This is a genomic window from Corynebacterium singulare (genome assembly GCF_000833575.1).
Lineage (GTDB): Bacteria > Actinomycetota > Actinomycetes > Mycobacteriales > Mycobacteriaceae > Corynebacterium > Corynebacterium singulare.
In genome coordinates this window covers 972417-1029849 of record NZ_CP010827.1, presented here as the reverse complement: position 1 = coordinate 1029849, position 57433 = coordinate 972417, and the positions used below count along the sequence as shown (strand labels likewise).

At 59.7% G+C, this 57433-nt stretch carries 53 protein-coding genes and 1 pseudogene (2 of these 54 only partly in view); 26 read left to right on the top strand and 28 right to left on the bottom strand.

What is annotated here, in order from left to right; genetic code table 11:
• Both eno and CSING_RS04795 read right to left on the bottom strand, forming a co-directional pair.
• Positions 1–1083, bottom strand: partial view of a phosphopyruvate hydratase gene (gene eno / locus CSING_RS04800; RefSeq protein WP_042530184.1) — the 5' portion only. 195 nt of this gene lie to the left of the window's left edge; 1083 of the gene's 1278 nt are visible here — the first part of the coding sequence; it begins with the start codon at positions 1081–1083; its stop codon lies beyond the left edge, outside the window.
• Between the two features lie 131 nt (positions 1084–1214).
• Complete coding sequence (locus CSING_RS04795) at positions 1215–2006, bottom strand: lytic transglycosylase domain-containing protein (protein WP_042530182.1); 792 nt, start codon at positions 2004–2006, stop codon at positions 1215–1217.
• Between the two features lie 169 nt (positions 2007–2175).
• Between CSING_RS04795 and CSING_RS04790 the strand changes: the two genes are divergently transcribed.
• Complete coding sequence (locus CSING_RS04790; protein WP_042530180.1) at positions 2176–2598, top strand: hypothetical protein; 423 nt, start codon at positions 2176–2178, stop codon at positions 2596–2598.
• Here the strand turns inward: CSING_RS04790 and CSING_RS04785 are convergent.
• The gene (locus CSING_RS04785; protein WP_052471383.1) at positions 2595–3209 is read right to left on the bottom strand and encodes a MazG nucleotide pyrophosphohydrolase domain-containing protein; all 615 of its coding nucleotides are present in this window, start codon (positions 3207–3209) and stop codon (positions 2595–2597) included. The genes CSING_RS04790 and CSING_RS04785 overlap by 4 nt on opposite strands.
• Positions 3210–3291: 82 nt before the next feature.
• Here CSING_RS04785 and CSING_RS04780 point away from each other — a divergent pair, with 82 nt between their 5' ends.
• The gene (locus CSING_RS04780) at positions 3292–4779 is read left to right on the top strand and encodes an amino acid permease (RefSeq protein WP_042530175.1); all 1488 of its coding nucleotides are present in this window, start codon (positions 3292–3294) and stop codon (positions 4777–4779) included.
• A 115-nt stretch (positions 4780–4894) separates the two neighbouring features.
• Here CSING_RS04780 and CSING_RS04775 read toward each other — a convergent pair whose 3' ends face one another.
• The 5 genes from CSING_RS04775 to CSING_RS04755 form a co-directional block, all read right to left on the bottom strand.
• Positions 4895–5377 (bottom strand): hypothetical protein, encoded by a 483-nt coding sequence (locus tag CSING_RS04775; RefSeq protein WP_042530174.1) that lies wholly within the window; start codon positions 5375–5377, stop codon positions 4895–4897.
• Positions 5377–9027, bottom strand: coding sequence for a transcription-repair coupling factor (gene mfd / locus CSING_RS04770; RefSeq protein ID WP_201773965.1), 3651 nt, complete (start codon positions 9025–9027; stop codon positions 5377–5379). The genes CSING_RS04775 and mfd overlap by 1 nt, the downstream gene beginning before the upstream one ends.
• Entirely contained in the window at positions 9028–9636 is a 609-nt protein-coding gene (locus tag CSING_RS04765; RefSeq protein ID WP_042530172.1) for a TetR/AcrR family transcriptional regulator, read from the bottom strand. It lies immediately after the preceding gene.
• A 200-nt stretch (positions 9637–9836) separates the two neighbouring features.
• Positions 9837–10577, bottom strand: a complete 741-nt coding sequence (locus tag CSING_RS04760) for a trimeric intracellular cation channel family protein (protein WP_201773985.1) — start codon at positions 10575–10577, stop codon at positions 9837–9839.
• Positions 10578–10825: 248 nt separating this feature from the next.
• Positions 10826–12454, bottom strand: coding sequence for a multicopper oxidase family protein (locus tag CSING_RS04755; protein WP_042530166.1), 1629 nt, complete (start codon positions 12452–12454; stop codon positions 10826–10828).
• A 70-nt stretch (positions 12455–12524) separates the two neighbouring features.
• Between CSING_RS04755 and CSING_RS04750 the strand changes: the two genes are divergently transcribed.
• From CSING_RS04750 to ppk2, 8 genes are all read left to right on the top strand, one after another.
• Positions 12525–13757, top strand: a complete 1233-nt coding sequence (locus CSING_RS04750) for an MFS transporter (RefSeq protein ID WP_042533156.1) — start codon at positions 12525–12527, stop codon at positions 13755–13757.
• Between the two features lie 65 nt (positions 13758–13822).
• Positions 13823–15286, top strand: a complete 1464-nt coding sequence (gene glmU / locus CSING_RS04745; RefSeq protein WP_042530163.1) for a bifunctional UDP-N-acetylglucosamine diphosphorylase/glucosamine-1-phosphate N-acetyltransferase GlmU — start codon at positions 13823–13825, stop codon at positions 15284–15286.
• Between the two features lie 24 nt (positions 15287–15310).
• The gene (locus CSING_RS04740; protein WP_042530161.1) at positions 15311–16285 is read left to right on the top strand and encodes a ribose-phosphate diphosphokinase; all 975 of its coding nucleotides are present in this window, start codon (positions 15311–15313) and stop codon (positions 16283–16285) included.
• A gap of 209 nt (positions 16286–16494) precedes the next feature.
• Positions 16495–17166, top strand: a complete 672-nt coding sequence (locus tag CSING_RS04735) for a 50S ribosomal protein L25/general stress protein Ctc (RefSeq protein WP_042530159.1) — start codon at positions 16495–16497, stop codon at positions 17164–17166.
• 102 nt (positions 17167–17268) lie between these two features.
• Positions 17269–17820 (top strand): aminoacyl-tRNA hydrolase, encoded by a 552-nt coding sequence (pth, locus tag CSING_RS04730; protein WP_407637946.1) that lies wholly within the window; start codon positions 17269–17271, stop codon positions 17818–17820.
• Positions 17821–17825: 5 nt separating this feature from the next.
• Entirely contained in the window at positions 17826–18701 is an 876-nt protein-coding gene (locus CSING_RS04725) for a fumarylacetoacetate hydrolase family protein (protein ID WP_042530155.1), read from the top strand.
• A 93-nt stretch (positions 18702–18794) separates the two neighbouring features.
• Positions 18795–19265: a PepSY domain-containing protein gene (locus tag CSING_RS04720; RefSeq protein ID WP_084226167.1), complete on the top strand. Its 471-nt coding sequence runs from the start codon at positions 18795–18797 to the stop codon at positions 19263–19265.
• An 82-nt stretch (positions 19266–19347) separates the two neighbouring features.
• Positions 19348–20241: a polyphosphate kinase 2 gene (gene ppk2, locus CSING_RS04715; protein WP_042530153.1), complete on the top strand. Its 894-nt coding sequence runs from the start codon at positions 19348–19350 to the stop codon at positions 20239–20241.
• A 181-nt stretch (positions 20242–20422) separates the two neighbouring features.
• Here the strand turns inward: ppk2 and CSING_RS04710 are convergent, their stop codons facing one another.
• Together CSING_RS04710 and CSING_RS04705 are read right to left on the bottom strand one after the other, a co-directional pair.
• A complete protein-coding gene (locus CSING_RS04710) occupies positions 20423–21814 on the bottom strand; it encodes a glyceraldehyde-3-phosphate dehydrogenase (protein ID WP_371440944.1) in 1392 nt (463 codons plus the stop codon).
• A gap of 126 nt (positions 21815–21940) precedes the next feature.
• Positions 21941–22924 (bottom strand): nitronate monooxygenase, encoded by a 984-nt coding sequence (locus CSING_RS04705; RefSeq protein ID WP_042530150.1) that lies wholly within the window; start codon positions 22922–22924, stop codon positions 21941–21943.
• A 37-nt stretch (positions 22925–22961) separates the two neighbouring features.
• Between CSING_RS04705 and pth (CSING_RS04700) the strand changes: the two genes are divergently transcribed.
• The 3 genes from pth (CSING_RS04700) to CSING_RS04690 are packed head-to-tail and all read left to right on the top strand — an operon-like array spanning position 22962 to position 26190.
• Positions 22962–23627 (top strand): aminoacyl-tRNA hydrolase, encoded by a 666-nt coding sequence (gene pth / locus CSING_RS04700; RefSeq protein WP_042530148.1) that lies wholly within the window; start codon positions 22962–22964, stop codon positions 23625–23627.
• A 49-nt stretch (positions 23628–23676) separates the two neighbouring features.
• Positions 23677–24522 carry an SDR family NAD(P)-dependent oxidoreductase gene (locus CSING_RS04695; RefSeq protein ID WP_042530146.1) on the top strand — a complete coding sequence of 282 codons (846 nt, stop codon included), beginning with the start codon at positions 23677–23679 and terminating at the stop codon, positions 24520–24522.
• Positions 24523–24546: 24 nt separating this feature from the next.
• Positions 24547–26190 (top strand): peptide chain release factor 3, encoded by a 1644-nt coding sequence (locus tag CSING_RS04690; RefSeq protein WP_042530144.1) that lies wholly within the window; start codon positions 24547–24549, stop codon positions 26188–26190.
• A 34-nt stretch (positions 26191–26224) separates the two neighbouring features.
• Here the strand turns inward: CSING_RS04690 and CSING_RS04685 are convergent, their stop codons facing one another.
• A complete protein-coding gene (locus CSING_RS04685; protein WP_236684037.1) occupies positions 26225–27787 on the bottom strand; it encodes an aspartate-alanine antiporter-like transporter in 1563 nt (520 codons plus the stop codon).
• Positions 27788–27967: 180 nt separating this feature from the next.
• Entirely contained in the window at positions 27968–28837 is an 870-nt protein-coding gene (locus tag CSING_RS04680) for a patatin-like phospholipase family protein (RefSeq protein ID WP_042530139.1), read from the bottom strand.
• 35 nt (positions 28838–28872) lie between these two features.
• Between CSING_RS04680 and CSING_RS04675 the strand changes: the two genes are divergently transcribed.
• Complete coding sequence (locus CSING_RS04675; RefSeq protein WP_042530136.1) at positions 28873–29274, top strand: hypothetical protein; 402 nt, start codon at positions 28873–28875, stop codon at positions 29272–29274.
• A gap of 15 nt (positions 29275–29289) precedes the next feature.
• Positions 29290–29835: a gamma carbonic anhydrase family protein gene (locus CSING_RS04670; RefSeq protein ID WP_042530135.1), complete on the top strand. Its 546-nt coding sequence runs from the start codon at positions 29290–29292 to the stop codon at positions 29833–29835.
• A 128-nt stretch (positions 29836–29963) separates the two neighbouring features.
• On the opposite strand, the gene CSING_RS04665 is transcribed toward CSING_RS04670, so the two are convergent.
• The gene (locus CSING_RS04665) at positions 29964–30620 is read right to left on the bottom strand and encodes a membrane protein (protein WP_042530133.1); all 657 of its coding nucleotides are present in this window, start codon (positions 30618–30620) and stop codon (positions 29964–29966) included.
• 668 nt (positions 30621–31288) lie between these two features.
• Between CSING_RS04665 and CSING_RS04660 the strand changes: the two genes are divergently transcribed.
• The 3 genes from CSING_RS04660 to CSING_RS04650 are packed head-to-tail and all read left to right on the top strand — an operon-like array spanning position 31289 to position 34870.
• The gene (locus tag CSING_RS04660) at positions 31289–32512 is read left to right on the top strand and encodes an NAD-dependent epimerase/dehydratase family protein (RefSeq protein WP_042530132.1); all 1224 of its coding nucleotides are present in this window, start codon (positions 31289–31291) and stop codon (positions 32510–32512) included.
• A gap of 7 nt (positions 32513–32519) precedes the next feature.
• On the top strand, positions 32520–33662 hold the full coding sequence (locus CSING_RS04655; RefSeq protein WP_042530129.1) for a glycosyltransferase family 4 protein: 1143 nt from the start codon (positions 32520–32522) through the stop codon (positions 33660–33662).
• A 23-nt stretch (positions 33663–33685) separates the two neighbouring features.
• Positions 33686–34870 carry a DUF6882 domain-containing protein gene (locus tag CSING_RS04650; RefSeq protein WP_042530127.1) on the top strand — a complete coding sequence of 395 codons (1185 nt, stop codon included), beginning with the start codon at positions 33686–33688 and terminating at the stop codon, positions 34868–34870.
• A gap of 7 nt (positions 34871–34877) precedes the next feature.
• Here CSING_RS04650 and CSING_RS04645 read toward each other — a convergent pair whose 3' ends face one another.
• On the bottom strand, positions 34878–35912 hold the full coding sequence (locus CSING_RS04645; protein ID WP_042530126.1) for a 3-hydroxyisobutyryl-CoA hydrolase: 1035 nt from the start codon (positions 35910–35912) through the stop codon (positions 34878–34880).
• A gap of 70 nt (positions 35913–35982) precedes the next feature.
• Between CSING_RS04645 and CSING_RS04640 the strand changes: the two genes are divergently transcribed.
• A complete protein-coding gene (locus CSING_RS04640) occupies positions 35983–36771 on the top strand; it encodes an HAD family hydrolase (RefSeq protein ID WP_042530124.1) in 789 nt (262 codons plus the stop codon).
• Positions 36772–36862: 91 nt separating this feature from the next.
• Here the strand turns inward: CSING_RS04640 and CSING_RS14035 are convergent, their stop codons facing one another.
• Positions 36863–37162 (bottom strand): hypothetical protein, encoded by a 300-nt coding sequence (locus CSING_RS14035; protein WP_236684036.1) that lies wholly within the window; start codon positions 37160–37162, stop codon positions 36863–36865.
• A 511-nt stretch (positions 37163–37673) separates the two neighbouring features.
• Here CSING_RS14035 and CSING_RS04630 point away from each other — a divergent pair.
• The 4 genes and pseudogenes from CSING_RS04630 to CSING_RS13570 all read left to right on the top strand — a co-directional run bounded on the left by CSING_RS04630 (position 37674) and on the right by CSING_RS13570 (position 42047).
• Positions 37674–39560 (top strand): acyltransferase family protein, encoded by a 1887-nt coding sequence (locus CSING_RS04630; RefSeq protein ID WP_042533152.1) that lies wholly within the window; start codon positions 37674–37676, stop codon positions 39558–39560.
• Between the two features lie 174 nt (positions 39561–39734).
• Complete coding sequence (locus tag CSING_RS04625) at positions 39735–41171, top strand: recombinase family protein (RefSeq protein ID WP_042530122.1); 1437 nt, start codon at positions 39735–39737, stop codon at positions 41169–41171.
• Between the two features lie 32 nt (positions 41172–41203).
• Positions 41204–41405: pseudogene (locus tag CSING_RS14030) on the top strand (IS3 family transposase); the annotation flags it as partial.
• A 405-nt stretch (positions 41406–41810) separates the two neighbouring features.
• Positions 41811–42047, top strand: a complete 237-nt coding sequence (locus CSING_RS13570; protein WP_144403114.1) for a hypothetical protein — start codon at positions 41811–41813, stop codon at positions 42045–42047.
• Between the two features lie 227 nt (positions 42048–42274).
• On the opposite strand, the gene CSING_RS04615 is transcribed toward CSING_RS13570, so the two are convergent.
• Positions 42275–42598: a putative quinol monooxygenase gene (locus tag CSING_RS04615; protein WP_042533151.1), complete on the bottom strand. Its 324-nt coding sequence runs from the start codon at positions 42596–42598 to the stop codon at positions 42275–42277.
• Between the two features lie 99 nt (positions 42599–42697).
• Positions 42698–43255 carry a hypothetical protein gene (locus CSING_RS04610; RefSeq protein ID WP_042530118.1) on the bottom strand — a complete coding sequence of 186 codons (558 nt, stop codon included), beginning with the start codon at positions 43253–43255 and terminating at the stop codon, positions 42698–42700.
• A gap of 112 nt (positions 43256–43367) precedes the next feature.
• Between CSING_RS04610 and CSING_RS04605 the strand changes: the two genes are divergently transcribed.
• Complete coding sequence (locus CSING_RS04605) at positions 43368–44282, top strand: AEC family transporter (RefSeq protein WP_042530116.1); 915 nt, start codon at positions 43368–43370, stop codon at positions 44280–44282.
• A gap of 8 nt (positions 44283–44290) precedes the next feature.
• On the opposite strand, the gene CSING_RS04600 is transcribed toward CSING_RS04605, so the two are convergent.
• From CSING_RS04600 to CSING_RS04580, 5 genes are all read right to left on the bottom strand, one after another.
• Complete coding sequence (locus tag CSING_RS04600; RefSeq protein ID WP_042530115.1) at positions 44291–46174, bottom strand: ABC-F family ATP-binding cassette domain-containing protein; 1884 nt, start codon at positions 46172–46174, stop codon at positions 44291–44293.
• A 32-nt stretch (positions 46175–46206) separates the two neighbouring features.
• Entirely contained in the window at positions 46207–47142 is a 936-nt protein-coding gene (locus CSING_RS04595) for a 4-(cytidine 5'-diphospho)-2-C-methyl-D-erythritol kinase (protein ID WP_407637945.1), read from the bottom strand.
• An 8-nt stretch (positions 47143–47150) separates the two neighbouring features.
• A complete protein-coding gene (gene rsmA, locus CSING_RS04590; protein ID WP_042530110.1) occupies positions 47151–47993 on the bottom strand; it encodes a 16S rRNA (adenine(1518)-N(6)/adenine(1519)-N(6))-dimethyltransferase RsmA in 843 nt (280 codons plus the stop codon).
• Positions 47994–48027: 34 nt separating this feature from the next.
• Positions 48028–49176, bottom strand: coding sequence for a resuscitation-promoting factor (locus CSING_RS04585; protein WP_042530107.1), 1149 nt, complete (start codon positions 49174–49176; stop codon positions 48028–48030).
• Positions 49177–49409: 233 nt separating this feature from the next.
• Positions 49410–50234, bottom strand: a complete 825-nt coding sequence (locus CSING_RS04580; protein WP_042530105.1) for a TatD family hydrolase — start codon at positions 50232–50234, stop codon at positions 49410–49412.
• 24 nt (positions 50235–50258) lie between these two features.
• On the opposite strand from CSING_RS04580, the gene CSING_RS14160 reads away from it, so the two are divergent.
• Both CSING_RS14160 and CSING_RS04570 read left to right on the top strand, forming a co-directional pair.
• Positions 50259–50450, top strand: coding sequence for a GNAT family N-acetyltransferase (locus CSING_RS14160; RefSeq protein ID WP_042530102.1), 192 nt, complete (start codon positions 50259–50261; stop codon positions 50448–50450).
• 9 nt (positions 50451–50459) lie between these two features.
• Positions 50460–50963 carry a GNAT family N-acetyltransferase gene (locus tag CSING_RS04570; protein WP_042530100.1) on the top strand — a complete coding sequence of 168 codons (504 nt, stop codon included), beginning with the start codon at positions 50460–50462 and terminating at the stop codon, positions 50961–50963.
• A 36-nt stretch (positions 50964–50999) separates the two neighbouring features.
• Here the strand turns inward: CSING_RS04570 and CSING_RS04565 are convergent, their stop codons facing one another.
• The 6 genes from CSING_RS04565 to rsmI all read right to left on the bottom strand — a co-directional run.
• Entirely contained in the window at positions 51000–51260 is a 261-nt protein-coding gene (locus tag CSING_RS04565) for a HigA family addiction module antitoxin (RefSeq protein ID WP_042530098.1), read from the bottom strand.
• Positions 51261–51294: 34 nt separating this feature from the next.
• A complete protein-coding gene (locus CSING_RS04560; RefSeq protein WP_042530097.1) occupies positions 51295–51576 on the bottom strand; it encodes a type II toxin-antitoxin system RelE/ParE family toxin in 282 nt (93 codons plus the stop codon).
• A gap of 100 nt (positions 51577–51676) precedes the next feature.
• The gene (locus CSING_RS04555; RefSeq protein WP_236684034.1) at positions 51677–52897 is read right to left on the bottom strand and encodes an MFS transporter; all 1221 of its coding nucleotides are present in this window, start codon (positions 52895–52897) and stop codon (positions 51677–51679) included.
• Positions 52876–54708, bottom strand: coding sequence for a methionine--tRNA ligase (gene metG, locus CSING_RS04550; RefSeq protein ID WP_042530093.1), 1833 nt, complete (start codon positions 54706–54708; stop codon positions 52876–52878). Before metG ends, CSING_RS04555 begins: the two co-directional genes overlap by 22 nt.
• 92 nt (positions 54709–54800) lie before the next feature.
• A complete protein-coding gene (locus tag CSING_RS04545) occupies positions 54801–56642 on the bottom strand; it encodes a BCCT family transporter (protein ID WP_042530091.1) in 1842 nt (613 codons plus the stop codon).
• A gap of 309 nt (positions 56643–56951) precedes the next feature.
• Positions 56952–57433, bottom strand: the 3' portion of a protein-coding gene (rsmI, locus tag CSING_RS04540; RefSeq protein WP_042530089.1) for a 16S rRNA (cytidine(1402)-2'-O)-methyltransferase. The gene runs 367 nt beyond the window's last position; the window shows 482 of its 849 coding nt (coding positions 368–849); the start codon falls outside the window, past its right edge — the gene reads right to left on this strand; it ends in the stop codon at positions 56952–56954.

Below are 57433 nucleotides of genomic sequence, written 5' to 3'. Positions count from 1 at the left end.
GGACATCATGGTGCGGTAGCCGTTGCGGTGAGCGAGCTCGACCGCGTCGAAGGTCTCGGTAAGGGTACCGATCTGGTTCACCTTCACGAGCAGAGCGTTAGCAGCCTTCTTGTCGATACCCTCCTTCAGACGGGCCGGGTTGGTGACGAAGAAGTCATCGCCGACGATCTGGACCTTGTCACCAATAGTTTCGGTGAGCTTGGTGTAGCCCTCCCAGTCATCCTCCTGCAGCGGATCCTCGATGGAGACGATCGGGTAGTTAGCAATGAGGTCCTCGTAGACCTTAGCCATCTCCTCAGCGGTGTGCTCGCCGCCCTCGAAGTGGTACTTGCCATCCTTGAAGAACTCAGAGGAGGCAACGTCGAGTGCCAGAGCCACATCCTTGCCCGGCTCAAAGCCAGCCTTCTTGATTGCCTCAATGATGAGATCCAGAGCAGCTTTGGTGGACTCAGCCTCCGGAGCGAAGCCACCCTCGTCACCGAGACCGGTGGACAGGCCCTTGGACTTAATTACGGACTTCAGTGCGTGGTAGACCTCTGCACCGATACGCAGGGCCTCGCTAAAGCTCTCTGCACCGATCGGAGCAATCATGAACTCCTGGACGTCAACGCCGGAGTCAGCGTGCGCGCCACCGTTCACGATGTTCATCATCGGAACCGGCAGGACGTGAGCGTTCGGCCCACCGATGTAGCGGTAAAGCGGCAGGCCTGCAGACTCTGCAGCAGCCTTGGCAGTGGCCATGGAGACACCCAGGATGGCGTTTGCACCGAGGCGGGACTTGTTATCCGTGCCGTCCAGTGCAATGAGGGCCTGATCGACGAGACGCTGGTCATCAGCCTCGAAGCCAGCGAGTTCGTCTGCGATCTCTTCGTTAACGTTCTCTACTGCCTTGAGCACGCCCTTACCCAGGTAGCGCTCGCCACCGTCACGCAGCTCGTGTGCCTCGTGAACACCGGTGGAGGCGCCGGACGGTACGCCAGCGACGCCGCGTGCACCGTCGTCCAAGAACACCTCCGCCTCGATGGTGGGGTTACCGCGGGAATCAAGGATTTCGCGTGCCATTACGTGGATGATGTCAGCCATGCTGCTTTCACTCCTATAGAGCCAAATTGATTTTGGGGTTGTGCTTCGGGAGGGCTCCCAAATCACCTGCTATCCATTGTTCCAGAAAACTTCGGAACACGTCGGGCAGAACCGGACAACGTGACTAAAATCTAGGAGGTTGCCGGCTGCTCAATCGCGTATGAATTGGCAGCACCCGCCACTTTACGCACATATTCCTCGGATTGGTTGTAGTTGAGAATCGCCTCACGCCACCCCTCTGGGGTAGACAGGTCTCGATTACCAAAGCACAGGAGAGCCGCCGCACCAAGGGCAGCATCATCTATCTGGTTGGGGTCAGCCACACCGTCTCCATTTGCGTCACGTCCAAGGTGTTCCCACGAGGTCGCGATGAACTGCATGGGCCCCACGGCGCGATCAAATTCGACATCGCCATCTATCGTGCCACCATCGCTGTCAGGGACAAGGGTGGTGTTGTTCGAGCCATCGAGGGGAATTCCCACGATGGGCGGATCGGGGTAGCCGTTCTCATCGAGTGATGAGCGTTTAAAAATGTTGCCGTTATAGGAGCCATGGCGGGTCTCTACCCAACCAATACCTGCGAGGGTATTCCACCGGAGGTTGCAGTCAGGCCAGGTCTTGCTCGCTATAAGTTCTGCATTGCCATAGGCACGCAAAGCTTGCTCAGGGATACTCGTGGCGTCCTTGAGCTGATCCGACCACCATGAAAGTTTGTCCGCGGTGCGCCCGGGTGCCTCGACGTCGATAGCGGGTACTTCCGCTCCACCAATGGGAGGAAGATCGTGAGGCACGGGGTCGAGCTGCCGGAAAGGTGAGGGCTTATCTAAGAAGGACAAGCTCCAGGCCACGAGCGAAATGATAAGAATGATCGCCAGGACAATGCCGAGGCCGCAGCCCCCGATCCTCCGTAGCCCCTTAGTCATAGGCAGGAATACTACAGCGCACCCAACCCCTACTTCGGACCGACACAGATCGGTAACAAAATTATGTCAAAGTGTTCCCATGCGTAACATACTGCGCTAGACTGCACCGATGAACGGCTCACCGAGCCGGGAAATAGTGCTGTTCTCTACGCATAACTCAAGGAGTTCCATGTCCATCCGTCGTATTGCCGCCACCGCCGCCGCCATCGTCACCCTCGGTGCCGCAGTTCCTGCCACCGCATCCGCTGCTTCCCTCGATGAGCTGGGCGGCTTTTTGTCCCAGCGCATCCAAACTGTTGACTGCGACGCCCTGCGCAACACCCTGACCCTCATCGATCGAGGCACCGAGGGCGAGCTGCTCACCGAAACCACCACCCGCAACCAGCTGTCCCAGAACCTTACCGCGCTGGGCACCACCGAGGACTTCGGCCCGCTGGCACTGGTCGCAGTGAAGTACGCTGGCCAGACTGCTGACCGCGCACTCGAGTGCAAGATCGTAAAGGAAGACACCATCGCCACCGGCGGCACCGGCCTGTCCTCCAAGATTGCGGATTACGCTCCGCTCCTGTCTTCCGTTCTCCAGAAGAACTAAAGGTTTTCGCGGGCCTTACCCTCCGCCCACAAGCGCTCCTGCTCCTCTACCCCAACGACGCTCTCTGTGCCGTCAAACAGGTAGGGCGCGCGGGAGCGCATTTTTGTGACAAAAGAGGCCGCCACGTCCTCCAATGTGAAAGCTCCACGACGCGCCGCAATCTCGGCATGGAAAAGGACTTGGAGGAAAACGTCCCCTAGTTCCTTCATCAGTTCAGCATCGGGTGCACGCTGCTCCACCGCTTGAGCAAACTCTGCGGACTCTTCAGCAAGGTATGGCAGCAAGGAATCATGCGTCTGCTCCCGTTCCCATTCCCCAATCGTGCGAGCCCGCGACATGACCTCTCGCGCCTGCCACAGCGGATCCTCGAGGGATGGGGCAAGGATGAGGTCATGGGAGGCGTCGAGAAGCGCACGCACCTTCGGGTCCGACGCATTCGTGCTCACCAGCACACCTTGCCCCAAAGGATCATCACCGCACAACAGCTCATCGAAGTTCCACCGGACTTTCACCGGCACTTCATCGGTGAAAACCGCAGGCCCACGCAGCTTTCCATAGACTTCCATGGGGAGCATGGTGGGCCAACGCGGATCGAGCAACAGGACAGTCATAGGCCCCGAGTATAGGGGCTCTCGCCCCATGAGTTTTGACTACAGTTGCGCAAAAGCCCGCCTTAAGGGGTATTTTTGACCAATGACCTCTACACCACTCACCGAATCGCCGCGCACGCACTCCGTGACGCTGTGGACGCTCGTTGCGCTCATCATCGGTTCCACGGTGGGCGCCGGCATCTTCTCTCTGCCGCAGAACATCGCCTCCGTGGCCGGACCCGGCGCCATGCTGCTGGGTTGGCTCATCGCCGGCATCGGCATGCTCTCTGTGGCATTCGTTTTCCAGATCCTTGCTCACCGCAAGCCACACCTCGATTCTGGCGTATACTCCTACGTCCGCGCCGGCCTTGGGGACTTTATCGGCTTTACCTCCGGCTGGGGCTATTGGCTGGGTTCCGTCATGGCACAGGTGGGCTACGCCACCCTATTCTTTAACACCATCGGCCACTACGTGCCCTTCTTTGATGCGGACCACCAGTGGGTTTCCGCTATCGCGGTATCGCTTCTGTCATGGGGCATCTTCGCGGTGCTCGCCCGCGGTATTAAGCAGGCAGCCATCATGAACATGGTGACGTCCGTTGCCAAGATCGTTCCTATCCTGGCTTTCATCGTGCTCATTGCTTTCCTCGGCTTTAGTTGGGACAAGTTCACCCTTGACTTCTGGGGTGAGAACTCTGATAAGTCGCTCTTTGAGCAGGTCCAGGGCATCATGCTCTTCACCGTGTGGGTATTCATTGGTGTCGAAGGCGCCTCTGTCTACTCCAAGCAGGCACGCTCCCGTTCCGATGTTGGTCGCGCCACCGTTATCGGCTTCATCAGCGTCCTCGTGTTGCTTGTCTCCGTGTCCACGTTGAGCTTCGGCGTACTCACCCAGGAGGAACTCGCGGCCCTACCTGATAACTCTATGGCCTCCGTACTCACTGCCGCCGTGGGTGAATGGGGCGGCGCGCTCATCTCGATCGGCCTATGTCTATCCGTGCTGGGCGCCTACGTGTCCTGGCAGATGCTCTGTGCCGAGCCAATTGCCATGATGGCCTTCGACGGCCTGCTGCCCCGCAAAATTGGCACCATCAACTTGGCTGGTGCGCCGTGGGTAGCACAGCTCATTTCTACGCTGGCAATTCAGCTCTTCGTCATCGTCTTCTTCCTCAACGAGACCTCCTATAACGCCATGGTGCAGCTGGCCACCATCATGTACCTGCTGCCCTATATCTTTTCCTCTCTCTACCTGGTTCTTCTTGCCATCCGCGGCAAGGGCCTGACCCACCCACATGCCGGCGTGAAGTTCGACATGTCTGGCCCTGAGGTTAGCTCCAAGGAGAACCGCCACCACCTCTTTATTGGGCTTGTGGCGTTCGTGTATTCGCTATGGCTCATCTACGCAGCTGACCTTGTGTATGTGCTGTTAGGTGCACTGGCCGTGGTGCCAAGCATAGTTCCGTACGTGGCTACCCGCCTGTATAAGAAGGAGCGTGTGTTCAACAACTTCGAATGGTGCGTGGTGCTCGTTGTCATCGCTGGTGCGATTGCTGCAGTGTGGGGCCTCAGCGCCGGCTGGCTGTCCCTTTAAGGTAGGGCCCGGCCCCCACGCGTGGTGGTGTTCCCCTAGTACGTCCCGGCCAGCGCTCAAGGAACGGCCACGCCGGCCGACAGCATCCATGTCACCATGAGAGCTCTGCGCTGATTCAAGCGTTTGCTGTGCCTCGTACCGTTCCCGGAGATTCCGCATCACCCTTGCGGGAGCGGACCGCGTAGACGATGCACGAGGCAATCCACAGAATGTGGCCAACGGCGCTGATTCCTAGGCCGGCGTAGGCCGTGGCTCCGGCAGCCTTCTCATTTCCATGCCACCATGTGGGGACGGTGGCGGGTCCCACGTCACCAAAATCAGGCATGTTCGCGTGGAATACGGCAAAGCCGATGAAGGTCATGGCTAACCCCGCCCAAGCCCAGGCAAGCTTGCTGGGATACTCACCGCGAATGAGCAGAGGGAGCAAGCCGAGAGCAATCCAGAAGCCTACGATCAGCACCCCATACATCAGCACAAGAAAGACGAGCCAGCCCCCGTTCTTACCCAACATCTTTATGACAAGTGACGCTGGAATGGTCAGCACAGCAGCGACCATCCATACTGCAAGTAAGACAATTCGGCGGTTGGCGGCTTTCATTACTTTTCCCCTACGCTGATGACGTTCTTTGTGGCCTTCCCACCGGTGACATCGACGTGGTCCAGCTCAAACATGGCCGTTAAGAAGTCCGCCATCCACTGTACTAGTTCGACATCGCGCAGCTTGGGGTCCGTCACATTGCGGCCGGCTTTCGGGAAGTTGAGCTGAATGGCCTTGGCAGCTGCACGGTAGTTGGAGCCAGGGAAGAGGCGTTTGAGGCGCACCTGCTTGGAATCCGCGAGCTCCACCGGATGGACCTTGATGCGGGTTCCTTGCACTGTGATATCGGCAACCCCCGCCCGGCGCGCTTGGTGGCGCAGGCGGGCGACGGCCAGCAGCCGCTGCACCGGCTCCGGCACGGGTCCATAGCGGTCCTCCATCTCCTCCACGGTGTGTTGCAGGTCCGCGTTGTCCTTGGAGGCCGCGAGCTTCCGGTAGACCTCCAAGCGAAGACGCTCAGAGTTGATGTAGCTTTCCGGAATGTGAGCATCAACAGGCAAGTCGATGCGGATTTCCTTCGGCCCCTCATCTGTGACAACTGGGGCTTCTCCCCTAGCAAGCGCTTTGAAGGTTTCTACGGCTTCGCCGACGAGGCGGACGTACAGATCAAAACCCACGCCGGCAATATGTCCGGATTGCTCCGCACCGAGGACGTTGCCGGCACCGCGCATTTCCAGGTCCTTCATGGCCACAGCCATGCCGGCGCCGAGGTCATTGTTCTGGGCAATGGTAGCAAGGCGGTCATAGGAAGTCTCAGTGAGCGTGGCGCCCTTCGGATAAAGGAAATAGGCATAACCACGCTCACGGGAGCGGCCCACACGCCCGCGCAGCTGGTGGAGCTGGGACAGGCCCATGTGGTGGGCATTTTCCACGATGAGGGTGTTGGCATTGGCGATATCCAGGCCGGTTTCCACAATGGTGGTACACACCAGAACGTCATACTCACGATCCCAGAAGCCCTGAACGGTCTGTTCCAGGACGTCCTCATTCATCTGGCCGTGGGCCACCACAATGCGCGCTTCAGGCACGAGATCTCGCAGCTCACGAGCCTTCTTTTCGATGTCCGCGACCTTGTTGTGGATAAAGAACACCTGTCCATCCCGCAACAGCTCGCGGCGGATGGCCGCCGCGATCTGCTTGTCCTCGTAGGCACCAACATAGGTCAGCACTGGGTGGCGGTCCTCCGGCGGTGTAAGGATTGTGGACATCTCACGGATGCCCGCCATGGACATCTCCAGGGTTCGGGGAATCGGGGTTGCGGACATGGTCAGCACATCCACCGAGGCCTTGAGCGCCTTGATGTGTTCCTTGTGCTCGACACCGAAGCGCTGCTCCTCATCGACGACGATAAGGCCTAGATTCTTCCACTGCACGCCGGTCTGCAACAGGCGGTGGGTACCGATGACAATGTCCACCGAGCCATCCGCCAAGCCAGCAAGAATCTCCTTGGATTCCTTGGTCGAGGTGAAACGCGACAGCACCTCAATATCAACCGGGAAGCCCTGCATGCGTTCGCGGAAGGTATCGGTGTGCTGTTGAGCCAGCAGCGTGGTAGGAACCAGAACCGCAACTTGCTTGCCATCCTGGACGGCCTTGAAGGCCGCGCGCACAGCCACCTCGGTCTTGCCATAGCCCACGTCACCCACAACGACGCGATCCATCGGCACTGTGGACTCCATGTCTTGTTTCACGGAGTCGATGGCCAACATCTGGTCCTCGGTCTCAACAAAGGGGAAATTGTCCTCCATCTCCGCCTGCCACGGCGTATCCGGACCGAATTGGTGACCCGGTGCGGCTTGCCGCTTGGCGTAGAGTTCCACGAGCTCGCCTGCGATTTCGCGCACAGCGGCGCGCGCCTTCTTCTTCGTGTTTTTCCAGTCGGAGCCGCCCATCTTCGACAAGGTGGGGGCCTCACCACCGGTGTACTTACTCAGCAGGTCGAGCGAGTCCATGGGGACCCACAGCTGGTCAGCGGGCTGGCCGCGCTTCGAAGCGGCGTACTCAAGCACGATGTACTCACGGCGCGAGGTCTCATCACCAGACTGAATGGTGCGCTCAGCCATCTTGAGGAACTTGCCAATACCATGGGTTTCGTGCACCACATAGTCGCCCTGTTTGAGAGCCAGTGGATCGACTCGGTTGCGACGCTTTGCTGGGCGACGTTTCGCTCCCGCAATATCGCCCACGCGATTACCCGTGAGATCAGTCTCCGTAACGACAACGAGCGGGAGCGCTTCTGCGTCCTTTAGCTTGCGCACCTTGGGGAAAACGAGACCGGCATGGCTCAGAGCTTGATACAGGGTGACCTCGCCGGGACTCGGCTCCCAGCCTGGCGTGGCCACCTTGGTGGGAATTCCCTTTTCGGCGAAACGCTCCACCATACGCTTGATAGCGCCCTGCGCAGGAGCAATGAACGCAGCACGCCCGCCCGCAGTGGTGTGAGCGAGAAGCTGCGCCATCATGGCGTCAATTTCCTGGATATCACCGCGTGGTGTGGGGCCAGGTTCAAAGTCGAGCGGCAGGGTCTCCGACTCCGCCGCCGCAAACATGCCGGGAGGTGCAAAGGTCCACAGCGGTGCTTCAATCTGCGCACACGTGGCCACCAAGGACTCGTAGGAACGGTAGCTAGAGGCTTCCGTGTCAAGACCTTCGGCTGCAAGCGGGCCATCCGCACCCATGGCTGCGGCTTCCCACCCTGCGGCGAGAAATTCAGCATCAGTGGATTCCAGATCTGCGACGCGGGTGCGGATCTTCTCCGGTGCCACGAGCAGCACGTGTGTGCCGCTGGGGAGGAGTTCGGGGAGGGTGACGAAGGGGACGTCGGCAAGCACGGCGAGCAACGCCTCCATACCTTCGGCCGGTATGTGCTCACCCACCTTGGTAAGAAGCTCAGCCAGTGCCGCGTTGCCACCAAACTTCTGGGCCAAGTCACGGGCACGCGCAGCCACCTCGTTGGTGATGGGCAGCTCACGGGCCGGGTAAATGGCGACCTCACCTACCTCAATCTCCGTGAAGGCACGCTGGTCCGCCACGGAGAACTGGCGAATATCCGTAATCTCGTCTCCCCAGAACTCCACGCGCACCGGGTAATCGGAGGTAGTGGGGAAAATATCAAGGATGCCGCCACGGGTAGCGTACTCACCGCGCTTAGCCACCATGTCCACGTGCTTGTACGCCCGGAACTCCAGCTCCGACACGATATGGGAAAACTCGTGCTCCTCCTCTTCTTTGAGGAAAATGGGCGCACGCCCCTCCACCTTGCTCAAGATGGGCTGGCAGTAACCACGAGCGGAGGTCACCACAACCTTGGCTTTACCAGCGCCAACAAGGTCGAGGACTTGGGCGCGCTTGCCGACGATATCGGCGGCAGGCGAAAGCCTTTCATGCGGGAGCGTCTCCCACGCCGGGAAATACGTCACCTTGTCCCCCAACAATGCAGTGAGCTCCGCTGTCAGATCCTCCGCCTCGCGGCCCGATGCTGCGACGACCAGGACGGGCGCATGGTGTGCCAAGGTGCCGATAGCCCACGGGCGGGCTTGGTCGATGCCCGTAATGTGCAGGGATGACGTTCCCACCTGGGCGGCGAGCCCCTTAAGCTTAGGATCAGACGCTGCTACCTTGAGCAGCCCGCCCAACATCGGAGTGGTCATCTACTTCTCTCCCTTCAGCTTCGGAGTCGCTTCCATACCGGACAGGCCATTCCAGCACAGGTTCACAATGTGCGCGGCCACGGTCTCACGCGAAGGTTCGCGCACATCCAGCCACCACTGCGCGGTGGTAGCCACCATTCCTACGAGCGCCTGTCCATAAAGCACGGCAAGCTCGGGGTCGAATCCTCGATGCTCGAAGGCCTCACCCAGAATGTGAGCAATCTGGTTCACCGCGGTATTCAGCAAGGTGGAAAAGCTGCGTTCCTCCCCCGGCTTCGAATCACGGACCAGAATGAGGAAACCATCAGTCTCCTCTTCGACGTAGGTCAACAGCGCCACAACTCCGCGCTCAATACGCTCACGCCAAGACCCCTCCTGTAGGGATTCGATGACCACTTTTTCCAAGGCTACGAGCTCGCGGTCGATGACCACCGCGTAAAGGCCTTCTTTACCGCCAAAATGCTCGTACACCACGGGCTTAGACACACCTGCGCGCGCGGCGATCTCCTCCACACTGGCGCCATCGAAGCCAAGCTCCGCGAAGGCCGCCCGGCCAATGGAAATCAACTGCTCACGGCGCTCACGGCCGGTCATCCTTTGTCGAACCATGCTCCTACTCTATCTCCCCCACCGGACATGACCCGCACTCGCAAAAAGCGGGGAGGCATTTAGGACTCTCGAACCCCGTCAGGTAACATGTCCCCCAGCGCTGACGCACGGCGCTGTTTCCCCATGGTGTAATCGGCAACACTACGGTTTTTGGTACCGTCATTCTAGGTTCGAGTCCTGGTGGGGAAGCTTTTTATTGCCTAGCTGTCGCCCTGCTTTTTCTCTGTCCGCTTCTTACTCCCGCGCCGAAACCCCTTAAGCTCCGCTTTCTTTGCAATAGCTGCAACCTGGGCTGCGGTGTAGTTCACCGGCGCCACGCCGGCGCGCGGAAGTACCCATCCGCGCCAGTAGGATGTAATGGCCATGCCGCAGCCCACGATGGGAGCAATGATCATGCCCAGGGCAAACTTGTCGTACTCGGCAAAGCCCACCATGACCACACCGGTCAACACTGCGGGAACTGCATAAAGCGGGGTCCCGCCAAAGACAGAAGGAATCATTCCGGAGGCCACGTCGCGCACCATTCCGCCGCCCACGGCGGTAAGCACACCGAGGAAGACACAGGCAATGAGCGGCATGTCATTGGCCAGCCCCTTCACGCACCCGGTGGTGGACCACACACCCAAAATGATGGCATCACCATGCTCACGGAAAAACTCCCACGCCTTGCCCTTGAGATCAGTGAGGAAAGCGATGAGTGCGCCAACGCAGGCCAACGTGAGGTACAGCGGATCAGAAATAGCTGCCGCCGGACCATTAGCTATGAGCATGTCACGGATCATGCCGCCGGCGAGGCCAGAGAAGAGCGCGAGGAAGACGAAGCCGATGATGTCGAATTCCCGCCGGCGTGCAATGGTGCCGCCGATGATTCCGTTCAGCACCACGCCAATGAGATCAAAAGCTTGGTACAGGGATTGGATAAGAGGGTCAACGTCTTGAATCACAGGTATCGACCCTAGCGCACGGTGAGAAGCTGGATGCTTACTTTCCTATTTGTCCAGAGGTACAAGGCGACTCATGCTGGTCGCAGATCCTGACCGTCATACATCAGATTCACACGACTAGGGTCGTTCGGTTTTCAGGGTTGCACTTTTGAAAACATCAAGAACACGCGGAGACCAACAACAGTCCTATCAAAGGCCCCTGGCACAGCCGGCGGCAGGCAGGCTGTGCCACGTAAACAAATGCGCTAGGACGTGGCCGCCGGTGAGGCATATGGGCTGCGTGAAGAGTCCACGACCTGGCTGGCATGCCCGGCGTGAGCAGAGGCATCCGCATCAAAGACAAGGGCACCAGGTTTAACGCGCACATCAGGTTTCTCGCCCTTATTCACGATGACGTATTGGCCCATCATGCCCTGGTCCTCATGCAACAGCATGTGGCAGTGATACATGTACGGGATGGTCTTGTCCGGGAAGTAACCAAACTCCACGAGCAGGCGGGCGGTGGCTTTCGGGGGAAGGTTAACAATATCCTTCCAACCGGAGTTGAAGACGTTCATCTTCTCATCGCCGTCCCACTCCAGAACCTTGAAGCGGGCGTTGTGGATGTGGAAATTGTGTGGCCAGTCGGAATTCTCATTGGTGACGGTCCAGAGCTCTAGGGCGTCCTCATCAATGACGATGTCCACGCGGGTCATGTCCATTTGCTCGCCGTTGATCATGAAGGTGTTGAGCACGAATTCGCGCTCGGTCAGGCCCTCAGTAGACGGGGTTTCTCTCGCAGCAGGATCCAGCTCTGTCGGCAGCGCCGGGGGCTCTGGCGCAGACTCCTCCGGCCCCACAATGGTGAGCAGGTCGAAGGAATCGCGGAAGCCGAAGTCAGCGGCGTCCTTGTCGGTCGGCACACCGAAGTTATCCTTACGCGGCACCGATCGCAGCTGCACTTCCTTACCCGGCTCGAGGTCCACGATGACCTCTGCGCGCTCACCGGGGCCGAGAAGGAGGGAGTCGACTTCCACGGGGGCGTCGAGAAGCCCTGCGTCCGTCGCCACCACGTGGAACGGTGAATCACCGATCTCCAGGGTGTAAAAACGCATCGAGGCACCGTTGAGCAGGCGCAGGCGCACCCGGCGCGTGGTGGCCTCGAAGCGGGCGTTGGTAATGCCATTCACCAGCGGGGTTGTGCCGAGCAGGCCCAGGGTGTTGTCGCTGTTCTCATCGAGCTGGTCGTCTTCGGTGAACTTAGCGTCCATGATGACCACGGGAATATCGTCCACGCCGTACTCGTGTGGCAGATCAATACCGTCGGAGACGTCATCGTCGATGATGAACATGCCGGCCAAGCCTCGGTAGGCATGCGTGGCGGTAGCTAGGTGCGGGTGCGGGTGGTACCACACCGTCGCTGCCGGCTGGATGATCTCCCACTCAGGCTTCCACGTTTCACCACTCTGAATCGGCGAATGCGGGCCGCCGTCGGAATAGGCGGGAAGCTGCATTCCATGCCAGTGCACCGTGGTCATTTCACTCAGGTCATTGGTGATTTCCGCGCGGATCTTCTCACCGCGGCGGGCACGCAGCGTCGGCCCCAGGAAGGGTCCGTTGAAACCCCACGTCCGTGCCCGGTCCTTGCCAGGGAGTACCTCTGAGTGCCCCTCTTGGGCGGTGAGCGTGAATACTCGGGTCTTCCCTTCCTTCGTGCCTTCCTCTACCGGCGGGATTGGTAGAGCACGAGGCTCTCCGTCATAGCCGAGCGGTTCGGGCTGGTCTGACGACGTGGAGCAAGCGCTGACACTTAGAAGGGAGGCACCGGCAACGGTGAGGACGGTTCCCTGGACAAAGACTCGGCGGGACACAGGGCGCGACACAGAGACAGACATGCCTCTCACACTAGGCGGTCAGGCAAACCTTAACCTTCGCATTGGCGTAGTCGGGCTTAAGATCACAGTCATGTCTCTTCCCGCGAAAGAATCCGCTAATGCTCGGAAGTTTGTCTGGTCCAACGGACTGCAGGGCGTGGGCGATCAGCTGCTATCTGGAAAGACCGTCCTGCCCTGGCTTTTTAGTGCGGCAGGTGTGCCCGGTTTCTTTACCGGTCTTCTTGTTCCGTTGCGTGAGTCTGGGTCGATGCTCCCGCAGGCGGCGCTGACCCCGTGGGTGACCTCGCATCCGGCCCGCAAACGCCTGTGGTTGCTGGGCTCGGTGGGACAGGGCGTGTGTGCGGCGATCATCGCGGCAGCCGCCGTGCTTCTCGACGGCCCCCTCCTCGGCCTCATCGTCTGCCTCGCCCTGGCTGTGCTCGCGCTTCTGCGCGCGCTGTGTTCGCTGACCGGCAAGGACGTCCAGGGACGCACCATTTCGAAGGGCAGCCGCGGTGTTGTCACCGGCCGTGCAACGCAGCTGGGTGGTGCCGTCACGCTGATCACCGGCGGTGTCCTCGCTTTCTTGGGCGAGCTGCCTCGCTGGGGGCTGGCGGTTCTTTTGGCTATTGGCGCAGCCACGTGGTTCCTCGCCGCAGTGGTCTTCCGCACTATCGATGAGCCCGTGCCGGAGAACACCGGCCAGAAGGGCATGAACACCAGCTGGTGGAAGGACACCTGGCAGCTCTACACCAAGGACAAGCGTTTCCGCAGCTTCGTCAACGTTCGTGCGCTGCTCTTAGTCTCTGCGCTATCGACGTCCTTTATTGTCGTACTCTCCCAAAGCGTTGGTTCGCAGGCGCTGAGTGGCCTCGGCGGCTTCGTCTTGGCTTCCGGTCTGGCCAGCCTCGTCGGTGGACGGGTATCCGGCGTGCTCTCGGATAAATCCTCCCGCCTGGTCATGTCCTGGGCGGCCGGCTTTGCTGCAGTGATCCTGCTGGCGATTGTGGCGTGTGCGGCGTGGGCGCCGACGTCGATAAGCGCGTGGGCCCTGCCCATCGGATTCTTCTTGGTCAATCTGGCACACGCTGGCATCCGCGTGGCCCGCAAGACGTATGTCGTGGACATGGCAGGTGAGGACAAGCGCACCCGCTACGTGGGCGCTGCCAACACCATGATGGGTGTCATCCTCCTCATCGTCGGTGGAATTTCCGCTGCCATCGCCTTGGCGGGACCATCTGCGGCTATCCTCTTTCTTGCTGTTGTGGGCCTGCTCGGAGCGTGGCGTGCGCGTGCGCTTCCGGAGGTTTCTCACGGAAACTAATGCAAGCGCGTTATGATGAATCCCAGTAAGTCCTGACACCCCCAACACAGGAGACGCACACACTCGTGGCTGAAACAACCGACTGCGCCGCCATTGTCCTCGCTGCCGGCGCGGGCACCCGCATGAAATCCTCAACCCAGAAGACTTTGCATGAGATTGGCGGGCGGTCACTGCTCGGCCATGCACTTCATGCGGCTGGGGGACTCAATCCGGAACACCTTGTGGTCGTCGTCGGCCACCAGCGTGACCAAGTTTCCCCGGCTGTTGACGCCATTGCTGAAGAGCTCGATTGTGAGGTCTCTCAGGCAGTTCAGGAAGAACAGAATGGCACCGGTCATGCTGTGCAATGCGGCCTGAGCGCGTTGCCGGACTTCGATGGCACCGTCATTGTCACCAATGGAGACGTTCCCCTGCTGCGCCCAGAGACCCTGCGCGAGCTGCACGAGAGCCATACAGGCCAAGGCAATGCGGTCACCGTGTTATCCATGACCTTGGAGGATCCGACCGGCTACGGCCGCGTCCTGCGCGCTGAGGATGACTCTGTGACCGCCATCGTGGAGCAGAAAGACGCCTCTGAAGAGCAGCGTGCAGTGCGTGAGGTCAACTCCGGCGTGTTCGCCTTCGATGGCGCCGTGCTGCGTGATGCTCTCACCAAGCTCAACTCCGACAACGCCCAGGGCGAGCTCTACATCACCGATGTGCTGGAGATTGCTCGCGAGGCTGGCCACCGCGTCGGCGCCCACGTTGCTGCGGACCCCGATGAGCTGTCGGGAGTCAACGACCGCGTACAGCTCGCTGCGGCAGGGCGTCTGCTCAAACGCCGCATGGTGGAGAAGGCCATGCGCGGCGGCGCCACCATCGTTGACCCTGAGACCACCTGGATTGGGGTAAACGTCACGATTGGCCAGGATGTCACCATCCACCCCAACACCCAGCTGTGGGGCGCGACCACTATCGCCGATGGTGCCGAGGTTGGCCCCGACACCACCCTGACCAACATGCAGGTCGGTGCAGGCGCCAGCGTCGTGCGCACGCACGGCTTCGATTCCGTCATCGGCACGGACGCCACGGTTGGGCCGTTCACCTACATTCGTCCCGGCGTCATCGTGGGCCAGGAGGGCAAGCTTGGCGGCTTCGTCGAGGCCAAAAAAGCCCAGATCGGCCGCGGCACCAAGGTCCCGCACCTCACCTACATCGGCGACGCCACCGTGGGGGACTACTCCAACATCGGTGCCTCCTCCGTCTTCGTCAACTATGACGGCGTCAACAAGCACCACACCACCATCGGCAGCCACGTGCGCACTGGCTCCGACACCATGTTCATCGCCCCCGTCACCGTGGGTGATGGTGCCTACTCTGGGGCAGGTACAGTGATTAAGGACGATGTGCCCCCAGGAGCACTCGCCGTCTCCGGCGGCAAGCAGCGCAACATCGAGGGCTGGGTTCAGAAGAAGCGCCCGGGCACGCCTGCGGCAGACGCTGCGGACAAGGCCCAGGGCTCCTCGGATGACGACCACACCACCAACTAACAACACGTAAAAGGATATTTACTGATGACTGGCAAGGTTACCGGCAGCAGCAAGAACATGAAGCTCTTCACCGGGCGTGCACACCCGGCGTTGGCGGAAGCTGTGGCCAAGGAGCTCAAGACCGACCTGGTTCCGACCACCGCCCGCGACTTCGCCAACGGCGAAATCTTCATCCGCTTCGAGGAATCCGTGCGTGGTGCCGACTGTTTTGTGATGCAGTCCCACACCCAGCCTCTCAACAAGTGGCTGGTGGAGCAGCTCATCATGATTGATGCTCTCAAGCGCGGCTCCGCCAAGCGCATCACCGCCATCCTGCCCTTCTACCCCTACGCACGCCAGGATAAGAAGCACCTGGGCCGCGAGCCCATTTCCGCCCGTCTGGTGGCGGACCTGCTCGCCGCCGCCGGCGCGGACCGCATCGTGTCCGTGGACCTGCACACCGACCAGATCCAGGGCTTCTTCGATGGCCCGGTCGATCACATGCACGCCATGCCGATCCTGGTGGACCACATCAAGAAGAACTACCCGCTGGACAACCTCGCGGTGGTCTCCCCCGATGCTGGCCGTGTCAAGGTTGCGGAGAAGTGGGCGCATGAGTTGGGTGATGCCCCGCTGTCCTTCGTCCACAAGACCCGTTCTAATACTGAAGCCAACAAGACGGTGTCCAACCGCGTTGTTGGTGACGTGGAGGGCAAGGACTGCGTGCTTCTCGACGACATGATTGACACCGGCGGCACCATCGCCGGCGCAGTCAATGTCCTCAAGGAGGCCGGCGCCAAGACCGTCATTATCGCCTGCACCCACGGTGTGTTCTCCGACCCGGCCCGCGAGCGCCTCTCGCAGTGCGGTGCCGAAGAGGTCATCACGACCGATACCCTGCCGCAGTCTACGGAAGGCTGGGAGAACCTCACGGTGCTGTCGATTGCCCCGCTGCTGGCGCGCACCATCCACGAAATTTTCGAGAATGGTTCGGTGACCACGCTCTTCGAAACCAACTAGGATTTGGTTCCACGACAACGCTGCTGCTAAAATCTTCTGAGTCTCGGCGAGGGAGAAATCCGTTATCGACGCGATAGCACAAGTTAAGCAGTGAATCTTGAATTAAGCCTGCGATGACTCGTCCAAGACGTCCATCGGCAGGCTTTTGTCGTATCTATATGGTTTCAGCAAAAGCTCTCGCCGCACCGAATACTTCAAGGAGATTACACATGGCTAACACCCGTCCAGTCATCAAGGGCGAAGTTCGTTCCGAGTTTGGTAAGGGCTTTGCTCGCCGTCTGCGCGCCGCTGGCAAGGTGCCGGGCGTTGTCTACGGCCACGCCGTTGACGTCCTGCACTTCGCTGTTGACCGCCTGGAGATCACCGCTCTGGTCCGCAACAACGGTGTCAACGCAGTTTTCGAGCTCGAGCTCGAGGGCGAGCAGCACCTCGTCATGGTCAAGAACATCGACCAGAACGTTCTGACCTTCAACATCGACCACATCGACCTGCTCTCCATTAAGCGTGGCGAGAAGGTTGAGGTTGAGGTTCCGGTTGTCCTCGAGGGCGAGCCGGCTCCGGGCCTCATGTTCATCCAGGATGCAGACGTCCTGCTCGTCGAGGCAGACGTTCTCAACATTCCGGAAGAGCTCACCGTATCCATCGAGGGTCTCGAGGATGGCGCCGTTGTTACCGCCGGCGACGTCACCCTGCCGGAGGGCACCACCCTGGTAGCCGAGGAAGACACCGTCATCGTCTCCATCTCCGAGCCGGAGGTTGACGAGGAGCTCGAGGCAGCTGCTGAGGCTGCTGAGGAAGGCGGCGCCGAGGCTGGCGCTGACTCCGAGGAAGAGGGCTCTGAGTCTGCCGAGGAGGAGAAGGACGGCGAGGACGAGGAGTAATCCTCTACCCCCCTCATACGCACCGCGCTGTCGCTCCCCACATGCTAGGGAGCGGGGGCGCGGTTCGCCGTTTTCTCGCCTTTCCTGCCTAAAATGGTGCGCGTGACTTCTTCTCCATATCTCGTCGTAGGACTGGGCAACCCGGGCCCGAAGTATGCCGGTACGCGCCACAACATCGGCTTCGACGTCGCCGATGAACTGGCCGACGAACTATATGCTTCGTTCTCCGTCCACAAGAAGACAAACACTGATGTTGCCGAGGCACGCCATGGGCAGGGCGGCGCTGCCACGAAGGTCATCATTGCCAAACCGCGATGCTTTATGAATCTGTCCGGCGGACCAATTAAAGCTTTGGCGCAGTACTTCAACGTCGTCCCCGACCACATCATCGTGATCCACGACGAGCTGGAGCTCGACTTTGCCGCCATCAAGCTCCGCCTCGGCGGCGGAGACCGCGGCCACAATGGCTTGCGCTCGACAACAAAATCCTTGGGCACTAAGGACTATCAGCGCTTGTCCGTGGGCATTGGCCGCCCACCAGGCCGTATGGACCCGGCTTCTTTCGTGCTAAAGCCCTGGACCAAGCAGGAGGCTCAGGACGTTCCCATCATGTGTGCGGATGCGGTGGAGGAGATTCTTCGCGCGCTAGACTAGCGGCCATGAAGCTCGCTACTCTCCGCACCAGTTTTGGCACCTGCGCCATCCGCATCGACGGTCCGAATGTGGCCACGGAGTTGGACTACGAGGACGTCGGCAAGCTGCTTACCAGCCCGGACTGGCGCAAAGCCGCGCAGCTGTCCGGCGAGCCCGTCGTCTTCGATAATGCCGACCTAGCACCCGTCATCCCCACGCCCGGCAAGATTATCTGCGTGGGCGTGAACTACGCCAAGCATGCTCGGGAAATGGGCCGCGAGCTGCCCACCCAGCCCACGCTCTTCGTCAAGTTTCCTGAGGCCCTCACTGGCCCCTTTGATGATGTCTACATCCCCGACTTCGCCACGAAGAAGCTGGACTATGAGGGCGAACTCGCGGTAGTCATCGGCACTCGTGCGCACCGCGTGCGCGTGGCTGATGCCGTGGACCATGTCGCGGGCTACGCCATTATGAATGACTACACTCTGCGCGATTACCAGCGCGCCACCTCCCAGTTCCACGCAGGAAAGTCCTTTTACCGCACGGCTGGTTTCGGGCCGTGGCTCACCACCGCAGACGAGTGGGCACCTGGCCGTGGCGCGCGGCTCACTACGACTGTCGACGGCCAGGTGCGCCAAGACGATAACACCGATGACCTCATCTTCTCCGTGGCGGAGCTCATCGCCTTTTGTTCCTCCCTGTATCCACTCAACCCTGGGGACGTGATCGCCACCGGTACTCCGGAAGGTGTTGGCTTTGCGCGCGGCGAGGACGCGATGCTGGGAGATGGGTCGGTAACGCGCATTAGCATCGACGGCTTGGGAGCAATTGAGAGTACCACGCACGTCGGTGAGCCGCCCTCTGCTGGCTGCGGGGAAGGCTGCGCGTGCCGGGACAGTTAATATTCAGCTGTGCGCAGGGGTTTCGGCAAGTATTCACTACTTTCGTTACGGTCGTTAACACCATGTCCCAGACATCATAAGGACGAGCCTTTTATGACTCATCGTTTCCGTTTCACCGCCGCCGGCATCGCCCTGTGCGCTACCGCTGCACTGACCGCATGTTCCTCTGACGATGATGCCGAAACGGCACCCGCCGCCACGACCCCGGCCCCAGTCGAAACAGTGACCGAGGCGCCGGTGACGACGGTCGTTGAACAGAACGACGATGACCACGACGATCAAGATGATCAGGATGATCAGCCGGCAGGAACCACGAATGCCGGCGATCCAGCGGCAGATAATGCCACCACGTCCGGCACTATCTCCAGCGAGGATGCTCTCGCCGCCGCTTATGCTCACGCCGGCGTTGACGCAAGCGCCGTGACAGAGAAGGAAGTCGAGCTCGATGACGGTGACGACGCCAGGGGCCCACACTGGGAGATTGAATTCACAGCACACGGCCAAGAGCATGAATTCGACGTCGATGCCACCAACGGCACGGTGACCAACCACGAGGTTGACTAAATACCCTTTTCACCCCCCGTTCGGGCTGCCTACCAGCGGCCTGTTTTAGGTATTTCCCCAGCTTAAGGGTAGGTTTGAGGGTATGAGTTCAACAAAGAAGTCTCCCTCCAAACCCCCTAAGCTCGACAAGCAGGCCTACGAGGAGGAGCTCAAGCGCCTCCAGGCTGAGCTCGTCGAGATGCAGCAGTGGGTAGTTGAGACCGGCGCCCGCGTGGTCATCATCATGGAAGGCCGCGACGCTGCTGGTAAGGGTTCCGCCATCAAGCGCATTACGCAGTATCTCAACCCGCGTACCTGCCGCATCGAGGCCCTCCCCAAGCCCACGGACCGTGAGGCTGGCCAGTGGTACTTCCAGCGCTACATCGAAAAGCTACCCACCGCGGGCGAAATCGTCATCTTCGACCGCTCCTGGTACAACCGCGCCGGTGTGGAACGCGTCATGGGCTTCTGCTCCCAGCAGGAGTATGTCCGTTTCCTCCACCAGGCACCGTTGCTGGAGCACATGCTCATTGAAGATGGCATCATCCTTCTCAAGTACTGGTTCTCTGTCTCCGACGAGGAACAGATTGCCCGCTTCAAGTCGCGCCGCAATGATCCGCTGCGCCGCTGGAAGCTCTCCCCCATGGATCTTCAGTCCATTACTCGCTGGGAGGACTACTCCCGCGCTAAGGATGAGATGTTCGTCCACACGGATACTCCCACCTCGCCGTGGTACACCGTGGAGTCTGAGGACAAGAAGCGCTCCCGCATCAACGTAATCAACCACATCCTTAAGACCATCCCCTACCAGCACGTCGAACAGGATATCCCGGAGATCCCATCGCGCCCAGAGGAAGAAGCCGAGTACGAGCGTCCGCCACGCAACGACTTTGCGTATGTTGAAGACGTTGCTGCTGAACTGGAGCGCGACAAGGTCAACCGCAAGAAGGCTGATAAGAAGTCCGAGAAGAAGCATAAGAAGGGCAAGAAAAAGTAAACACCTCGGGCCTTCTCGCTAACGCAGCGGCCCTCACCGGCAGAAACTCTCCCTAGCATTCCGTCTAGGTAGTGATTTTCCCCGGTGAGGGCCTTCTTCTCTTGTGCGGGTTAAGGAGGACTTAGGGCATCAGAAACCGCCCTCACCAAACGCGGGTGAGGGCGGTCAGTGTTGTGAACTCTTAGAGCTCAGAAACGTCAACGCGCTTCGGGTACACCGCTGGGCGGGCGCCCGCGAGGTCTTCGACAATGCGAATAACCTGGTTGGAGTAGCCGAACTCATTGTCGTACCAAACGTACAGCACGAGGTGCTTGCCAGTAGCGATGGTGGCTAGGCCGTCAACAATGCCGGCGTGGGTGGAGCCCACGAAGTCGGAGGAGACAACCTCCGGGGAGGCGATGTAGGAGATCTGCTGGCGCAAGTCAGAGTGCAGGGAGACGTTGCGCAGGAAGTCATTGACTTCATCGCGGTCTACTTCCTTCTCCAGCTCGAGGTTGAGCACCGCCATGGACACGTCCGGGGTAGGAACGCGGATGGCGTTACCGGTGAGCTTGCCCTCAAATTCCGGAACCGCCTTGGACACTGCCTTAGCAGCGCCGGTCTCAGTAAGAACCATGTTCAGGCCGGCGGCACGGCCGCGACGGTCACCCTTGTGGAAGTTATCAATGAGGTTCTGGTCATTGGTGAAGGAGTGCGCGGTCTCGACGTGACCGTGGACAACACCGTAACGGTCATTGATGACCTTCAGCACTGGGGTGATGCCATTGGTGGTGCAGGATGCGGCAGAGAGAATCTGGTCAGACTCTTCGATGTCACCGTGGTTGATGCCGTAGACGATGTTCTTAAGATCGCCCTTGCCCGGCGCGGTGAGCAGCACGCGAGACACGCCCTTGGACTGCAGGTGCTGGGACAGGCCATCACGGTCACGCCAAACACCGGTGTTGTCCACAACGATGGCGTTGTCAATGCCGTACTGGGTGTAGTCGATCTCAGCCGGGTTGTTGGCGTAAATCATCTGAATCTTGGTGCCATTAGCCCAGATGACCTCGTTCTCCTCATCCACAGCGATGGAGCCGTTGAAGGCACCGTGGACGGAGTCGCGGCGCAGGAGGGAGGCGCGCTTCAGAATGTCAGTATCACTCTTCTTGCGCACGACGATGGCGCGCAGACGGACACCGCCGTACGCAGCTTCACGGGCAATGAGGATGCGAGCCAGAAGGCGGCCGATACGGCCGAAGCCGTAGAGCACAACATCCTTGGATTCCTTGTCCACGGCAGCGCCCACGAGGTCCACAAGGGTTTCCTCAAGGTAGTTCGACAGGTTATCGGAGCCCGACTCTGCGAAACCAGTGGCAAGACGGCCCAAGTCAACGGAGGCGGTGCCCAGGTTCATCGCGCACAGTTCCTTGAGGATAGGAAGGGTCTCAGCAGTGGAGAGCTCACGCTCGGCAATGCGGCGGGCGTAGCGGTGAGCCTTGATGATGTCGATATCCGTCACACCGATAAGCATGCGGCCGTAAATGGAGGTCACGACATTGTTGTTGCGGTGCAGCTGGTGGATGAGCGGGATCATCTCCTGTGCTCGCTCCAGGCGTTCGTTCCAGTCCTCGTGCCCAATGTGCGGGGTTACAGTCACGTGCTTTAATCCTTTTCTCGTCAAAGAGGGTGTAAAACTCTGTTCAACCGTAAATATTAACTGCTATACATGCCCGTTTGGGAGCAGTTGGCCGAGGATCTGGGCCACACTACCCCCGTTAAGTTTCTCCACCTGGGTACCTACGAGGCAGTAGTCAACCTCCGCGTCGTGACGGGCGCGCCGCGGCTTGAGCACCGCATTAAGGTACGGGTAAACCAAAGGCAGGTCAGGGTGGGCGCGGGTGTACGCCGTTTCCAGCCCGCGGGCATAGCGGCCGGAAAACGCACGGGTGGACACAGTGTCACCACCACAGCGCAGGAGTTCCCGGTTACGCTCACTGGTTCCGGCTTCTTCGCTGAGAAGGAAGGCTGAGCCACAACTTACTGCGCGCACGCCCGGCCAGCTCAACGCTGTCGCAACATCCTCTGACGTGCGGAGTCCTCCTGCGGCAATGAGCGGGAGATCGGTGACGTCATGTACCGCAGCGACAAGCTCTGCCAGCGGGCGCTGGTCTGGCTCCGCAGCGGGGTCCCACACTCCGCGGTGCCCTCCGGCTTCGGGTCCCTGCACGCACAGGACATCGACACCCCGAGCAGTAGCCGCAGCCGCTTCTTCTGGGGTAGTCACCGTGGTCCAAGCTTCCGCGCCCGCAGCGTGGATGCGCTCCACCTCTTCTGTAGTAAATGCACCAAACATGGACCACAGAACCGCTGCCCCGCCATTGAGTGCGGCGCTAAGTTTTTCGTGCCAGCCGAAGGCCAGGGAGACGTCGGAAAGCACAGCGTTCTCCTCGGTTGCAAGGGATTCCGCAGCGGCGTGTTCGGCTGCAGTTAGTTCGCGCTGCGGATAGAAAAGATTAACGCCAAAGCGCATGCCAGCACAGTCTTCGATGGCGCGCTGCGCGGCCTCGACGGATGCACTTCCTAGTCCCAACGCTCCGAAGGAACCTGCCTGCTGTGCGGCTCGGACCAAGGCAGGTGTGGTGGGACCGCCAGCCATCGGAGCAGGTAGAACCGGGCAAGTGATAGTCTCAAGAAGCTTAGGCATGACCCCAGACTAGAGAAAATTCCTGAAGGAAGTAATTGTGTCCGTACTCCGTGACTTCTTTACCCGCCTCTTCGGCCGCGAGTCCGCGCGCTCATCTCAGAAGGCCGCTGGACTGGACCCAGCGAACCTGAGCGCCGAGTGGCTCATCGTGGGCCTGGGCAATCCCGGCGCGAAGTATGCTGCAACGCGCCACAACGTGGGTTACATGGCGGTTGATGATCTCCTTGCCCAGGCCGGAGACGTTCTTGAGCCGGTCAGGGGACACAAGCTCAGCGTCGCATCTTTCACCGTGGAGGACACCACGGCGCTGGTGGTGCGCTCCCACACCTATATGAACCTCTCCGGCGATCCGATTGCTCCACTCGCCGAGCAGCTGGGAGTACCCGCAGAGCGCATCATCGTCATCCATGATGAGCTCGACCTGCCTTCCGGTACAGTGCGTCTCAAGAAGGGCGGCAACGAGAATGGTCACAACGGTTTGAAGTCCCTCACTGAGCGCCTGGGGACCCGCGATTACCTGCGAGTCCGAGTGGGTATTGGCCGCCCAAGCAAGGGTGGGTCAATTCCGGAGTGGGTGCTCGCGCCTGTCGACGCCTCCCCAGAGTTCGAATCCTCCATCGCCACCGCAGCCGACGCGGCCCGCCTCATCGTCGCCGAGGGGCTATCCAAGGCCCAGAACGAGATCCACTCCCGCGTAAATTAAAAGAAACTAACCCCGCGCATCCGCGAGAATCGCCCTACACTATCCAGGTATGAGCCACACCTTGCCCTCGCACCACGAACCCCGGACCATCGTTATTACCGGAGCCTCCAACGGAGTGGGTGCCTCGGCCGCCCGTATTCTGCATCAGCGCCGCCCGCAGGACACGCTCGTCCTCGTGGGCCGCAACCCGGAGAAGACGAAGGCTGTGGCTGAGGAACTCGGGGCGAACTATCACGTGGCTGATTATGAATCTTTGGGTCAGGTGCGCCGTCTTGCGGAGGAGCTGAGTCAGTACGAGCAGATCCATGCCTTGGGCAATAACGCCGGCGGTATTTTTGACGGCCCTTTCGCCACCGCAGACGGCTTTGAGCGCACCTGGCAGGTCAATGTTGTGGCTCCTTTCCTGTTGACTTCCCTGCTGCGCGATACCCTCCGGGAAAGCGACGCTACCGTTGTCCAGACGTCCTCCGTAGCGAATATGGTCATGTCCTCCTTTGACCCAGGTGACCCGAATACCTTTGAGAAGTTCACCGCGGAGCGTGCCTACGGTAACGCGAAGTTGGGGGATATTTTGCTCACCCGCTACATCGACGCCCACGGGATTACCTCCGTGGCCTTCCACCCCGGCGTGCTCAAGACTGGGTTTGGCACAACGTCCACGAGCACAACGAGCAAGCTCTACGCCAGCGCGATGGGCAAGCGATTTGGCTCCGCGGACCAGGGTGGCGAGAACCTCGCTTTCTTCCTCACCGGTACCCCGGGCATCCATTTTGAGTCCGGTGAGTATTACAACCAGAAGCGTAAGCCGGGGCTCAAGCGCCCGATTGCGAAGAACCGCTCCGTGGCGCGGCGTGTCTTTGATGATCTGGCCCGCCAGCTCGATGTGGAGTGGTAGCACCCAGCGGCTAAACTAACCCGCATGAGTATTGCCTCCGAAGCTTCCCGCCGCCGCACATTCGCCGTCATCGCCCACCCGGATGCTGGTAAATCCACGCTGACGGAGGCGCTGGCACTGCATGCGCACGTCATCAATGAGGCCGGCGCGGTGCACGGCAAGGGCAACCGCAAGTCCACGGTCTCTGACTGGATGGAGATGGAGAAAGACCGCGGTATCTCCGTGGCTTCCTCTGCTCTGCAGTTCGAGTACGCACCGGAGGGCTATGAGGGCGAGCCCTACATGATCAACCTCGTTGATACGCCGGGCCACGCGGACTTTTCGGAGGATACCTACCGTGTGCTCACGGCGGTGGACGCCGCAGTGATGCTTATCGACGCCGCCAAGGGCCTCGAGCCCCAGACCCTCAAGCTCTTCCGTGTCTGTAAAGCCCGTGGCCTTCCGATTATTACGGTGATTAACAAGTGGGACCGCGTGGGCCGCGAGCCGCTGGAGCTTGTCGATGAGATCGTGAACGAAATTCAGCTGCAGCCCACCCCGCTGTACTGGCCAGTGGGCATTGCCGGCGATTTCCGCGGACTTGCCCACGTCACCGCCGATGGCGAGGTGGATGAGTACATTCACTTCCTGCGCACTGCGGGTGGTTCCACCATCGCTCCGGAGGAGCACTACGCGCCTGCCGACGCCGCCTCGAAAGAAGAGGACGCGTGGGAGACCGCCGTCGAGGAGGCGGAGCTTCTCGCTGCCGACGGTGCTTTGCACGACCAAGAGCTCTTTGAACAGTGCGTGACCTCCCCGCTCATCTTCGCCTCTGCCATGCTGAACTTCGGCGTGCACCAAATCCTCGATACGCTCTGCGCTATTGCCCCAGCTCCGGCTTCCCGCGATTCTGATCCTCAGGCCATTGAAGCCGCCGGCACGGGCGGCGCTGCCGCAATCGATGAGGTCCGCGAGGTCACCGATGACTTCGCGGGTGTCATTTTCAAAGTGCAGGCAGGTATGGACCGCAAGCACCGCGATAACCTCGCCTTCATGCGCGTGGTCTCCGGCGAATTTGAGCGCGGTATGCAGGTCAATCATGCCCAGTCCGGCCGCAGCTTCTCCACCAAGTACGCATTGACGGTGTTTGGCCGCACGCGTGACACCGTGGACACTGCTTACCCGGGTGATATCGTGGGTCTCGTCAACGCCGGTTCTCTGGCCCCAGGTGACACCATCTATACGGGCAAGAAGGTGCAGTTCAAGCCCATGCCGCAGTTCGCACCGGAGGCTTTCCAAATTTTGCGTGCAAAATCCCTGGGTGATTACAAGGCCTTCCGCAAGGGCTTGGATCAGCTCGCTGCCGAGGGCGTTGTCCAGATTCTGCGCAACGATACCCGCGGTGACGCAGCCCCTGTCATGGCCGCGGTCGGCCCCATGCAGTTCGAAGTCATGCAGGCCCGCATGGACGTCGAGTACAACGTGGAGACCATCACCGAGCCTATCCCCTACTCCGTGGCCCGCCGTACCGACGCCGAGTCAGCCCCCGAGCTGGGCCGCCAGCGTGGAGTAGAAATCTTCACCCGCACCGACGGCGAACTCATCGCGCTTTTCGGCGATAAGTGGAAGCTGGCCTTCATTGAGAAGGAGCACCCGGAGCTCACCATCGAGACGCTGGTGGCGGACTAAGCCGCGCCGAGGCGTCTCGCGGTGAAAAACCTTCCTACAGGGTCAGCATGATGGGGATAATCGCGATCTTGATGATCTGCGCCACCACAATGGTGGCAGCATAGCCGGTCATGATGCGGGAGTCAGAGCTCATCCCCGTGGCATAGTTGACCACTGCTGGCTGACCGAAGATACCCGAAATGCCCCCAGCAGTGCGGGTCTCCGACTGACCAAGGAACCGGCTGGCCACGCTGAAGATAGCGATGGCAACCACGGTGACAATGGCAGCAAGCGCCATGCACTTGAGGCCCAGCCAGGAAAAAGCCGTGGATTGGAAAGCTTCACTAGAGGCAAGACCCACTGAGGAGAGGAAGATAACCAGGCCCCACTGCTGGAAAGCGGTGTTAATGGAAGCCGGCACCTTCCAAGGCACATGGCGTGTGCGGTGCAGCGCGCCGAGAATTAGGCCCACAATGAGCGGCCCAAGTGCAAAACCTAGCTCGAAGGAGGCACCACCAGGCATCGGAATGACGATGAGTGCGACAAGGTAACCCAAGAATAGGCCACCGCCGACAGCAACCCAGTTCAACTGCGAATAGCTTTGGACCGAATCACCGAAGTAATCGCGGATATCACCCAAGCGGTCCTGTTCCACAATGATGTCCACACGGTCACCGGCGTCGAGGTGGGTATCAAAGCTTGCGAGGAACTCGTCATCGCCGCGGTGGATTCGGACAATGCGTCCGCCATAGCGCTGGAAAAGGTTGAGCTCCTGAACCGTTCGACCAGCAATGTCTGAGTTCGACACCACGATGTTCTCAATGACCAAGCGCTTGTCCACAAAAGGAACTTGGGGCTGGCGCTTACCCAGGGCGTCGGTAAGCTCATGCTTCTTGGCCTTCGTCACCAGAACGCGCAGTATATCGCCCTTCCGGATATCCGGATGATCGCCGGCGACCATCCTGGTGTTGCCGCGGCGGATCGTTGCAATAACAAAGTGATCTTCAAAACGCTCAAGCAGCTCATCGTAGGTGATGTTCTTTGTCACGCGAATGGTGCGGGAGCGGAAAATTTCCTCCGCGGAATTATCCTGGTCCTTCTTTCCAGGCCACGACTGCTTAAGCAGAAACGCCACGAGCAAAATGGCCACGGCCACACCCACCGGGTAGCCCAAGGAATACCCCACGGCCGGCAGGTCCTCACCAGTTTGTTGCTGTGCCACGGCAAGCGACGCCGTTGAGGTCGTCGCACCAGAGAACACACCGACCGAAAGCAACGGGGACAATCCCAGCCATCCGCCTGCCAGCAGGGCTACTCCAGCAGCAACAATCACCGCAATCGCAGCTGTAATCATGTGCTTAAGCTGCGCCGAAAAGCCGCTAAAGAAGCGCTCACCGGCGGACAAGCCTTGCATGTAAATAAAGAGGCCAAGGCCCATTTCCTGCAGGCTACTAAGGATTGTGTCGTCAAGCTCAATGAAGGCGCCGAAGGCCAAGCCAACGAACAACGTACCCGCTACGCCAAAGCGCAGCGGGCCAAAGGGAATCATCCCGAACAATGTGCCGAGCAACGCAATAAAAAAGATGCTCAGCCAAATATTTCCATCAAATAGTGACATCACGGTCAGTAATTTTAGGAAAGTGGGCGGGAAATTCCACGTGGCGGAATGTGTATCTCTATCGCTTACTGATCATCAGTGCAGCGCACAGGCTTTTCACAAGATGTTGCCATAAATACATGAGAGGAACGTCTCATATCTCGAGGCCGACGAGCACCGCCGTCCGGTAGTAACGAAGAGCTACGTGGTCAGGAACTCCCGCCAAGCAGGCCACTCAGCGTAGGTCTGTGTGCGACCAGCGTCGAAATTGGCGCGCAGTTTCGCCACATCATGCTCAGTGGAGGATACCTGCATGTCCTCAGGGAAGAAGAGGTGAGCACGACCTTCCTTCTCCAATTCGAGAAGCCGGTCCTTGGAAGCGTTGTACTTCGGAGGCCGGGTAATCATGGCTTCCGCCACCGCTGGGTACTTCCGGAATACTCGGCGCAGTGCCGTGGGGCGCGCCACCTTGGGCCGCACATAGCCGCGCGGTTTGGACCCTAAAAAGAGAAACTTTTTAAACCCCGCCTTCTCCGCCTGCTCGATGAGAATGCCACCGGACTCGCCCATGGCGCCATCGACATAGGGAGCGCCATCGATCACTCGCATTGGCATGATGAGCGGCAAGGTGGAGGACGCACGTACCCGCACCATCAGATCCTCTTGGGTGTCAATATCCTCGCGCCCCCAGTAGACGCTCTCCCCGGTATCGGCGCGGGCAGCAGCAATACACATCTGCGCAGGGTTGGCCTGGAAGGCCTCCCAATCGAAAGGCATGTCCTGGTCAGCAGCCTTCTCATAAATGAATTCCGCGTTAAAGTAGCCACTTCCGCGCAACAACGATCCCAGACCACCGAAGCTGGGGTTCTTGGCAAAGTCCACGAAGGATTCCTCTGAGCGCCACACGTCGCGGGAAAGGAAGTTCACGGTGTGTGAGGAGCCTGCGGACACGCCCCCGACCCAGCCAAATTCCACCTCCTCTTGCAAGAGTTTGACGATGCACGCGGCGGTATAGGAATTGCGCATGCCACCGCCTTCAATGACTAGTGCTGTATCTTTCGCGTCAATCACAGTGCCCGATGGTACCCCCACGCTAGGATCACGCCATGGGATTATTTACTGCGGTTCGAAGTGTCATCGATAAGCTCGACGGTTCCCCTGGCGTCCGCTTGGCCTCCCCGGATCCCCACGCCGTTGAGGTCTCTATTGATCAGCTGTCCGTCCACACGGCCGGCGGGCTTATCATCCTGGTTACCTCCCCAGCCGGCGCACACGTACTGAGTGAGGTAGCGCGCTCCGGCGAGCCCGCACAACTACGTGGTCCTCAAGCCACGCTGCACCTTACCCCCACAACGACTGCGCAGCGCCCCGTTCATGATCCTAAGCGGGGGTGGGCCATCGCTCTGTCCCCTTCCGATAGGAAGGCCCTGGCACATTTGAGTGCCGAGCCTGGCGACTACGAAATTTCGGACTCCCTCGCCGTGTCCGTCGAAACCACCAGCTCTTAAGAAAGTTCACCCGCCATGCTCATCCTCCCTTTCCAAGGACACATTCCCCGCATCCACCGCAGCGCCTGGATTGCCCCGAATGCCACCATCATCGGTGACGTCACCATCGGCCCGAATTCCTCGGTGTTCTACGGCAGCGTGCTGCGTGGGGACGTTGGCTCTATCCGTTTGGGCGCCCGCGTCAACGTCCAAGACAACTGCGTCATCCACGTCGAATCCAGTGAGCCTTGCTTATTGGAAGATGATGTCACGGTAGGCCACATGGCCATGCTGCACGGCACCCGTGTTGGCGCGGGCACACTCGTCGGGATGAAATCCTCACTATTGTCCGGCTCACTGATTGGTCCGGGCTCGCTCATCGCCGCGGGCGCGGTGGTCCTGGAGGGGCAAGAAATTCCCGCCGGCAGCTTGGCAGCCGGGGTGCCCGCCAAGGTGCGCCGCAAGTTAAGTCAGGAGGAATCCGCCGCGTTTATCCCACACGCCGCGCGCTACGTGGAGATTGCCCAGAATCAGGCGCTTGTCGACGCCTCCCTTCCCCTCGACGCCGTCCTCTACGACTAGCGCCGTAACTGCCCTAGTTGCCAAAATTCTTGAGCCCGCCCTGCAAGATCAGCCACAGTTTTGGCAACTAGGTCAGTTCCATTTCTGTGAAGCTAGGACAGCAGTCGCATCACTTAAAAGGTGAGCCCCTAAAACAAAGCGAAGATACCCATGATCATCAGGAAGGCAGCCACGCCGTAGCCGCTCCAGAGCGCAACTGTGCTGGAGTTTTCCCGCGCCCAGGCGAAGGCACGGCCGGCCCAGGAGTGGGGTCTCGCGCGCACGAGCGCAATGAACAGCCCACATACCGTGGGCAGGGACAACGCAAAGGTGGCGTAAAAGAAAAGACCGCCATATTTAACCGCGTCGCTAAAATCTCCAGCTGCTAGGTGCATGAGACCATAGAAGAAGGGCACGGAGGTCAAGGACTGGATAACGCCCATGGCATAGCCCACCGCAACAGTTCTGAGTGAAGGTGTGCGTAGTGGGCCGAGGAGTTTCTGCACCATCTCATTGGGCTCGCCCTTGGAACGCCAGGCCAAGAGGCCTAGTCCTAGTCCGATGATGACGAGCCCCCAGCCGAGCAGCGGGGATTCCAGTGCGGCGGCAACCTTGTCTTGGATGCCAACGAACACGAACATGACCACGGCCGCAGCAGTAAGCACGCCAAGCCAGTCACCGACGAGCACCAAAGGCGCAATCTTGCGGTAGCCACCCCGCGGAAGCATGATGCCGATGGCCACCAGTATGCCGATAAGTAGTGCGTTGACGGAATCGGCGAAGGCATTGAGCACGGCTTCAAGCATGCGCGTTAGTTTACCGTGCAGGGCTTAAGCGCCCACCACGGGCGCGCAGTCATCACAGTTGCAGCCTGTGGGCAAGCGAACTAAAAAATGCTCGCCCCTGACACATATGGCGAAGAAAGTCGCGGTCTCTCCCCCGCACCTTTCACAATTGTTTCAGCTCGTCGGCCCACACACTCCTGCATTTCACCGCTGGCATACTCAACAACTTGGCTTTCCAGCTTCCCTCACTTTTCCGCCTCGGCGAAGCCCTAGAGAATTTCAGTATGTCTCGCGAGGAGAAGAAGACATACAAAGCTGCTGTTTGTGAAGTAGTCAGTGCCTGCCACACACGCTTTCCCGAGCACTCCCCTTTCAGGATGGCGGTTCTCCTGCAGTCACAGGCAGCCGCAGCTAGGGTTGCACTCCACCAAGGCTCTGAGCCAACGTTGACCAAGGCTGGGTGTACTCCTGAGCAAACCGGTTCATTAGGCATTTTCACCGCTTCGTTCGGTAAACCTCTCATTCTGCAGCCTTAGGAAACATTCACTCACTGTTTACCCAGCTCCGGCACAAGTGAGGCCTGTAAACGGTAAAGTATTTCGAAGTGTGTTTGCCGCCGCGACGGAATTGCCTTCGTCGTTGGCGGCACCATAGGTAAGACCCCCGATGGAGATCTGGAGAGATAAATTATGAAGGTAGCGATTCTCGGCGGCGATGGTTTCTGCGGCTGGCCTGCTTCCCTTTATCTCTCCGACCAGGGCCACGAGGTCATCATCGTAGACAATCTGTCGCGCCGCGCCATTGATAAGGAACTTGGTGCGGAATCGCTGACTCCCATCGTATCCATCGAGGAGCGCTTGGCAGCATGGACTGAGGTATCCGGCAAGACCATTGGCTTCCGTAACCTTGACGTAGCTCAGGACTATGACGGCCTGCTGGAGTTCCTCACCACCGAGCGCCCAGATGCCATCGTCCACTTCGCTGAGCAGCGCGCTGCGCCGTATTCCATGAAAAATTCGCGCACCAAGCGCTACACGGTGGATAACAACATCAACGCCACCCACAACCTGCTCGCCGCCATCGTGGAATCGGAGCAGGACATTCACGTCGCGCATCTGGGCACGATGGGCGTCTACGGTTATGGCACCGCCGGTATGAAAATCCCGGAGGGGTACCTCGACGTACAGGTGGATACTTCAGAAGGTGGCGTCGTCAAGCAGCAGATCCTCTACCCCTCCAACCCGGGTTCTGTGTACCACATGACGAAGGTGCTGGACCAGCACCTCTTTGCCTACTACGCCAAGAACGATGAGCTGCGCATTACGGACCTGCACCAGGGCATCATCTGGGGAACCCACACGGAGCAGACCCAGAAGGATGAGCGCCTGATCAACCGCTTTGACTATGACGGTGACTACGGAACGGTGCTCAACCGCTTCCTCATCCAGGCCGGCATTGGCTATCCGCTTACCGTGCACGGCACCGGTGGTCAGACCCGCGCGTTCATCCACATCCGTGACATGGTGCGCTGCATCGAGCTCGCGCTGAATAACCCGCCGGCACGTGGAGAGCGCGTCAAAATCATTAATCAGATGACTGAGACCCACCGCGTGCGTGACCTGGCTGAGCTGCTCGCGAAGATTTCCGGCGCCGAGGTAGCCTACGTGCCCAACCCGCGCAAGGAGTCCGCGGAAAACGAGCTTCACGTTACCAATGACACCTTCTTGGAACTGGGTTTGCAGCCCACCACCTTGTCGGAAGGTTTGCTCCATGAGGTCGAGGATGTTGCTCGCAAATACGCAGAGCGCGTCGATCGCTCTAAGATTCCGGCCCAGTCCCTGTGGACCAAGCAGCAGCACGCAGGTGTTCCTGACACCGCGGTAGACGCGGCCGATAACGCAGCAAAGGCCTAATCTGCCCGTGCGCATCGCGATCGTTACCGAGGTTTTTCTGCCCAAAATTGACGGCGTGGTCACACGTCTGACCCGCACTCTAGATCAGCTGGCGGCAATGGGCCATGAGGTCCGCATCTTTGCCACAGGCAAGGCGCCTGACACCTATGCCGGCTTCGAAGTCACGCGTATCCCGAGCCTCTCACTCTGGGTCTATCCAGAGATCAAGTTTGGCTTGCCCTCCTGGAACTTCTTCAGAGAGATTCGGGATTTCGACCCCGATGTCATCCATGCCGTCAACCCCATTTGGACCGCCGCCCTCGGTGTTTTTGCCGCGCAGCGCGATGCCGTCCCTCTCGTGGCGAGCTTCCACACCAACGTCCCCGAGTATGTCGATGCCCTAGGCATCGGTTGGACACGCCCGCTCACTGAAGCCGCGCTCAAGTATCTCCACAATCAGGCTGCAGTGAACCTGTGTACCTCTGGCCCCATGGTGGACACGGCCCGCGAGGTAGGAATTCGAAATGTGAAGTTGTGGCCGAAGGCCGTGGATACTGAGACCTACCATCCCTCCCGGGCCACCGCTGAGATGCGCACCCGCCTTACCGATGGCAACCCTGAAGCGCCGCTTCTCACTTACATCGGCCGTGTCTCCAAGGAGAAGGATCTCAAGCGACTCAACAACGTGATGCGTCTCGTGCGTGCTGAGTGTGACGATGCCCGTCTAGCCATCGTCGGCGACGGCCCCTTCCTCAACGAGCTCAAGGAAACCTTTGATCCTTCCTTCACCGTCTTCACCGGCTATCTTTCCGGTGAGGAATTGGCCGCGGCGTTTGCGACTGGGGATGTCTTCCTCTTCCCGTCCGCTACTGAAACACTAGGGCTCGTCGCTCTCGAGTCTTTCGCGTCACGCGTGCCCGTCATCGGCACGCGAGCAGGTGGTATTCCCTTCGTCATTGAGGAAGGGGTCACCGGACACCTCATCGATCCTGATGCCGGGGACGCTGCCTGGGCAAACGCTGCGGTTGAGCTGCTTCAGGATTCCGCACGCCGAGAGAACATGGGAGCTGCTGCCCGCTGCGAGGCAGAAAAGTATTCCTGGGTAGAATCCACTCAGGCCCTCCTCGCCGCATATGAGGAGGCTATCGAGCATCCCTACCGCAGGGACTAAAGAGCAACAGTCAAGGAGCACTTATGGACTCAGCGAAGAACCTGTACTCCGCCGGCGCATTTATCCAGGCCGGCATTGACGCCGCCTTCGCTCGCCGCCTCGGCGCTGTCAGTGATGTCGAGGTCAACTTCGTTCCCGCCCAGCCGCATCAGGCAGAGAATGTCGAGCAAACAGAGCAGCCTGAGCAAGAGGATCGACCTGTTCTGGATCAGCGCGCAACCGTGCGTTTCACCACCACCAACGGCACCTACGATTGTGAAGGCCTGCGCCTAGCCACCATGAAGGATGGCCAATTCCACTGGGCCACGGAATTGGCTGAGCACTCTGATATCCCCGAGTTCCACGGCCCGCAGCCGGATACTGCTCTCCTGCGCGGCCTCGCGCGCCGCCTCGTTGGTGACCGTCCTGTCGTGCGCGTTCCCCAGGCTGCGGGCGAGTCTCTCATCGCCGTGGATTTCGTGGAACTCGCCCCGAATCCCACTGCCGTCATCCTCGCCGGGTTGGAGCGGAGCGGTGAGATCGAGGGAGGCGTCGATGAGCGTATTGCTACCGCCGAGCTCGCGTCCTACATGAACGTGCCCAGCAATAATCCCGACGCACTCGCCCAGTTTGAAGGCTCCCGCATTGTTGCTCTCCCGCATCCCTCTGGGCAGTCTTTCCTCACTGCGCAAGATATTCTTGCGGATGCGCATTACCTCGCCGCCGAGCACAATTTCTTCCTCGATGGGCGCTTCCCCAACCTCCACGCAGACCTCGACCCTGAAACGTCAAGGACCGTGGTCACCACCGCCTATGGCTCGTTGACGGTTCCCGCACACCTTATCGCTACGCTCGATGAACCAGCTGGAACCTTTACATGGGCTTGGGCGGATAAACTCGCCTCCACCCCGTCGGCACAGGCAGTAAGCAATGTGCGGCGCTTCGCCTACGACCAAGCCATCCCTGAGCTTGTCCGGGCTCGAGTCCCCATTGCCCATGCCCGTAAGGCCCGTCTGCCACAGCTGGCCATGCCTATCCTCGGCCTATGGACGCTTTTGCCAGTGCGCCTACCGGATGGGCGCCACGGCCTCGCGCTGTCCGACGCCCCCGCTTTCCGCCTGCCTGCACCCACGCCGGCCGCCATCGACGCCACGGTGCGCATCCCCGTACCCCAAGGTGTTGATGAGCAGCGCGCCCGCGCGGCCTACCGGCGCCAGCGCGGGTTCTAGCTTCTGACTAAGAGGTGAGGATTGCGCGGAATTCCTCTGGGTCAACATCCTCAACCGTGCTCGGGTTAAACTGCGCATCCTGGGTTTTGTCCACGAGAACCGCCCGTACTCCTTCCGAAAAATCCGGACGGCGGTACATGTGCATGCCTAACTTGAGCTCCAACAAAAGAGCTTCGCGGATGTCATCGACCTTCGCCTCGGCCTCAAAAAGCTCGTTGGCAGCAATGATCGCCGCTGGGCATGCCGCGGACATGAGCCGTTTCACTTCACCAGCAATCATCGGGCGCTTGTCCAGTTCTGTGGAAATCTCCTCCCACGTCGACAGCGCAAAGGTCTCCTCCAAGTCCTTCGCTACCTGCTCCAGCGGTGCTGGTTCCTGCGGTGCAGGAAGGGCTAGGTCGGCCAAGGCAGCGTCGATCCCGCGCTCGATGGCTGCCTCGATGAGTTGAGCAGCATCTTTCACCACGTGCGTAGCAACGCCAGTCCACAGCATATCGGCGGCATACATGCGGTAGCCAGTGATTCCCCAGAACTTAGCCAGACCAGGTGATGCCACCCCACGGGTGCCCACCATACGCTGAGCTGCATAGGCCACACCGACGTCGGTGACATAACCAATGTTCATCTCCGGCATAGAAGCAAACGCGCGCTGCGTCACCACTCGATGCGAACCGTGAAGTGAAATGCCCAGGCCACCGCCCATGACAACGCCGTCAATCACCGCAATGTAGGGCTTTGGAAATTCAGCTATGTCGCCGTTAGTGAGATACTCGGAGGCAAAGAAAGCATCGACGTCCTCGAGTCTGTCATCAGCAATCCCTTCACGCGCATGACGAACATCGCCACCAGCGCAGAATGCCTTCTCGCTCGCTGAGTGAATGAGGACCTGTTCAATGGAATCATCCTCTGCCCACTCCTCGAGGCTGCGGCGAATGATGTCAATCATCTCTGGGTTCAGCGAGTTGAGTGCCTTAGGTCGGTTGAGCTCAAGGACTCCGGTATGGTTGCGGACAGAAACGAGCACTGGATCAGTCGTAGTCATACGCACCAGTGTTCCACATCACAAATCTTTCGGCCACCGAATTTTACGATTACAGAAACGGTGTTCTTTCTTGCTTCCACAGCTCGTTGCCCTCGATATGGATGGCACGCTCCTCAATCCGCACGGCCAGCTGCCCGCCGATTTTCCTGAACTCCGCGCGTTGGCCGCCGCGCAACACTGCGAACTGGTTCCGGCGTCGGGCCGTCAGCTTGCCACGCTCACGGAGATGTTCCCTGACCTTGGTACCTTCATTGCGGAGAATGGTTCTGTGGTCGTGCGTGGCGGGGAGATTATCGCTACCTCGCCTATCGGGGAAGAAACTGTGCGCGCCGCTCGCGCCGCCGCGGATGCCATCACCGAGCCGCACGCCACTGTTCTGTGCACGCCGGAGACGGCCTTCGCCTCCGAGGATGTACCGGCAGCCGCCCGCGAGGAAATTTCCACGTACTACAAGGCGGTCACATGGGTGCCTGTGCTTGGCGACGTCCCCGATACCAACATCATCAAAATCGCTATCTTCTGTGAATCCGGTACCGAGGCGCACGTTTATGAGCCCATCCGGAGAGCTGTGCCCGACGATAACGTCGTGGTGTCCGGCAAGATGTGGCTCGATGTGATGGCCCGTGGCGTTGATAAAGGTGCCGCGCTCACCACACTGGCAGAACTCTCTGGGGTTCCTGTTTCTGCCACAGTTGCCTTCGGCGACTATCTCAATGATCTGGAGATGTTGCGCGTTGCGGGTACTGCCGTTGCCATGGACAACGCGCACGCACAGCTCAAGGAGGTGGCAGACATCATCGCCCCAGCCAATACAGACAATGGTGTCAGCGTGGTTCTGCGTAAGCTTCTTAGCTCCTAACACGCTCCCAGGTATCCTGTCCGGTTCAACCATGCCCGCGGAGTAGCATTACCCGGGTTCCCTAGCCCTCTGATCCCCACGTGCGGAGTGTTTACGTGAAGAAGTTTGTGCGGTCGTTGTTGTCACGTTCGACAAAGCGTGAGAAGTCTTCCTCAAGTCCCTCGACGCCCTCCCCTTCTTCCCCGCCATCGGCCGCACCCGAGCCGAGGCCAGAGCCCAAGGCAGAGCCTAAGCCGAAGCCAGTGTCCGAGCCTAAGCCCAAGGCAGAGCCTAAGCCGAAGCCAGTGTCCGAGCCTGAGCCCAAGCCAGAGCCGAAGCCCAAGCCAGCTTCTAAACCGGCGCCGAAGCCCGCACCGAAATCTGGCCGCCTACGTCCCCGGAGGAGCGACAACACCTCCCTTGAGCTAGATTCGGCGTCCCTCCCCAAAGCGTCCGCTGTGCGCAAGGCACAACTTACTAAGGCCCGCGAAGATGCCGAGGACACACCCTCGCGACGCCGCCGCCCGCTCCCGCGTGCTGTCAAGATTCAGCCAGGGGCCGCTGCTGCACAACAGGCAAAACCCACTGCTCCCGCGGTTCCCACTAGTCCAGTGCAACCATCGCCAGAGCCGAGCACGCCGAAGAAGACCACCTCGAGCCCGGCTATCACGACAAAGCCGGTCACTGAAACATCAGACAACGAGATTGCGCGCGCCTTGGCTCGCCGCTCCCAGCCCGTGGGCACACCGACCGCGCAACAGCTCAAGCCGGCACACCCCTCCCGTGAACAGCGGCGGGCCGCAACCACAGCGGAAGATAGCAAGCTGACCGATAAGGAACAGGTCCGCGCCGATCAACGTGCTGAATCATCTGCTGTAGCAGTCAGCCAGAATGGGAACGAGCACGCTACTGACGTGTTGGCTGTGCCGAAGGAATCCGCCACCGTTAAGCGGGAGCGGCGCGCACGCCTGCGCCACGTACCGGGGCTCGACGGCCTTCGTGGCCTCGCAGTCCTAGCCGTGGTGCTGTATCACTTCTTCGGTGACCTTGTGCCAGGCGGCTACTTGGGCGTGGACATGTTCTTCGTCCTGTCTGGCTTCCTCATTACCTCTTTGCTTGTCCGCGAGTACAACGTCACCGGACGCATTAACCTCAAGGATTTCTGGATCAGACGTTTCCGTCGCATCCTACCGGCGGCGCTCATCGTGCTCTGTGTGTGCACTGCACTAGTCGCAGCGATAGGAGGTGACCTGGCCGTTGGCATCCGTGAGCAATTCCTGGGCACCTTGTTCTTTGTCAACAACTGGACCCAAATTGCCACCAGCCAAACCTACTTCGCGCCCAATGAAGTTCAGGTCTTTGCACACTATTGGTCCCTTGCTGTGGAGGAGCAGTTCTACCTGCTATCGCCGCTTCTTATGATCGGTGTCTTCCGCATCTCACGCGCGAAACCCAAGCGACTCCCCATCGCGGTGACACTGCTGCTCGCTATCGCCTCTGCCCTCGCTATGGCGTTCCTCTTCACACCCGGCGAGGACCCTACCCGCGTCTACTATGGAACCGATACGCACGCCTTCGGCCTCCTCATCGGCGCGCTTTTGTCCTTCGTGCTCACCACGACGACGAAGGATGCGGGGGCGGACTCGTGGGCGTCATCAAGCAAAGGCGCAATCGCCGGCACCGTGGGAACCCTGGCTTGTGTGGCTTATCTGGCGCAGCTGGTATGGATGGGCGCGGACCGCGAGTTCACCTACCGGGGCGGACTTGTGCTCACCAGTGTGCTCGGTGCTGCCATGATATGGGGCGTGGTGCGCGAAGCTGGGCCACTGACCTGGTTGTTCCGCACGCGCGCCATGCGTTGGCTGGGACAGAGGTCCTTTTCCCTGTACCTGTGGCATTGGCCCATCATCATGATTCTGCTGGCTGTCTCCGATGCACCCGCGTGGGCCCTGGGGATTCTTGCCCTGCCGCTCTCCTTCGTACTGGCAGAGATCACCTATCAGTTTGTGGAAAACCCCTTCCGCCGCGGTGGTTACCTCAAGACATGGCACAATTACTGGGCAGCACGCCCCTCCTTGCATGAGATGAAGGAGGGCTTTGGCAAGGCCATGTGGCCCGCCGTCCCAGCCCTCGTCGTGCTTTCTGTCGTGGGAGTGATTTACGGAGTAGTGACTTCCAGTGACAAGACGGAACTTGAGCGTGAGTTGGAGCGCATGGCGCAGTCCAACGAAGAGGCGGCAGCGTCTGCCGCAGCAACGCCTACGGCTTCAGAGAAGCCGAAGGAGAAGCGACAGCTTCCCACTGGCGCGGAGATTACGGCGATAGGTGATTCCGTCATGCTTGCCTCCTCAGAGGCGCTCAATGCTGCATTCCCCGGTATCTACATAGATGCGGAGGTCTCCCGCCACTACTCCGCTGCACTCCCCCAGGTGTCATCCCTGAGTGAGTCCGGCCAGCTGCGTTCCACCGTCTTTGTAGGACTTGGCACCAATGGCGCGGCCGCTGACGGGCAGTTGGATGAGTTACTCGATACTATCGGCCCCGAGCGAACCGTCATCCTCGCCCTACCGTATGGTGACCGCGAGTGGATGGGCCAAGCACGCGCGGAGATGGTCGAGGCAGCATCGCAGCGCGACAACGTCTACCTGGCGGATTGGTGTGGCACCGCACAAGAGAACCCGGCGTTGCTGTATGACGATGGTGTTCATCCGCTGGCCGAAGGCGCGAGCCTGTACGCCCACGCCTTTGAGGAAGCTCTCGAACAATACGTCAACGACGACAAAACTCTCACGACCGCATGCGAAGCATGAGCCACTCCCAGCGGAGGTAAGCCTGGTTGCTCCCTATAAAACGCCAACAGCGCCGCTCGGAAGCGGCGCTTGTCGTGTGGGGTAAGCCCAGATAAGTCGGTAGCAGCGAATTAGTCGACGGAAAATTCGGCCATCTTATCACACTCGGTTTTCGGTTAATGTATAAACGGTCTCATGCGAGTGCTAGCCAGAACCAGAATCAGCAGGTCAACCGAAGAATCAACCAGTATCGCTAGGCAACGAGAGCTCATCGAGAACTGGGCACAAGAAAACGACCACGAAATCGTAGCCTGGGCAGAGGACCTGGATGTCTCAGGCTCTATCTCCCCGTTCGACGCCCTGGAGCTCGGGCCGTACCTTAAAGAGCCACTCAGCGCGGAGTGGGAAATCCTCGTGGCTTGGAAGCTGGACAGACTAGCTCGTAACTCAATCAACACGCACAAGCTTTTCGCATGGATTATCGAGCAAGACAAAACCCTGGTGTGCATCAGCGAGAACATCGACCTAGGAACCTGGGTAGGGCGAATGGTGGCTAGTGCCATCTCTGGTGTTGCCGAGGGAGAGCTGGAAGCTATCCGAGAGCGTACCAAGGCCACTAAGGAGAAGATGCGCAGAGACGGTAAATGGTTCGGAGGCAAACCACCGTACGGGTATGTTCCTGTCAAGTACCTCGAAGGGTGGAAGCTGGAAAAAGAACCCGAAGAACAAGAGGTGGTTCAGAAGATTTTTGGTATGGCCCTGGACGGAGTATCAGCTTGGGCTATTGCTAAATGGCTTAACAACGAAAAAATCCCCACAGCGACAGAATCACGGTGGAGAAAGAAAACCCAGGGTTGGCAGGGTGAAACGGTAAGGCAGATGCTTCGTAACAAAGCCTACCTAGGTTGGACGACGCACGAGAAGTCTCTGGTTCTCGATGCCGTAGGTAACCCGGTAGAGAAGTGCGAGCCTAGTATCAGCGCAAAGGATTTCAATCGGATTCAAGAACTCCTACGCTCTAGGAGCAACCGCCCTACCGGCGGGGATACCTCTCCCCTGCTCGGGGTTTTAAAATGCTGGGATTGCGGACAAAACATGCACATCAGACGTCAGAAGATGGCCGGAGGCAAAGTCAACGAAGCCTACTACTGTCCACAAGAACACCTGCCTCACGCTGTCTCAGGAGAACCTGTGAAGCAACGCGTGTACGAATTGTTCGAACAAGAACTAGGTGACCACGAGATTATGGAACACCGAATCATCTCTGGACGAGACACCTCGGAGGAGCTAGCAGAAGCTAACCAAGCCTACGAGGAGCTGTCCGGGTACCTGAGCTCTGCTCTCAATAAGAACGCTCGTAGGTTGCTGCATCAACAGCTGAACCAGATAAGCGAACGAATAAAGAACCTAGAGTCCATCCCAGACAAAACAGTTAGGGAGTGGGTATCCACCGGACGCAGATACATCGACGAGTGGAACGAGCTAAACGAAGAGGGAAAGCGCCTTCTCATGCTCAGGCACGAAGTTAGTGTTAGGGTACGCCAGCTAACTAAGAGCTCCTGGAAAACTCCAGGAATCCTAGAAACAGAGTTCTGCATACCCCAGCAACTAAAAGACCGACTACAAACCTAGGAAGACGAAAACGACACGACAACAGTGAAGCGTCCTTCTGGTCGACACTTAAAACCGAATTCTACGACCGTAAGCGCTGGGCGACCCGTGATGCCGCACGCAAGGCCGTTGCCTACTGGATTGAAGCCATCTACAACCGTCGACGCCGACACTGAAGCACTCGGTATGGTCAGCCCTGTCGACTTTGAGAACCACACCGGTTCGACCACCAGCAGAAAAGAAAAAGCTGCCTAACCACTAGGTAGCTCCACTACGTGTCCACGATTTGCGAGCAACCCCAATCCTCGCAGTTTAAGTCCTCGGGTGACGAACGTCTAAGGTATAGCTATAAACTCACCGCCGTTTAGGGAAAGGCATGTACGGGCTAAAGCGGGACCCACCAATAGTATGAGCGGACTCACTCACGACATCGTGATGACGATGATTAAGGAAGGTTACCGACAGTCGGATATTGCTAGAGAGTACGGCGTTTCTCGCCAGTACGTTAGTAAGCTAGCCAAACAATCCGGGTACATATCTTCGATGACGATTATCAACGATAATCTCCCGTGGAGGGTTGACTCGGACTTTCAGAAAAATTCTTTGTACCAGTCGCTTAGGCTAATCGCCCACTACAACCTAGAGGGTGAGGATGCGTTCGTGAATGCAAAGACTTCGCGCCGCAAGGCCCAACGTCTTGCCGAGCGTCTAATCGTGTTCCGGCAAGTTATCGACTACAACCCCGCTTACCCCGCGATACCAGGAATCGTTAATACTCCTGGCTTCGCTTACGTCCCCCGCACGGAATCGGATGAAGACTTCATCATCAAGATTCGACCAGACGTGCGGGTAACAACGATAGGTGACCGCATCTGGAGGTTGCCGGAAATCCCCTAGGTTATGATTCGAGTCGACGTCAACACAGATAACGATAAGGCTTTCCTTCGCCGTCGTAGACGACGAAGCTAGTATGACGGTCATCCGAAATTTACCGGTACCAAAGAACGGACCTGACTCCTGAATGAACTGCTCCCCACTAGTAGGCTACTGATTTCTCAGTCCAACTTATGGGGAGCAGTTCGCAGCCAAGTGCCGGGGTATTCCTATTTGCTTGTCTTATGCGATTACGCTATTTGATATTCGGCCATCTTATCCCATTGGGTTTTACCCTGAATCTTGGTGTTGATGATGTCCGGGGTTTCCACTAGGTACTTAGGGAGCTCTTCGCAAGAACGCTTGAAGTGCTCGGTATTGACGTGGTCGACATCCGTGCCGTCCTTGTAGGACTCCAACAGCAGGAAGCGCTGCTTGTCTTCCGGATCGCGGAACCACTTGAAGTCGATGCAACCGGGCTCGGCCTGGCATGCCTTGGTGTACCAGTCGATTTCATCGAGGAAGGTCTCGGCGTACTCAGGCTTGACGTGGAACTGTACGTTGATCAAAATCATGAGCCCCACAGTAACGCGCTGGCCGAAAACGTGCAGAAAGCCCTGCCTACAACGGCAGGGCTTCGTTCACTGGTCTTTGTTGGGGTTATTTTGTGGGGGCTACTTGTTGAAGAAGTACTCCGCCACATAGACGTAAGTGCCGTCGTAGGACTGGGCAACACCGAAGCCAGTGCCGTCAGTCTTGGTCACGGGGACATCGCGGTTAAGCCAATTCACGCGGTCCTTCGCTTCAGACTCGGTGAGCTTGTAGATATTGCCGCTGCCTTCTTCTAGGTGCGTCAGGCCGTCACCGGCGTTCTCATGGAAGGTGACCTTGCCGGCAGCTGCCTGGTCCGCCCATTCCTGGGCGATGTTCTTGGCGTTCCCATCAGCATGGTGGCCCTGCTTCAGCAGGTGAGCGTGAGTAGCTCCAACGAGCTCATGAGCCACGGCGGGAGTCGGCTTCTTGATGAAAGCCGGCAGCTGGACATTGAGCTGCTTCGCAACATCATATGCTTGGGCAGGCAGCTCGATCTGGAGAGAATTGATCTGCTCAGTGGCCTGGGAGGACAGCTGGTTAATATCCTGTGCCTGGGCGGCTGATGCGCCGGACACCGCGAGGGCTGTGGTCAGAACAGCGGTGGCGGACAGGCGAGAAACACGACGGAATGCATTCATGCCTACTACCGTGCCATAGAATCCCCGTGTCTGAGAACTAACCTTCCGGACTCACAGGAAATTCGATATGGCATTGTTATCCTCCGAGACGTAGGCGAAAGGGTGAGCAGTAGTGCTGGATGTTGTGACGGGGTTTGCGATTATCTTCGTCGTTATCGCTGTGGGGTTCGTGCTGGCGCATAAAGGTGTCATCGGTAAAGGCGAAGCTCGGCTGCAGTTCAACCGAGTTGCATTTTGGGCTGCAACCCCGGCGCTAGTTTTCTCCAGCGTGGCACAGTCAGATACCTCAGCGTTTGCTTCTCCTGTCGTGGCGGTCATTGCGGTTGCCTCGGTAGCGACGATGGGGCTATACGGGCTGCTGAGCCTGCTGTTCTTCCGTCGCAGCGGCTCAGAGACGATGGCGGGAGCCGCGGCCTCAAGCTATTACAACTCGGTCAACATCGGTCTCCCCATCGCTACCTACGTGATCGGTGACGCCACCTTCGTCGTCCCCGCCCTCGTGCTTCAAATGGCGGTGCTGTCCCCGTTCATCATCGCGGGACTCAATGCACAAGGAACAAGCTTCCGTTCTGTGACCCGCTCAGTGACCTCAGGTCTCACCGCGCCGGTCGTCATCGCGGCAGTTCTGGGATTCATCGTCTCGGCCATGGGATGGACCGTGCCGGACGTCATCATGGCGCCTCTGGAGATCCTAGGCGGGGCATCCATTCCGATGATCCTCATGAGCTTTGGTGCTTCCCTCAAAGGAGACTCACTTCTGGACAATGACCGGCTTCCTACCATCACCGCGACAGTGCTCAAACTTATCGCCATGCCGGCCATCGCCCTTGCTGCAGGCCTAGCCTTTGGCTTAAGCGGTAGCGAGCTCTATGCCGCACTCATCTTGGCGGCGCTGCCCACGGCACAAAACGTGTACAACTACGCCGCAACCTACCAGACTGGTGAGACCGTAGCGCGCGATACGGTTTTCCTCACCACGTTCCTCTCACTGCCAGCCATGCTGGGTATCGCGGCTCTCTTCGGCTAGGGCATTCCCTATCCTTCGAGCTTCTCTCCCAGCTCCAGCCATTCCATCTCGAGCTCCTCACGCTCGGCGGCAACGGCCTTGAGTTCTGCGTCCAGCGTCGACAGCTCTGCGGAATCACCCTGCCCAGAGGTCATTTTCTCGGCGGCGGCAGCCATTTTCTCGTTCAACTGTGAGGTTTTCTCATCAAGCTTGGCCATCTTGCGCTCGAGTGAATTCATCTTCTTGGTGAGTTCACGCTCTTCCTGGGAGCTGAGACGCTTGGTGGGGGCTGCGGCGGCAGAACCTCGTGCCGGTCCTTGCGCGGAATCTGCTGCTGAGCTGGAGGCAGCGTCCGCGGCAGGTTCCGAAGACTTCTCCCCAAGATCAATAACACCGCGAGACGCGGTGGCCTCCATCTGCTGGCGGCGCCGGAGATACTCCTCGATACCACCGGGAAGGTTGGTGAGCTTGCCATCGCCGAAGAGCGCATAGGTATTGTCCGCGATGCGTTCGATGAGGTAGCGATCGTGCGAGATAACCACCATCGTGCCCGGCCAAGAATCCAAGAGGGATTCCAGCTCTTGAAGGGTATCGATATCAAGGTCGTTCGTGGGCTCATCGAGAAGCAGCACGTTCGGCTCCGCCATAAGCACACGGGTCAGCTGCAGTCGGCGGCGCTCACCTCCGGACAGATCACCCACTGGAGTGCGCTGGCGCTTGGCGGAAAATCCCAGGCGTTCCGCCAGCTGAGAAGCACTGAGTTCCTTCTTTCCCAGATGCACATAGGTGGCGACGTCCTCGACGGCGTCGAGAAGCCTGCGTTCTGGGTCGAGGTCATCAAGCTCTTGCCGCAACCAACCAAGGCGCACGGTTTTACCTTCGATACGCTTACCTGCGGCCAGCTCCACCTCACCTGCGAGCGCCCGCAGCAACGTTGTCTTACCTGAGCCGTTGACACCGACAAGCCCAATGCGCTCACCTGGGGCGAGGCGCCACGTGAGGTGATCCACCAACGTGCGACCATCCGGCGTCGTAACTGTGGCATCCTCGAGTTCAATGACAACGCGCCCTTGGCGCTGCTTGGAGAAGGCCATGAGCTCAACTTTGTCGCGCGGTGCGGGAACATCCGCAATGAGTGCCTCAGCGGCCTCGATGCGGTAGCGCGGCTTCGAGGTTCGCGCCGGTGCACCGCGGCGCAGCCACGCGAGCTCCTTGCGCGCCAGATTCTGGCGGCGTTGCTCCATGGCATCGGCCTGCCGGGCTCGCTCAGCGCGGGCGAAAGTCCAGTCATTGTAACCGCCCTCGTACGCATCAACCACGCCATCGTGAACCTCCCACGTGGTCGTGGCAATGGTGTCGAGGAACCAGCGATCGTGGGTGACAACGATGACCGCCAGCTTGCGGGCAAGCAGGTGCTTCGCCAGCCACTGCACGCCTTCCACATCGAGGTGGTTCGTTGGCTCATCGAGCACCACCACATCAAGGTCCTGCACCAGCGCGGCCGCAAGATTCACGCGGCGGCGTTCGCCACCGGAAAGGGATCCCACCGGGGTATCGAGGCCGAGGTCGACGATACCGAGCCCGCCGAGGACATCGCGCACCTTGGCATTGGAGGCCCACTCGAAGGTTTCCAAACCGAGGGGCTCGATAATGACCTGGGCAATGGTGAGCGACTCCTCCACCTCAAAGCGCTGCGTCACCACCGCCATGCGTAGATCCGAGTTGTGCGATACTCGCCCCGAGTCCGGCGGCTCAATGCCCGTGAGGACCTCCAGCAGCGTGGTTTTACCACCACCGTTGACGCCGACGATACCGATACGATCACCGGTTTGAACACCGAGAGAGACCCTGTTCAGGAGGGTCTTGAGTCCAAAGGACTTGCTTACATTTTCCAGGTTGATGAGGTTCGCCATAACGCCTTCATCCTAGTGGGTGGCAGTATCAATTAGGAAAGATCGACGAGACTTGCGCCCGCGGCAGGAGCCGTGGTCACAAGTCCACGAGTCCCGCGGTTATCAGCGCACACACTGGCAACGACCTCAGCCGCCGTCTCCTCGTCCTCGCATAGAAAGGCACAGGTCGGGCCAGAACCAGAGACAATGCCTGTGAGCGCGCCGGCAGCCTCACCAGTATCCAGAATCTTGCGCAGGTCTGGGCGTAGGGACAATGCTGCCGGTTGAAGGTCGTTGTGCACGGCAGCGGCGAGCTCCCGCGGGTTGCCACTGACGAGTGCTTGGCCCACAGCCTCCGTATCGAGGTGCGGTGCGCTTCCTCGGCCGGCAGCTCGCAGTTCATCAAGCTTGTGAAAGACCGTCGGGGTGGATAGGCCTTCGGAATTGGTGATGATGGCCCAGATGTAGCGGCCACGCGCCAGCATCGGCGTGAGCAATTCGCCGCGGCCGCGGCCTAGTGCGGTGCCGCCCATGAGCGTAAAGGGCACGTCAGAGCCCAACTCGGCGGCGAGTTCGAAAAGCATCTCCTCGGTGACGGGTTCGCGGCCGAACTCGGTGCTCAGCGCATGATTGGCCAAGAGCAGAGCCGCAGCAGCATCGGCAGATCCGCCCGCCATGCCGCCGGCAGCGGGGATGTTTTTCTCCATCGTGAGGGTGCCAGTCGCCGGCACCATGAGGCGCTGCGCCACCAGTTCCACGGCACGCCAGGCCAAGTTGTCGATGGATGCCGGCACCCCCGCCGAGTGAAGTCCAGTGACCTCCACGGTGGTGTCTTCGGCCCAGCGGTAGCTCACTCGATCGTGCACGTCGAGGGACTGAAACACGGTGGCGAGCTCGTGAAAGCCGTCCTCGCGCGCCTGGCCAACCCCGAGGTGCAGGTTCACCTTGGCATGGGCACGGGCCTGCCACACGTGCGGGGGTGTTGTCATAGGATTGCTCATGAGACTTCCGCCAGTCGGACAAAGTCCTCCACACCAAGCTTCTCACCGCGCAGGCGCGGATCTATATCCGCTGCACGCAGGGCTTCTTCTGCCGCCGCGGCGGAGCCGTAGAACCCGGCTAGTGCGGCGCGGAGGGTCTTACGGCGTTGTGCAAAGGCAGCATCAACCAACGCAAAGAGACGCGGGCGGAGGGCCTCGTCATAGGGGCGGGTGCAGTCGATACGCACCAGGCCCGATTCAATCTTGGGGGCGGGCCAGAACACGTTCTTGCCTATCGTCCCGGCCTGCCGCACCGGCCCATAAAAAGAGGCCTTCACGCTGGGCACGCCATAAACCTTGCTGCCGGGCGCGGCAGCAAGACGCTCGGCCACCTCGAGCTGAACCATAACGAGTACGCGACGAATCGAAGGATAAAGCTCAAGCAGGTGCAGGAGAACCGGAACGGCAACGTTATACGGGAGGTTAGCCACGAGTGCGGTGGGCTCCCCCAGCTCCCCGGCCTCAACGGCGAGGGCGTCCTTTTCTACGAGGGTCAGGCGATCCGCTTGCTCGGGAGCACGCTCAGCGACGGTTCCCGGAAGCTTGCCAGCCAGGCGCGGATCGATTTCCACGGCCGTGACATGTTCGACCTCTCCTAGTAGGCCCAGGGTCAGTGATCCCAAACCCGGCCCAACCTCCACCACGCGATCCTCGGAGTCAAGGTCCGCGGCGGCAACGATGCGCCGAATGGTGTTGGGGTCATGCAGGAAATTCTGGCCCAGCTTTTTTGTCGGTGTCACGTCGAGCTCGGCAGCAAGCTCGCGTATCTCCACCGGGCCCAGCAGGAGGGGTTGTGTCATGTCATCCAGATTAATACGCCGAGCACTTAAAGCTTTAGCGCAGGCCGAGCTTCGCGGTGCAGGCAGGCCATGCGCCCCAGCCCTGAGCGGCCTGGACCTTCTGAGCTACGGCAATCTGCTGCTCGCGGGTGGCCTGCCAGGCCTGTGGCGCGTATTCATTGCCACCGAAGGCAGCCCAAGTGGACGGGGTGAACTGCAGGCCGCCGGAGAAGCCGTTACCGGTATTGATGGACCAGTTGCCAGTGGCTTCACACTGCGCGATGGCATCCCAGACGGAGCCTTCAGCGACGGCGGGGGCGGTGGACTTCGGCTTAGTGCCGCGCGCGATGAGGGCTGCGATCGGTTCGGTATGGACGTCTTCCTTAATGACGTCGTTCGACTCTTCTTCGCCATTCACCGTTACGATCTTGCGGGTGACGGTGCGGGAGCCTGGAGTGCCCTCTTCGCGGACCTCCTCGGTGCCCTCTTCCAGCTCAGGATCATCCACATACTTAGCCGGCGCATCGAACTCTTCAGTGTTGTCTTCCTTAGAGACCGTGACTCGATCCACGGTGATGCTCATGCCGGCGGTGACCGGGGTATCAAGCTCTGGGCTGACGCGGTCATCCTTGTCCACGGTGATGCCACGTGCCTCGAGCGCATCCTCGACAGTCTTCGCCGAGACGCTTGCATAGGAGACGGAGCCTCCGTCGGAGACCTTGACAATCTTCGGAGAAACTACCTCGATGTTCATCCCTTCGGTCACTACCTCGTCGTCCGCGATTTCCTTCGCCCCGGAGGTTACCGCAGCTCCCGGCACAATGCCGTCGAGGCCGCCGAGCAGATCAGAGACGGTGAGATCGGTGGAGGACAGCTGCGTTTCCACGCCATCAATGGTGACGGCGACCGGCTTGGCGGTGCGAACGGTGATGGAGTCGCCGTCGGCAAGCTGCTCGGAGAGGGCCGGGTACACCAGGTCCTCACCGTCTACGCTGACCCCGGCGGCTTCCAAGGCGGTGTTGACGTCCCCGGCAAAGGTAGCCAGAGTGGTGGTTTCACCGTTGACGTCAAGCGTGATGTCCTTCTGCGCACCGACGGCGACAACACCACCCACGGCTAGGGTGCCCAGTACACCGCCGGTTGCCATGCGCAACGGCAGGGATCGGGAATTGTTGATTCGCTTGATCTGCTTCTTCGGGGACATAAACCTTTTCTCGTCTCTGCAGTATGACGTGCCGAGCATGCGCCCGGCACCTGACTCTGCGCGACAGAATGCGCGCCCCGGCAATCTCAATGCCGGGCTAACTTTGGATAACGATACGGTAACAGGACGTAACAATCGAGAAGTACGTACACGCCGCTACCACTGGCAGAACACTCGTCACAACAAACACGCCTGCCACCTCTGAGCAGGAGGTTTAGCAAAAGTGAAGATCCTCACACCCCGAAGGTTGCGGCGAAAGTTTCCGTCACCTCCGCAGCAAGTTCTTCCACCTGCTGTCCACGGGCCTCCGCGACACAACGATAGGTATGTCCGATAAGCGAGGGCTCATTGCGCGCCCCGCGAAAAGGCTCCGGGGTCATGTAGGGAGCATCCGTCTCAATAAGTAGCTGACCCGCTGGTGCCAGTGCCGCCGCCTGACGCATCTCTTCATTGCGCTTGAAAGTCACATTGCCGGCGAAAGAGAGGATATAGCCGCGGTCGAGCGCTTCTTTGGCCACCTCCAGCGGGGAGGAGAAACAATGCAGCATCACTGTCGGCGCCTGAGCGCACTCCCCCAGCACTCGCATGAGGTCCTCGTCAGCTTCACGGTTGTGAATCATAAGGGTTTTACCAACCTTGGCCGCCAGCTCCGCGTGCCAGCGCAGCGCTTCCTCCTGCACCTCAAGCGGTGCGGTGCTCTCCGGTTCGTGATGAATCCAATACGTGTCCAGGCCGGTCTCGCCGATGGCCACGCAGCGCGGGTCCGCAGCCATCTCAGTCAGGCGAGCACGGGCGGCCTCGTCGAGCTCACCAGCCTTTGTCGGGTGAATTGCGCACGCGGCATACACGTTATCGAACTCGTGGGCGGCAGCCAGGGCTTTTTCAGCCTCAGCCAAACCATCACCAACGGTGACGATGCGCTCCACCCCGGCAGCACGGGCGCGGGCAACTAAGTCGGCGTCAGAGTCGCGACACGAGGCGAGGTGCGTGTGGGCGTCGATAAGCTGGCTCAGACCTTCGGCGGGCACGGGCGTGGGGCGTGGCTTCTTCTTAGACATGGCTGCGAGTGTAGTCGAGCGCGCATGAGAATCCGCACAGCGACGGACTCCACTGTCCCCCGCGATAACATCGGCCCTCAACCGGGCTTTCCGGAGAACACGGCCTCTATCAAGTTGCATGAGAAGTTCGGCTTTGCCACTGTAGGTACGTTCAAGAAAGTGACCTGCAAGGCTGGGCGCTGGCCCGACCTCACCCATTTGCAACTCATGGTTTAAGGATCAATCATGCACGTTCGTCCCGCAGTGCTTGGCGACGCCCCCGCCATCGCCGCCATCTATAACTCCGCCTCCGCTGCAACGCCGGCTGCTAACCTCGTCACCTGGCAGGAAACCGTGGAAGACCGCGAGCAGTGGCTTACACAGATGGAGAAAGAAGGTTACCCGGTTTATGTCGCTGTGGACGACGAGGAGATCGTCGGCTGGGCAGCATATTTCCAGTTCGTGACCCCCGCCATCTACTACGGCACCGCTGAAGACTCCATCTACATCGCTGAGTCCGCGCGCGGCAGGGGTGTCGGCAGCGAACTGATGGCCACGCTCATGGATCATGCCGCCGAGAATGAGTACGTGGAAACCATCATTACCTACATCGTGGACACCAATGAGGGCTCCATTGCGCTGCACAAAAAGTTTGGCTTTGTAGAGACCGGCCGCATGCCGAATATTCACACCAAGGACGGCGTGCGCCTGGGGTTAGTGCACCTGCAGCGCGACTTCGACCGCTCCTAGCGCGTTGACCGCTCCACCGTTGGCTATGCCGAGTCGTTAGGCTGAAGCCGGTGTGAGCGGCTCAATTTCCTCTAACTCAGAGAGGATTTTATCTTCCGCGACATCCAAGTCGTAGTGCGACTGGAGACCTAGCCAAAATTGCGGAGTCATTCCGAAAAACTTGGCCAACCGCAGTGCAGTATCAGCGGTGATAGCCCGCTTGCCGTGGACAATTTCATTGATCCGACGAGGCGGAACTCCAATCGATACGGCGAGCTTGTGTTGGGTTATCCCCATCTCCTTAAGGAAATCCTCCACAAGAATTTCACCTGGATGCACTGGGGGGAGCTTCTCAGTGGTAGTCAACGATCTCAACCTCCTGTGGCCCTGCGGCGGTCCATCGGAAACAGATCCGCCATTGACTGTTGATGCGAATGCTGTACTGACCCTGCCGAACACCCTTCAACGCTTCGAGTCTGTTTCCCGGAGGTATTCGGAGCTCATCCAGCCTCTGGGCATAACCCAGCTGCCTCAACTTACGGAGAGCAACCGTGTGAATACGCGGGTCGATGGAAGGTACTTTCTCACGATTCCATAAACGCTCGGTCACCTTGTCCGCAAACGACTGGATCACTGCTTCACCCTATCCCCCCATGACGCCTCGCGTCAATAACGCAAGGCGTCAAATGCTTCTTCATTGTAGCTAAAAAGGTATCTTGTCAGCTCTGAATTCGCTAGCCAACAAGCTCGTCGTCGATGTATACCCGCGTCGTGGCGCGCAAACCCGCGAAAAGCATGCACAGCGACAGCGCCATGAGACCGACGAGCACGACGGTCCAGTTTCCGGTTGCACCGCGCACTACGCCAACGAGTAGTGGTACGAGGCCGGCGAGGACATAACCGCCGGGTTGGACGAAGCCGGAAAGACGCGCGGTGGTCAGCGCGGTGCGCGTGCGGGCGGTCAACAAAGCAAGGACCAGTGGGAAGCACATGCCGCCTATCCCCATGAGAGTGGCCCATGCCAACGGTGCACTATCGGCTGCAAGAAGCACCCCAGCCCACCCAGCGCAGGTACAAAGCGCAAGCACGACGGGCACAGGGGCAAGGCGATCGAGACGCGAAATCAACCACGGCATGACAATTCCGCCGAGGATGTTGAAGACACCGATGACGGCCAGCGCCACGCTCGCGGTGTTCTCCCCCACGCCTTTTTCCACAAGCATGCGAGGCAGCCATCCCATTTGGACATACGCCATGGTGGATTGCAGCCCGAAGAAGAAAAGCATGGCCACGGCCGTGGGCGAGGTGTACATAGGGCGCGGAGCTGCCGCACCATCGACGGCTCCCTGAGCCACATCGCGTCCAGTGCGCGGGAGCACGACCATCCACGCGATGAGTTGCGCGATGGCGGGCAGGCACCACACCCACAGCGCGCCCTGCCACGTGTTCTGGGTGACCGCCGAAAGCGGCCCCAGAGCACTCGATACCCCCAGCATCGTCGTGTACGTCGTCATGAGCGCCACTAGGGTGCGTCCCGAGCCATGTTGTTTAATCCACGCTGGAAGCAGGACATTGGCCAGCGCGATGCCGGCGACAACGCAGACTGTCAGGGCCACAAAGAGCGAAAAGCTGCTGACCCATGGGCGCAGCGCCAATCCGGCAACGAGTGCTACCGTGCCGGCCGCCAAGGTGCGGCTCAGCCCTACGTGACGCGCGATGGGAACAGCAGCCAAGCCCATGACCGCAAAACACAGGCCTGGCAGCGCGGTGAGCAGTCCGGCTGCACCGGACGAGATACCAAAGAATCCCTGAATCTGTCCGAGAACCGGCGCTACCGAGGCAATGCCGGATCGCAAATTCACCGCCGTGAGGCACACGACGGTGAACAGCAAGGCAGGCGCGAGTGTGCGCCGGAAGCGCTGCCCCACAGAACCTACTTCTGTACCGGGGCCCATTCTGGGCCGGTCTCACCGAGCACTGGATCAAGTTTGGCCACGAGCGGCTTCGGCTTCTGCAGCGTGGTGCCCGGCGTGACGTCGATACGCTTCCACGCCGCCTGCTGTGCGGTGTAATCACCAGTGATGATCGGATACGGGTGGTTCTCCGGCGGAAGGTTCACACCCACGACCTCGACCGGCATGTCATCGACAACGTCCTCAACCTGTGGCTGTGCGGCCCATACGCCCTCACGCCCTAAGGTCTCGTGTACCTTTTGCGCGGTGAAAGGCAGGAAGGGGGTGAGCATGACGTTGCAGTCAGACACCACCTGAAGTGCCGTCCACAGGACGGTGGCGAGGCGCTCGCGGTGCGTCTCATCCTTGGCCAGCTTCCATGGTTCCATTGCGGCAACGTAGGCATTGGCCTCACCCACGACGTGCATGATGGAAGTCATAGCCTGCTTGAACTTGGACTGTTCAAGGAAGTCCGCGGCAGTGGCGAAGGTGTCCTCCGCCAGTGCCAAAATATCCTTGTCCGGCTGCTCCAGAGCAGCCGGGGCCGGTACCTCGCCGAAGTTCTTAAACGCCATTGACACCGTGCGGTTGACCAAGTTGCCCCAGCCGTTGGCCAGCTCGTTGTTGATACGGCGGACAAACTCATCCCAGGTGAAGTCGGTGTCATTGTTCTCTGGACCGGCCACTGCGATGAAGTAGCGCAGGGCATCGGGGCCGAACTCCTTGAGGAAGTCTTTGACGTAGATAACCACGCCCTTGGAGGAGGAGAACTTGGACCCCGACATAGTCAGGTATTCCGAGGAGACAATCTCCGTGGGTAAGTTCAGCTCACCGTAGGTGTGCAGCTGACCACCCTTTGCTCCCTTGCCCGCGTAGCCTAAGAGCTCCGCCGGCCAGATTTGGGAGTGGAAGGTGATGTTGTCCTTGCCTTGGAAGTAATAGTGGCGGGCCTCCGGGTTCTGCCAGTAGTGCTTCCATGCCTCAGGGTTGCCGGTGCGGTGTGCCCACTCAATGGAGGAAGACAGGTAGCCGATAACCGCATCGAACCACACGTAGAGTTTCTTCGCTCCGTTGTCCTCCCAGCCCTCAACCGGGATCGGGATACCCCAGTCAATATCGCGGGTCATGGTACGCGGGCGCATATCCTCCAGCAGGTTGAGGGAGAACTTCAGCACGTTGGGACGCCACTCTTCGCGGGTCTTCAGCCACGACTCGAGGGCGTCTTTGACCGCAGGCAGGTCCAGCAGGAAATGCTCGGTGTCGATGAATTCCGGCGTTTCCCCGTTGATCTTGGACACTGGGTTGATGAGGTCTACCGGGTCCAGCTGGTTGCCGCAGTTATCGCACTGGTCACCGCGGGCACCATCGGCGCCACACAGCGGGCAGGTGCCCTCAATGTAGCGGTCCGGCAAGGTACGGCCCGTCGATGGCGAGATAGCACCCTGGGTGGTCTCCTTGAGCATGTAGCCGTTCTCGTAGAGGCCTTTGAAGAGTTCTTGCACCACCGCGTAGTGATTGCGGGTGGTGGTGCGGGTGAAAAGGTCATACGACAGTCCGAGGCCCGCCAAGTCGGTCACGATCTGACGGTTGTAGCGATCCGCCAGTTCACGAACGGTAACGCCTTCCTTGTCCGCCTGAACCAGCAGCGGGGTGCCGTGCTCGTCCGTGCCGGAGACCATGAGGACATCCTTGCCGCGCATTCGCTGGAAGCGGGCAAACACATCGGAGGGAACGCCGAAGCCCGCCACGTGTCCGATGTGGCGGGGTCCGTTGGCATAGGGCCAAGCAACATTAACGACAACTGTCTCAGTCATGGCCCCTACTCTATCGAACACCCCCTCACCGTACGTGCAGTGAGGGGGTGTCAATGAGTGTTCGCTGTCCGGCACGAACTTACCGGGCGCGACTAGTGCTTGTGCATGCGCTGACGGCGGCGTGCCTTGTAGGCCTCTTCGCGCTGGAACTCGCGGTGCAGGCGGCGCTCACGGGCTAGCTTGCGCTGGAAGGCTTGGGCCTCACGGTACTCCAAGTAGATAACGTCGTTGCTCAGGTCCTTGTAGATCGCGAACATGAGGCCGACGACGATGAAGAGGAACGGCAGTGCCGCAACGATGGTGACGTTCTGCAGGTTGGACAGGGAGTCCTCACTGGACAGCAGGAGCGTCAGACCAACGGCCGCGGTGAGCACACCCCACGTGGCGGACAGCCACGGCTTGGCGGTGGTGGCGCCGGACTGGGACATGGAGCCCATGACCGTGGACGCGGAGTCGGCCGAGGTGATGAAGAACGTGGCCAGGAGGATTGCAGCGACGATGCCGGCAATGAAGCCTCCCGGGAGGTTCTGCAGAAGATTGAAGAGTTCCTGCTCTGCGGAATCACCAGAGATGGAGTTGCCGTTCTGTTCCATGTGGATAGCGGTGCCGCCGAAGATGGCGAACCACACGGTGGACACGCCAGCCGGCACGAGAAGCACGCCGATGCAGAACTCGCGAACGGAGCGGCCACGGGAAATGCGCGCCAAGAACATGCCCACGAACGGGGACCAGGACACCCACCACGCCCAGTAGAAGATGGTCCAAGTAGACAGCCACTCAGCTGCCTCACCGTTGTTGGACTCAGCGGTACGGGCAATCATCTCGGTGAAGTTGGCCAGGTAGTTACCGATCGAACCCGGAATCTGGTTAAGGATGGTGACCGTCGGGCCCAAGATGAACACGAAGATGGCCAGCAGCGCGGCCAAAATCATGTTGGCGTTGGACAGGTACTGAATGCCCTTGCCCACGCCGGACATAGCGGACAAGATGAAGGCTAGGGTCAGAACAAGCACGATGCCAATGACAACGCCCTGGGAGGGGTTGTCAATCAGGCCCGAGGCCTCAAGTCCTGCCTGGATCTGGGTAGCACCCAGGCCCAGGGAGCAGGCGGTTCCGAAGACGGTGGCGAAGATGGCCAGGATGTCAATGAGCTTGCCCAGAGCACCATCAGCGGCACGCTGACCAATGAGCGGCACGAAGGCCTGGCTAAGCAACTGCTTACGACCGATACGGAAAGTGGAGTAGGCAATGGCCAGGCCCACGATGGCGTAGACGGCCCAGGGGTGCAGGGTCCAGTGGAACATCGCGGTGGCCATGGCGGTCCCCACCTCGTGCTCGCCGTGGCCGGGCACGCCGTTCTTGAAGTAGTTGAGCGGCTCGGAAGCGCCGTAGAACATGAGGCCGATGCCCATACCGGCAGCGAACATCATGGCAATCCAGGACACCGTGGAGAATTCGGGCTCTTCATCGATGTGCCCCAAGCGAATAGTGCCAAACTTCGACATCGCGATAAAGATCACGAAGACGACGAAGATGGTGCCAAACAGCACGTAGGCCCAGCCGAAGTCATTGACGACGAAATTCAGGGCGTTACTTGCGAAAGCACCGAAGTTATCCGGTGCGGCCAGGCCCCAGGCCACGATGGCGGCCACAAGAAGACCGGCGATGCCAACAATGGACCAGTCAATCGGCGAATCAATGCCGCCGGGGCCGAACTCCTCGGTTTCCTTGTCCTCTGCGGGCACCGAGTAGGTCCCCGGGTTGAAGGCCTTGTTGGTGATCATGTCCTGGAGCTGGCTCGTGGCCGAGGCTGCCTCGAGGCGCTCATCGACAGTGCGATACTCATCGACCGTGCTTTGCGAGCTTGTCCCGCTCGGCACGGCTGACGAGACCCCCGTGTCCTTTACGTTGTCTGCATTGGTCGAGTCTGTCATAGCCTCAGACCTTGCTGCCCTGCCACCAACTAGTCAACTTGCAGGCGCGCTAAAGGTGCACCGTATCGCACATATCCGCAGAAAAATAGGCAGGAGCCCGTGCTTTCCGACGTCCCCCTTTCCCCACCGCGGTCCTGTCCCGAACTGGGACTGCGCAGCTGACAGAGGATTTTAGACCGTCTCACCGCGTACTCACAGATCGATCACGTAACGATACGATAACGATTAGGGAAAGAGAGACAGCGGTCACCACACAACGTCGATGCTGCACAACCACACATTCCCCCACTGCGCGGGAACGGCGGCAGGCTAGTCGCGGGCAGCGAGGTACGCGTCGTACAACTCACGGTTCGACCATTCAGTCCCCGCGGCTGCTTGCTTGCAGGCCTGCTTTGCGCGCACGCCGCGCTCCACCTCAGCACGGACCTCAGCAAGTAGCTCCTCTAGCGACGCGGGCTCAGCAGCACCACCTTCAATCACCACGGTGATTTCGCCGCGCGCATTCTCTTCTGCCCATTCAGCAAGCTCACCCAACGTTCCGCGCTTGATCTGTTCATAGGTCTTGGTGAGTTCGCGGCACACCGCAGCGCGGCGTTCGGCGCCGAGGATCGTGGAGGCGTCGCCAAGCGTCTGCGCCAGCCGGTGCGGCGACTCGAAGAAGGCAATAGCGCGACGCTCCCCTACCAACGACTCCAACCACGCCTTGCGTGGACCAGGCTTACGCGGAGGAAAGGCATCGAAGAGAAAGTGCCCCACCCCCAAGCCTGAGAGCGCCAAGGCCGTGGGCACCG

Bases quoted from the DNA above. Each gene is read 5' to 3' on its own strand.
- CSING_RS04795 (WP_042530182.1), bottom strand. From the start codon at position 2,006: ATGACTAAGGGGCTACGGAGGATCGGGGGCTGCGGCCTCGGCATTGTC.
- CSING_RS04790 (WP_042530180.1), top strand. From the start codon at position 2,176: ATGTCCATCCGTCGTATTGCCGCCACCGCCGCCGCCATCGTCACCCTC.
- CSING_RS04785 (WP_052471383.1), bottom strand. From the start codon at position 3,209: ATGACTGTCCTGTTGCTCGATCCGCGTTGGCCCACCATGCTCCCCATG.
- CSING_RS04780 (WP_042530175.1), top strand. From the start codon at position 3,292: ATGACCTCTACACCACTCACCGAATCGCCGCGCACGCACTCCGTGACG.
- CSING_RS04775 (WP_042530174.1), bottom strand. From the start codon at position 5,377: ATGAAAGCCGCCAACCGCCGAATTGTCTTACTTGCAGTATGGATGGTC.
- mfd (WP_201773965.1), bottom strand. From the start codon at position 9,027: ATGACCACTCCGATGTTGGGCGGGCTGCTCAAGGTAGCAGCGTCTGAT.
- CSING_RS04765 (WP_042530172.1), bottom strand. From the start codon at position 9,636: ATGGTTCGACAAAGGATGACCGGCCGTGAGCGCCGTGAGCAGTTGATT.
- CSING_RS04755 (WP_042530166.1), bottom strand. From the start codon at position 12,454: ATGTCTGTCTCTGTGTCGCGCCCTGTGTCCCGCCGAGTCTTTGTCCAG.
- CSING_RS04750 (WP_042533156.1), top strand. From the start codon at position 12,525: ATGTCTCTTCCCGCGAAAGAATCCGCTAATGCTCGGAAGTTTGTCTGG.
- CSING_RS04740 (WP_042530161.1), top strand. From the start codon at position 15,311: ATGACTGGCAAGGTTACCGGCAGCAGCAAGAACATGAAGCTCTTCACC.
- CSING_RS04735 (WP_042530159.1), top strand. From the start codon at position 16,495: ATGGCTAACACCCGTCCAGTCATCAAGGGCGAAGTTCGTTCCGAGTTT.
- CSING_RS04725 (WP_042530155.1), top strand. From the start codon at position 17,826: ATGAAGCTCGCTACTCTCCGCACCAGTTTTGGCACCTGCGCCATCCGC.
- CSING_RS04720 (WP_084226167.1), top strand. From the start codon at position 18,795: ATGACTCATCGTTTCCGTTTCACCGCCGCCGGCATCGCCCTGTGCGCT.
- ppk2 (WP_042530153.1), top strand. From the start codon at position 19,348: ATGAGTTCAACAAAGAAGTCTCCCTCCAAACCCCCTAAGCTCGACAAG.
- CSING_RS04710 (WP_371440944.1), bottom strand. From the start codon at position 21,814: ATGATCCCGCTCATCCACCAGCTGCACCGCAACAACAATGTCGTGACC.
- CSING_RS04705 (WP_042530150.1), bottom strand. From the start codon at position 22,924: ATGCCTAAGCTTCTTGAGACTATCACTTGCCCGGTTCTACCTGCTCCG.
- CSING_RS04695 (WP_042530146.1), top strand. From the start codon at position 23,677: ATGAGCCACACCTTGCCCTCGCACCACGAACCCCGGACCATCGTTATT.
- CSING_RS04690 (WP_042530144.1), top strand. From the start codon at position 24,547: ATGAGTATTGCCTCCGAAGCTTCCCGCCGCCGCACATTCGCCGTCATC.
- CSING_RS04685 (WP_236684037.1), bottom strand. From the start codon at position 27,787: ATGTCACTATTTGATGGAAATATTTGGCTGAGCATCTTTTTTATTGCG.
- CSING_RS04675 (WP_042530136.1), top strand. From the start codon at position 28,873: ATGGGATTATTTACTGCGGTTCGAAGTGTCATCGATAAGCTCGACGGT.
- CSING_RS04670 (WP_042530135.1), top strand. From the start codon at position 29,290: ATGCTCATCCTCCCTTTCCAAGGACACATTCCCCGCATCCACCGCAGC.
- CSING_RS04665 (WP_042530133.1), bottom strand. From the start codon at position 30,620: ATGCTTGAAGCCGTGCTCAATGCCTTCGCCGATTCCGTCAACGCACTA.
- CSING_RS04660 (WP_042530132.1), top strand. From the start codon at position 31,289: ATGAAGGTAGCGATTCTCGGCGGCGATGGTTTCTGCGGCTGGCCTGCT.
- CSING_RS04650 (WP_042530127.1), top strand. From the start codon at position 33,686: ATGGACTCAGCGAAGAACCTGTACTCCGCCGGCGCATTTATCCAGGCC.
- CSING_RS04645 (WP_042530126.1), bottom strand. From the start codon at position 35,912: ATGACTACGACTGATCCAGTGCTCGTTTCTGTCCGCAACCATACCGGA.
- CSING_RS04625 (WP_042530122.1), top strand. From the start codon at position 39,735: ATGCGAGTGCTAGCCAGAACCAGAATCAGCAGGTCAACCGAAGAATCA.
- CSING_RS04615 (WP_042533151.1), bottom strand. From the start codon at position 42,598: ATGATTTTGATCAACGTACAGTTCCACGTCAAGCCTGAGTACGCCGAG.
- CSING_RS04610 (WP_042530118.1), bottom strand. From the start codon at position 43,255: ATGAATGCATTCCGTCGTGTTTCTCGCCTGTCCGCCACCGCTGTTCTG.
- CSING_RS04600 (WP_042530115.1), bottom strand. From the start codon at position 46,174: ATGGCGAACCTCATCAACCTGGAAAATGTAAGCAAGTCCTTTGGACTC.
- CSING_RS04595 (WP_407637945.1), bottom strand. From the start codon at position 47,142: ATGACAACACCCCCGCACGTGTGGCAGGCCCGTGCCCATGCCAAGGTG.
- rsmA (WP_042530110.1), bottom strand. From the start codon at position 47,993: ATGACACAACCCCTCCTGCTGGGCCCGGTGGAGATACGCGAGCTTGCT.
- CSING_RS04585 (WP_042530107.1), bottom strand. From the start codon at position 49,176: ATGTCCCCGAAGAAGCAGATCAAGCGAATCAACAATTCCCGATCCCTG.
- CSING_RS04580 (WP_042530105.1), bottom strand. From the start codon at position 50,234: ATGTCTAAGAAGAAGCCACGCCCCACGCCCGTGCCCGCCGAAGGTCTG.
- CSING_RS14160 (WP_042530102.1), top strand. From the start codon at position 50,259: ATGAGAATCCGCACAGCGACGGACTCCACTGTCCCCCGCGATAACATC.
- CSING_RS04570 (WP_042530100.1), top strand. From the start codon at position 50,460: ATGCACGTTCGTCCCGCAGTGCTTGGCGACGCCCCCGCCATCGCCGCC.
- CSING_RS04555 (WP_236684034.1), bottom strand. From the start codon at position 52,897: ATGGGCCCCGGTACAGAAGTAGGTTCTGTGGGGCAGCGCTTCCGGCGC.
- metG (WP_042530093.1), bottom strand. From the start codon at position 54,708: ATGACTGAGACAGTTGTCGTTAATGTTGCTTGGCCCTATGCCAACGGA.
- CSING_RS04545 (WP_042530091.1), bottom strand. From the start codon at position 56,642: ATGACAGACTCGACCAATGCAGACAACGTAAAGGACACGGGGGTCTCG.